The 54,867-nt window shown below is 47.2% G+C and carries 64 protein-coding genes, 3 tRNA genes and 1 pseudogene (2 of these 68 cut by a window edge); 29 read left to right on the forward strand and 39 right to left on the reverse strand.

The window, feature by feature from the left end:
• The 3 genes from Dia5BBH33_RS10010 to Dia5BBH33_RS10020 all read left to right on the forward strand — a co-directional run.
• Window positions 1-496, forward strand: partial view of an IS1182 family transposase gene (locus Dia5BBH33_RS10010; protein ID WP_143332102.1) — the final stretch only. Its footprint begins 1,082 nt before the window's first position; the window shows 496 of its 1,578 coding nt (coding positions 1,083-1,578); its start codon lies off the left edge, out of view; it ends in the stop codon at window positions 494-496.
• A gap of 684 nt (window positions 497-1,180) precedes the next feature.
• Entirely contained in the window at window positions 1,181-1,654 is a 474-nt protein-coding gene (locus Dia5BBH33_RS10015; protein WP_144269265.1) for a hypothetical protein, read from the forward strand.
• A gap of 223 nt (window positions 1,655-1,877) precedes the next feature.
• Complete coding sequence (locus Dia5BBH33_RS10020; RefSeq protein WP_108850355.1) at window positions 1,878-2,105, forward strand: hypothetical protein; 228 nt, start codon at window positions 1,878-1,880, stop codon at window positions 2,103-2,105.
• Window positions 2,106-2,304: 199 nt separating this feature from the next.
• Here Dia5BBH33_RS10020 and Dia5BBH33_RS10025 read toward each other — a convergent pair whose 3' ends face one another.
• The 3 genes from Dia5BBH33_RS10025 to Dia5BBH33_RS10035 all read right to left on the reverse strand — a co-directional run bounded on the left by Dia5BBH33_RS10025 (window position 2,305) and on the right by Dia5BBH33_RS10035 (window position 4,159).
• Window positions 2,305-3,783, reverse strand: coding sequence for an FAD-dependent oxidoreductase (locus Dia5BBH33_RS10025; RefSeq protein ID WP_108850354.1), 1,479 nt, complete (start codon window positions 3,781-3,783; stop codon window positions 2,305-2,307).
• A gap of 219 nt (window positions 3,784-4,002) precedes the next feature.
• Window positions 4,003-4,079 (reverse strand) — tRNA-Arg (locus tag Dia5BBH33_RS10030).
• 4 nt (window positions 4,080-4,083) lie between these two features.
• Window positions 4,084-4,159: transfer RNA gene (locus Dia5BBH33_RS10035), tRNA-Trp, on the reverse strand.
• 472 nt (window positions 4,160-4,631) lie between these two features.
• Here Dia5BBH33_RS10035 and Dia5BBH33_RS10040 point away from each other — a divergent pair.
• From Dia5BBH33_RS10040 to Dia5BBH33_RS10085, 11 genes are all read left to right on the forward strand, one after another.
• Window positions 4,632-5,810: a GspE/PulE family protein gene (locus tag Dia5BBH33_RS10040; RefSeq protein ID WP_144269266.1), complete on the forward strand. Its 1,179-nt coding sequence runs from the start codon at window positions 4,632-4,634 to the stop codon at window positions 5,808-5,810.
• A gap of 5 nt (window positions 5,811-5,815) precedes the next feature.
• On the forward strand, window positions 5,816-6,814 hold the full coding sequence (locus Dia5BBH33_RS10045; protein ID WP_022383030.1) for a type IV pilus twitching motility protein PilT: 999 nt from the start codon (window positions 5,816-5,818) through the stop codon (window positions 6,812-6,814).
• 30 nt (window positions 6,815-6,844) lie between these two features.
• A complete protein-coding gene (locus Dia5BBH33_RS10050) occupies window positions 6,845-8,038 on the forward strand; it encodes a type II secretion system F family protein (RefSeq protein ID WP_144269267.1) in 1,194 nt (397 codons plus the stop codon).
• 404 nt (window positions 8,039-8,442) lie between these two features.
• Window positions 8,443-9,498, forward strand: coding sequence for an IS30 family transposase (locus Dia5BBH33_RS10055; protein WP_143332137.1), 1,056 nt, complete (start codon window positions 8,443-8,445; stop codon window positions 9,496-9,498).
• Between the two features lie 148 nt (window positions 9,499-9,646).
• Window positions 9,647-10,270, forward strand: a complete 624-nt coding sequence (locus tag Dia5BBH33_RS10060) for an HAD family hydrolase (RefSeq protein ID WP_108850349.1) — start codon at window positions 9,647-9,649, stop codon at window positions 10,268-10,270.
• 244 nt (window positions 10,271-10,514) lie between these two features.
• Window positions 10,515-11,675 carry a hypothetical protein gene (locus Dia5BBH33_RS10065; protein ID WP_022383033.1) on the forward strand — a complete coding sequence of 387 codons (1,161 nt, stop codon included), beginning with the start codon at window positions 10,515-10,517 and terminating at the stop codon, window positions 11,673-11,675.
• Between the two features lie 44 nt (window positions 11,676-11,719).
• Window positions 11,720-11,796, forward strand: a tRNA-Arg gene (locus Dia5BBH33_RS10070).
• 989 nt (window positions 11,797-12,785) lie between these two features.
• Window positions 12,786-13,184, forward strand: a complete 399-nt coding sequence (locus Dia5BBH33_RS10075; protein ID WP_198419609.1) for a YbjN domain-containing protein — start codon at window positions 12,786-12,788, stop codon at window positions 13,182-13,184.
• 67 nt (window positions 13,185-13,251) lie between these two features.
• Window positions 13,252-13,410: a hypothetical protein gene (locus Dia5BBH33_RS11120; protein WP_022383035.1), complete on the forward strand. Its 159-nt coding sequence runs from the start codon at window positions 13,252-13,254 to the stop codon at window positions 13,408-13,410.
• A 743-nt stretch (window positions 13,411-14,153) separates the two neighbouring features.
• Entirely contained in the window at window positions 14,154-14,468 is a 315-nt protein-coding gene (locus Dia5BBH33_RS10080; RefSeq protein ID WP_022383037.1) for an ArsR/SmtB family transcription factor, read from the forward strand.
• 142 nt (window positions 14,469-14,610) lie between these two features.
• Entirely contained in the window at window positions 14,611-15,576 is a 966-nt protein-coding gene (locus tag Dia5BBH33_RS10085) for an NADH:flavin oxidoreductase (RefSeq protein WP_022383038.1), read from the forward strand.
• Window positions 15,577-15,631: 55 nt separating this feature from the next.
• Here Dia5BBH33_RS10085 and Dia5BBH33_RS11210 read toward each other — a convergent pair whose 3' ends face one another.
• On the reverse strand, window positions 15,632-15,859 hold the full coding sequence (locus tag Dia5BBH33_RS11210) for a cyclase family protein (RefSeq protein ID WP_197710303.1): 228 nt from the start codon (window positions 15,857-15,859) through the stop codon (window positions 15,632-15,634).
• A gap of 8 nt (window positions 15,860-15,867) precedes the next feature.
• On the reverse strand, window positions 15,868-16,203 hold the full coding sequence (locus Dia5BBH33_RS11215) for a cyclase family protein (protein ID WP_197710302.1): 336 nt from the start codon (window positions 16,201-16,203) through the stop codon (window positions 15,868-15,870).
• Window positions 16,204-16,660: 457 nt separating this feature from the next.
• On the opposite strand from Dia5BBH33_RS11215, the gene Dia5BBH33_RS10095 reads away from it, so the two are divergent.
• From Dia5BBH33_RS10095 to Dia5BBH33_RS10130, 7 genes are all read left to right on the forward strand, one after another.
• Window positions 16,661-17,710, forward strand: a complete 1,050-nt coding sequence (locus tag Dia5BBH33_RS10095) for an ABC transporter substrate-binding protein (RefSeq protein WP_022383039.1) — start codon at window positions 16,661-16,663, stop codon at window positions 17,708-17,710.
• A gap of 84 nt (window positions 17,711-17,794) precedes the next feature.
• A complete protein-coding gene (locus Dia5BBH33_RS10100; RefSeq protein WP_108850344.1) occupies window positions 17,795-19,456 on the forward strand; it encodes an ABC transporter permease in 1,662 nt (553 codons plus the stop codon).
• Window positions 19,457-19,474: 18 nt separating this feature from the next.
• Window positions 19,475-20,527 carry an ABC transporter ATP-binding protein gene (locus Dia5BBH33_RS10105; RefSeq protein WP_144269268.1) on the forward strand — a complete coding sequence of 351 codons (1,053 nt, stop codon included), beginning with the start codon at window positions 19,475-19,477 and terminating at the stop codon, window positions 20,525-20,527.
• Between the two features lie 33 nt (window positions 20,528-20,560).
• Window positions 20,561-21,256 (forward strand): L-ribulose-5-phosphate 4-epimerase, encoded by a 696-nt coding sequence (locus tag Dia5BBH33_RS10110; protein ID WP_108850342.1) that lies wholly within the window; start codon window positions 20,561-20,563, stop codon window positions 21,254-21,256.
• A gap of 119 nt (window positions 21,257-21,375) precedes the next feature.
• Complete coding sequence (gene rlmD / locus Dia5BBH33_RS10115; protein WP_144269269.1) at window positions 21,376-22,755, forward strand: 23S rRNA (uracil(1939)-C(5))-methyltransferase RlmD; 1,380 nt, start codon at window positions 21,376-21,378, stop codon at window positions 22,753-22,755.
• 354 nt (window positions 22,756-23,109) lie between these two features.
• The gene (locus Dia5BBH33_RS10120) at window positions 23,110-24,033 is read left to right on the forward strand and encodes a hypothetical protein (RefSeq protein ID WP_144269270.1); all 924 of its coding nucleotides are present in this window, start codon (window positions 23,110-23,112) and stop codon (window positions 24,031-24,033) included.
• Window positions 24,034-24,340: 307 nt separating this feature from the next.
• Window positions 24,341-25,285 (forward strand): recombinase family protein, encoded by a 945-nt coding sequence (locus Dia5BBH33_RS10130; RefSeq protein WP_144269271.1) that lies wholly within the window; start codon window positions 24,341-24,343, stop codon window positions 25,283-25,285.
• Here Dia5BBH33_RS10130 and Dia5BBH33_RS10135 read toward each other — a convergent pair.
• A complete protein-coding gene (locus tag Dia5BBH33_RS10135) occupies window positions 25,275-26,327 on the reverse strand; it encodes an IS30 family transposase (RefSeq protein ID WP_108849707.1) in 1,053 nt (350 codons plus the stop codon). The two genes, Dia5BBH33_RS10130 and Dia5BBH33_RS10135, sit on opposite strands and share 11 nt — an antisense overlap.
• A 161-nt stretch (window positions 26,328-26,488) precedes the next feature.
• Between Dia5BBH33_RS10135 and Dia5BBH33_RS10140 the strand changes: the two genes are divergently transcribed.
• Entirely contained in the window at window positions 26,489-27,166 is a 678-nt protein-coding gene (locus Dia5BBH33_RS10140; RefSeq protein WP_144269272.1) for a hypothetical protein, read from the forward strand.
• Between the two features lie 18 nt (window positions 27,167-27,184).
• On the opposite strand, the pseudogene Dia5BBH33_RS10145 reads toward Dia5BBH33_RS10140, so the two are convergent.
• Window positions 27,185-28,284, reverse strand: a pseudogene (locus Dia5BBH33_RS10145) (IS3 family transposase).
• Between the two features lie 265 nt (window positions 28,285-28,549).
• Between Dia5BBH33_RS10145 and Dia5BBH33_RS10150 the strand changes: the two are divergent.
• From Dia5BBH33_RS10150 to Dia5BBH33_RS10160, 3 genes are all read left to right on the forward strand, one after another.
• Window positions 28,550-28,804 carry a transposase gene (locus Dia5BBH33_RS10150; RefSeq protein ID WP_198419610.1) on the forward strand — a complete coding sequence of 85 codons (255 nt, stop codon included), beginning with the start codon at window positions 28,550-28,552 and terminating at the stop codon, window positions 28,802-28,804.
• 8 nt (window positions 28,805-28,812) lie between these two features.
• Window positions 28,813-29,715: an IS3 family transposase gene (locus tag Dia5BBH33_RS10155; RefSeq protein ID WP_232518129.1), complete on the forward strand. Its 903-nt coding sequence runs from the start codon at window positions 28,813-28,815 to the stop codon at window positions 29,713-29,715.
• Window positions 29,716-29,875: 160 nt separating this feature from the next.
• On the forward strand, window positions 29,876-30,352 hold the full coding sequence (locus tag Dia5BBH33_RS10160; RefSeq protein WP_232518130.1) for an HdeD family acid-resistance protein: 477 nt from the start codon (window positions 29,876-29,878) through the stop codon (window positions 30,350-30,352).
• Between the two features lie 360 nt (window positions 30,353-30,712).
• Here Dia5BBH33_RS10160 and Dia5BBH33_RS10165 read toward each other — a convergent pair whose 3' ends face one another.
• Together Dia5BBH33_RS10165 and Dia5BBH33_RS10170 are read right to left on the reverse strand one after the other, a co-directional pair.
• A complete protein-coding gene (locus Dia5BBH33_RS10165; RefSeq protein WP_198419611.1) occupies window positions 30,713-30,826 on the reverse strand; it encodes an Hsp20 family protein in 114 nt (37 codons plus the stop codon).
• A 48-nt stretch (window positions 30,827-30,874) separates the two neighbouring features.
• On the reverse strand, window positions 30,875-31,927 hold the full coding sequence (locus Dia5BBH33_RS10170) for an IS30 family transposase (RefSeq protein WP_144269275.1): 1,053 nt from the start codon (window positions 31,925-31,927) through the stop codon (window positions 30,875-30,877).
• Window positions 31,928-32,309: 382 nt separating this feature from the next.
• On the opposite strand from Dia5BBH33_RS10170, the gene Dia5BBH33_RS10175 reads away from it, so the two are divergent.
• Window positions 32,310-33,347 (forward strand): restriction endonuclease, encoded by a 1,038-nt coding sequence (locus Dia5BBH33_RS10175; RefSeq protein WP_108850336.1) that lies wholly within the window; start codon window positions 32,310-32,312, stop codon window positions 33,345-33,347.
• A 73-nt stretch (window positions 33,348-33,420) separates the two neighbouring features.
• Here the strand turns inward: Dia5BBH33_RS10175 and Dia5BBH33_RS10180 are convergent, their stop codons facing one another.
• The 10 genes from Dia5BBH33_RS10180 to Dia5BBH33_RS10225 form a co-directional block, all read right to left on the reverse strand.
• On the reverse strand, window positions 33,421-34,986 hold the full coding sequence (locus Dia5BBH33_RS10180; RefSeq protein WP_144269276.1) for a recombinase family protein: 1,566 nt from the start codon (window positions 34,984-34,986) through the stop codon (window positions 33,421-33,423).
• A complete protein-coding gene (locus Dia5BBH33_RS10185) occupies window positions 34,919-35,404 on the reverse strand; it encodes a serine integrase family protein (protein WP_072061803.1) in 486 nt (161 codons plus the stop codon). The genes Dia5BBH33_RS10180 and Dia5BBH33_RS10185 overlap by 68 nt, the downstream gene beginning before the upstream one ends.
• Window positions 35,405-35,407: 3 nt before the next feature.
• Window positions 35,408-36,967, reverse strand: a complete 1,560-nt coding sequence (locus tag Dia5BBH33_RS10190) for a recombinase family protein (protein WP_144269277.1) — start codon at window positions 36,965-36,967, stop codon at window positions 35,408-35,410.
• Between the two features lie 51 nt (window positions 36,968-37,018).
• Complete coding sequence (locus tag Dia5BBH33_RS10195) at window positions 37,019-37,222, reverse strand: SHOCT domain-containing protein (protein WP_144269278.1); 204 nt, start codon at window positions 37,220-37,222, stop codon at window positions 37,019-37,021.
• A 164-nt stretch (window positions 37,223-37,386) separates the two neighbouring features.
• The gene (locus tag Dia5BBH33_RS10200) at window positions 37,387-37,773 is read right to left on the reverse strand and encodes a phage holin family protein (protein ID WP_443872502.1); all 387 of its coding nucleotides are present in this window, start codon (window positions 37,771-37,773) and stop codon (window positions 37,387-37,389) included.
• A 5-nt stretch (window positions 37,774-37,778) separates the two neighbouring features.
• Window positions 37,779-38,096, reverse strand: coding sequence for a phage head closure protein (locus tag Dia5BBH33_RS10205; RefSeq protein WP_144269280.1), 318 nt, complete (start codon window positions 38,094-38,096; stop codon window positions 37,779-37,781).
• The gene (locus tag Dia5BBH33_RS10210) at window positions 38,096-38,371 is read right to left on the reverse strand and encodes a head-tail connector protein (protein WP_022382094.1); all 276 of its coding nucleotides are present in this window, start codon (window positions 38,369-38,371) and stop codon (window positions 38,096-38,098) included. The genes Dia5BBH33_RS10205 and Dia5BBH33_RS10210 overlap by 1 nt, the downstream gene beginning before the upstream one ends.
• An 18-nt stretch (window positions 38,372-38,389) precedes the next feature.
• Window positions 38,390-39,586 carry a phage major capsid protein gene (locus Dia5BBH33_RS10215; RefSeq protein WP_144269281.1) on the reverse strand — a complete coding sequence of 399 codons (1,197 nt, stop codon included), beginning with the start codon at window positions 39,584-39,586 and terminating at the stop codon, window positions 38,390-38,392.
• A gap of 14 nt (window positions 39,587-39,600) precedes the next feature.
• Window positions 39,601-40,320, reverse strand: a complete 720-nt coding sequence (locus tag Dia5BBH33_RS10220; RefSeq protein ID WP_144269282.1) for a head maturation protease, ClpP-related — start codon at window positions 40,318-40,320, stop codon at window positions 39,601-39,603.
• Window positions 40,317-41,576: a phage portal protein gene (locus Dia5BBH33_RS10225; RefSeq protein ID WP_144269283.1), complete on the reverse strand. Its 1,260-nt coding sequence runs from the start codon at window positions 41,574-41,576 to the stop codon at window positions 40,317-40,319. Before Dia5BBH33_RS10225 ends, Dia5BBH33_RS10220 begins: the two co-directional genes overlap by 4 nt.
• Before the next feature lie 109 nt (window positions 41,577-41,685).
• Here Dia5BBH33_RS10225 and Dia5BBH33_RS10230 point away from each other — a divergent pair, with 109 nt between their 5' ends.
• Window positions 41,686-42,126 (forward strand): hypothetical protein, encoded by a 441-nt coding sequence (locus Dia5BBH33_RS10230; RefSeq protein ID WP_144269284.1) that lies wholly within the window; start codon window positions 41,686-41,688, stop codon window positions 42,124-42,126.
• Here Dia5BBH33_RS10230 and Dia5BBH33_RS10235 read toward each other — a convergent pair.
• A complete protein-coding gene (locus tag Dia5BBH33_RS10235) occupies window positions 42,112-43,647 on the reverse strand; it encodes a terminase TerL endonuclease subunit (protein WP_232518047.1) in 1,536 nt (511 codons plus the stop codon). The two genes, Dia5BBH33_RS10230 and Dia5BBH33_RS10235, sit on opposite strands and share 15 nt — an antisense overlap.
• A 143-nt stretch (window positions 43,648-43,790) precedes the next feature.
• The gene (locus Dia5BBH33_RS10240) at window positions 43,791-44,042 is read right to left on the reverse strand and encodes a DUF4314 domain-containing protein (RefSeq protein ID WP_232518048.1); all 252 of its coding nucleotides are present in this window, start codon (window positions 44,040-44,042) and stop codon (window positions 43,791-43,793) included.
• 25 nt (window positions 44,043-44,067) lie between these two features.
• Here Dia5BBH33_RS10240 and Dia5BBH33_RS10245 point away from each other — a divergent pair, with 25 nt between their 5' ends.
• Entirely contained in the window at window positions 44,068-44,283 is a 216-nt protein-coding gene (locus Dia5BBH33_RS10245; protein WP_144269286.1) for a hypothetical protein, read from the forward strand.
• Here the strand turns inward: Dia5BBH33_RS10245 and Dia5BBH33_RS10250 are convergent.
• The 18 genes from Dia5BBH33_RS10250 to Dia5BBH33_RS10330 all read right to left on the reverse strand — a co-directional run bounded on the left by Dia5BBH33_RS10250 (window position 44,272) and on the right by Dia5BBH33_RS10330 (window position 54,508).
• Complete coding sequence (locus Dia5BBH33_RS10250; protein ID WP_144269287.1) at window positions 44,272-44,706, reverse strand: hypothetical protein; 435 nt, start codon at window positions 44,704-44,706, stop codon at window positions 44,272-44,274. The genes Dia5BBH33_RS10245 and Dia5BBH33_RS10250 overlap by 12 nt on opposite strands.
• A gap of 88 nt (window positions 44,707-44,794) precedes the next feature.
• Entirely contained in the window at window positions 44,795-45,070 is a 276-nt protein-coding gene (locus tag Dia5BBH33_RS10255; protein ID WP_144269288.1) for a prevent-host-death protein, read from the reverse strand.
• Between the two features lies 1 nt (window position 45,071).
• Entirely contained in the window at window positions 45,072-45,620 is a 549-nt protein-coding gene (locus Dia5BBH33_RS10260) for an N-acetylmuramoyl-L-alanine amidase family protein (protein ID WP_144269289.1), read from the reverse strand.
• On the reverse strand, window positions 45,620-46,849 hold the full coding sequence (locus tag Dia5BBH33_RS10265) for a site-specific DNA-methyltransferase (protein WP_144269290.1): 1,230 nt from the start codon (window positions 46,847-46,849) through the stop codon (window positions 45,620-45,622). Before Dia5BBH33_RS10265 ends, Dia5BBH33_RS10260 begins: the two co-directional genes overlap by 1 nt.
• 2 nt (window positions 46,850-46,851) lie before the next feature.
• A complete protein-coding gene (locus Dia5BBH33_RS10270; protein ID WP_144269291.1) occupies window positions 46,852-47,418 on the reverse strand; it encodes a P27 family phage terminase small subunit in 567 nt (188 codons plus the stop codon).
• Between the two features lie 129 nt (window positions 47,419-47,547).
• Window positions 47,548-47,928: an HNH endonuclease gene (locus Dia5BBH33_RS10275; protein WP_108850321.1), complete on the reverse strand. Its 381-nt coding sequence runs from the start codon at window positions 47,926-47,928 to the stop codon at window positions 47,548-47,550.
• A gap of 126 nt (window positions 47,929-48,054) precedes the next feature.
• Complete coding sequence (locus Dia5BBH33_RS10280; RefSeq protein ID WP_022381609.1) at window positions 48,055-48,330, reverse strand: type II toxin-antitoxin system YafQ family toxin; 276 nt, start codon at window positions 48,328-48,330, stop codon at window positions 48,055-48,057.
• A complete protein-coding gene (locus tag Dia5BBH33_RS10285; protein ID WP_022381610.1) occupies window positions 48,327-48,599 on the reverse strand; it encodes a type II toxin-antitoxin system RelB/DinJ family antitoxin in 273 nt (90 codons plus the stop codon). Before Dia5BBH33_RS10285 ends, Dia5BBH33_RS10280 begins: the two co-directional genes overlap by 4 nt.
• A 182-nt stretch (window positions 48,600-48,781) precedes the next feature.
• Window positions 48,782-48,979 (reverse strand): hypothetical protein, encoded by a 198-nt coding sequence (locus Dia5BBH33_RS11340; RefSeq protein ID WP_232518049.1) that lies wholly within the window; start codon window positions 48,977-48,979, stop codon window positions 48,782-48,784.
• A complete protein-coding gene (locus tag Dia5BBH33_RS11345; protein WP_232518050.1) occupies window positions 48,949-49,242 on the reverse strand; it encodes a hypothetical protein in 294 nt (97 codons plus the stop codon). Before Dia5BBH33_RS11345 ends, Dia5BBH33_RS11340 begins: the two co-directional genes overlap by 31 nt.
• Window positions 49,239-50,594 carry a DEAD/DEAH box helicase gene (locus Dia5BBH33_RS10295; RefSeq protein ID WP_144269292.1) on the reverse strand — a complete coding sequence of 452 codons (1,356 nt, stop codon included), beginning with the start codon at window positions 50,592-50,594 and terminating at the stop codon, window positions 49,239-49,241. Before Dia5BBH33_RS10295 ends, Dia5BBH33_RS11345 begins: the two co-directional genes overlap by 4 nt.
• Window positions 50,575-50,856: a VRR-NUC domain-containing protein gene (locus Dia5BBH33_RS10300; RefSeq protein ID WP_144269293.1), complete on the reverse strand. Its 282-nt coding sequence runs from the start codon at window positions 50,854-50,856 to the stop codon at window positions 50,575-50,577. Before Dia5BBH33_RS10300 ends, Dia5BBH33_RS10295 begins: the two co-directional genes overlap by 20 nt.
• Before the next feature lie 145 nt (window positions 50,857-51,001).
• A complete protein-coding gene (locus Dia5BBH33_RS10305; protein WP_048514386.1) occupies window positions 51,002-51,427 on the reverse strand; it encodes a hypothetical protein in 426 nt (141 codons plus the stop codon).
• A gap of 16 nt (window positions 51,428-51,443) precedes the next feature.
• The gene (locus Dia5BBH33_RS10310; protein WP_048514385.1) at window positions 51,444-51,689 is read right to left on the reverse strand and encodes a hypothetical protein; all 246 of its coding nucleotides are present in this window, start codon (window positions 51,687-51,689) and stop codon (window positions 51,444-51,446) included.
• Between the two features lie 13 nt (window positions 51,690-51,702).
• The gene (locus tag Dia5BBH33_RS10315) at window positions 51,703-52,272 is read right to left on the reverse strand and encodes a DUF2815 family protein (RefSeq protein ID WP_144269294.1); all 570 of its coding nucleotides are present in this window, start codon (window positions 52,270-52,272) and stop codon (window positions 51,703-51,705) included.
• A complete protein-coding gene (locus Dia5BBH33_RS10320; protein ID WP_144269295.1) occupies window positions 52,265-53,407 on the reverse strand; it encodes a DUF2800 domain-containing protein in 1,143 nt (380 codons plus the stop codon). The genes Dia5BBH33_RS10315 and Dia5BBH33_RS10320 overlap by 8 nt, the downstream gene beginning before the upstream one ends.
• A complete protein-coding gene (locus Dia5BBH33_RS10325) occupies window positions 53,397-53,729 on the reverse strand; it encodes a DNA ligase (protein ID WP_144269296.1) in 333 nt (110 codons plus the stop codon). The genes Dia5BBH33_RS10320 and Dia5BBH33_RS10325 overlap by 11 nt, the downstream gene beginning before the upstream one ends.
• Before the next feature lie 281 nt (window positions 53,730-54,010).
• Window positions 54,011-54,508, reverse strand: a complete 498-nt coding sequence (locus tag Dia5BBH33_RS10330) for an RNA polymerase sigma factor (RefSeq protein ID WP_144269297.1) — start codon at window positions 54,506-54,508, stop codon at window positions 54,011-54,013.
• A 268-nt stretch (window positions 54,509-54,776) separates the two neighbouring features.
• Between Dia5BBH33_RS10330 and Dia5BBH33_RS10335 the strand changes: the two genes are divergently transcribed.
• A protein-coding gene (locus Dia5BBH33_RS10335) for a hypothetical protein (RefSeq protein WP_162501805.1) crosses the window boundary here: on the forward strand, window positions 54,777-54,867 show its start. It continues 824 nt past the right edge of the window; 91 of the gene's 915 nt are visible here — the first part of the coding sequence; the start codon lies at window positions 54,777-54,779; the stop codon falls past the right edge of the window.

The following is a 54,867-nucleotide window of genomic DNA, read 5'->3' on the forward strand; positions in this document are numbered from 1 at the left end:
CATGTACAAGAAAGAAACGAAAGACAAGAAATACCATACCAATCCGTTTCGGCCAATAAACTTTAGAGTTGATGAGAATGGAACCATCCGTTGTCCAAATGACAGGGCTTTCAAATTTATCTATAGACATCTGGTCAGAGGGAACTTATACGGCAGGCAGGAGGAAGTATTTGAATGCGAAGACTGCCAAGGATGCCCGCTGGCAGAGCAATGTAAAAAGACCCCGAAGAACAAAAGAATCTCATTGAGCAGAGAACGGAATAACATGTACCAGGAGGTTCAGGATAATCTGGAAAGCATCCATGGAGCCCTGCTAAGAATGAACCGGTCAATCCAGGCTGAAGGAACTTTTGGAATCATGAAACATGACAGATGGTACAAAAGAATCGTCAGAAAAGGGATAGATTCTGTAAAAGCCGAGTTATACCTGGTAGCACTTGGCTATAATTTAAGGAAATACATCACAAAAATAATGCGTATAAGGATTGCCGCCTAAGACAATATAATTAAAAGTCTTATGGGGGTAAGGGGGCTTACGCGCATTTTTACGTAAAAGGCTTACAGCAGAGCTAAAAATGATGAAATAAAGACGCAAAAAAGAGGCTGCAACAAAATGATTAACCATTTTGTCACAGCCCCTTTTTTGATGGTGAGGGGAAGTGGAAAGAAAAAACACTTATATAATTAATATCATTGTATTATATAAAATGCCTCTTAAAATTCATATTGGCAAATTTTAAGAGGTATTTATTGAAGAAGTGTATAAACTGGCGGATTTAGAAAGTGTTTAATTTCGATTTGCAATTTTAAAAAAAGTTATCTTATATTTAAAAATGTATAGAAATGATATTTTGTTTATCTTTTAAGGGGTTGAAAATAATGATTATTCTAGCTTTCTTACTCTTTCTCTTCTGTGTGATAATGCTTTTAATATCTATCATAAAACCTAAATGGGGAACATTGGAAAAAGACCAGAGTTGAAAAGAAAACAAATTTGTTTATTTTACCTGGTGATGTGTTTTGTGTCTCTGTTTCTAATGGTTAAAGCTACTGATGCGATGTTATCGCAACAAAGTGGAATATCTGAAATGAGTAGAGCAGATAAAGAATATGCTTCTAAAATGTTTTCTGTAAAAAGTTTGGGATTTCTGTTGACGATGCAAAAAATATTGAAGCAGCATTGAATTCTATTGGTGTTGAATCAGTAACAGATGCAACTAAAGATGAAAAAGGCATGTATTCTTTAAATGTTACTGCGAAAGGTGGTTATACACCGGAGAAAGGTTATACACATTTATTTTTAGACAAAGATAATAAAGTCGAAACTATTAAATTAAAAGAAATCATTATGTATAAAGATGGACAAGCCGTACATCAACCTAGCGATTATGTATTAAGTGTTAGTGAAGAAAATCAAATGGAAAGACAAGCTAAAGAAATGGTCAAAAAGGTATTAAAGGCTCCAACAACAGCTGAATTTGATTATAAAACATTCAGATACTTTAAATTAAATGGTATTGGAACCATTATTGGAACGGTAGACTCTCAAAATAGTTTTGGAGCAATGATTCGTTCAAATTTCAAGGTTCAATTTGATTGCAATGACAATATGAAACCAATTCATATGAGTTTTGAGGGCAATGAAATATTCTAATCCTAATTGACTGATTTTATCCCATTGCATATATTTTTCTAATCTTGTAAAATATCTGTACAAGGAAAAACGGCAACGTTTTGCAGGACTCTCATTTTCGGATGGGGTCCTGATTTTTTTATTTGGAAAATCATCCATTCCCAGCTCTTTCCCCTGAATATGGTAAGATGTAAGCAAATGGTTAATCGTTACGTGTAAAATCAGCGCTTTCCCTGGAGGGCTTATGAGCAATTTTTCTTTTCTTGTTTATCGTTCGTCGGATGAGGATGTCTCTGTCAATGCTATCGTCAAGGATGAGTCTGTCTGGCTATCGCAGAAGGCTATGGCGGAGTTGTTTGGTGTCAGCAAATCGACGATCAGCAGGCATTTGAAAAATATTTTTGATGAGGGTGAGCTATCGAAGGAAGCAACTGTTGCAAATTTTGCAACAGTTCAAATGGAAGAGATGTGAAAATCTTAAAACCACGCTTTACTCAATATAAGTAACCCTTTTCAGCAAAAAATTTAATGTAGTAAATTAGAAAAACCAGTTGTTGCAAAAATTGCAACAACCACTCTTCAAGGAAAATAAAAAATCCAACAAAAAAGAAACCGCTCAACCCGAAGCGGTTTCTTTTTTATACCTTATATCTTTTTCCTTATTTCCTTACTTATTCTTTCCCCATGATTTCTTTGGCGATGACGTAGCCTTCGGTGTAGTTATGGCCGAGGTTGAGGCCGAAGATGTCGAGCGGGTAGTCGATGCTGCCGTAGAAGTTGCCGGCGAGGTTGCCTGCGGCGTAGAGGCCCGGGATCGGGTTGTCGTCTTTATCCAGGCACTGCATCTTTTCGTTGATGACGACGCCGGAGCAGCCTACGGTGAAGCGGATGTGGCGGTGTACGCCGTAGAACGGTCCGACTTCGACGGGGCAGAGTTTTTCTGCCGGGACGCCCATTTCTGTATCTTTTCCTGCTTTGGCCATTTCGTTGTAGTGTTTGACAGTTTCAAGGAAAGCAGGGATGTCTTTGATGCGGAGCTTTTTGGCGAGTTCTTCGAGGGTGTCTGCTTTGTAGGTGTCGATGAGGTCTTTCATGACGCCTTTGTGTTCGGAGTCTTCTTCCGGCATCCAGTTCTTGAGGGATTCGGGATCGTCGACGGTCATGCCGATTTTCTTGGCTTGGTCTACGTAGCGGGAGTCGAAGATCTGGCAGTAGTGGCCGCTGTCTTCGGCGAAGGTGAGGTAGCAGTTCATGAGTTCCATGCCGACGGTTTCATCGCAGAAGCGTTTGCCGTTCAGTTTCACGCGCAGGTACGGGGCGCTCATAAGGGAGGTCGGGCCGGAATCCATGTCGTGGGCCATCTTGGTGTGGCCGACGTTTTCCATGCGGCCGCCTGCCCAGACGATCATCTTGTGGCCGTCGCCGCTTCTGCCTGTTCTCTTCAGGGCGAAGTTCGTCATATCCGGGAGGTAGTAGTCCATCATGGACTTATCATTCGCATAGTCGCCTGTGGCAACGACGACGCCTTTCCTGGCTTTGAAGAGGATGTGTTTTCCTTCATGCTCGCCGATGACGCCTGTCACTCTGCCGTCTGCGCCCTGATCGAGCATGACAGCCGGGGTTTCGTAGAAAATGTCGACGCCCTTCTTCTCAGCCAGTTTGCACATGGCCTTCATGGCAGCGCCGGTGTCGTATGGTTTCGGCCCGAAGACGCAGGTCGTGAATTCGATATGCCAGCCGGTTCTCTTCAGGAGTCCTGCATGGGCATTCGTTCCCATATCGACGACCTGGGCGCCTGCTTCCTTGCCCTTTTCAATCGTCCAGAGAACGGCCTCGCCGGATTTCTTGGCCCACATATCGAGAAGCTCCCTCTTGGCCCTGTGGCCGGAAGCAGCTTCGAGCATGGAAACGCACTTTTCCACGTCGACAGGATCGCTCTTGTCCGTCAGGATGCCTGCGCCGAAGTTTCCGCACGCAGCCGCTTCCTTTTCCTTCTGGAGAATGGCGACCTTCGCGCCCAGCTCCGCTGCCTTCAAAGCACACGGAACGCCCGGAGAACCTGCGCCGATGACGACGATGTCATACTCCTTCGTATCCGCAATATCCGTAATCGGATCCGGCTTTTTGAAAAATGATGGAATCTCTTTCATAAGTCTGACCTCCCCTTTCTATAAAAAATGGAATAGTACTATATGGCATTATCTTTCTATATCTATTATAGTCTTTATAGAAAGGTCAATCCATGGACATAAGATAGAAATTGTCCTATTTCTTGCTTTTCAGCATACATGTTTTTTATGGAATGCAGGAAAAAGAAAAATCCTTTTTTGCGCACGAAAAAAGACAGCGGAATCCGCTGTCTTCATTGCTGGTGACCCAAGAGAGATTCGAACTCCCGACACCTTGATTCGTAGTCAAGTGCTCTATCCAGCTGAGCTATTGGGCCAAATTGGCAGGGGCAGAGGGACTCAAACCCCCAACCTACGGTTTTGGAGACCGTTGCTCTATCAATTGCGCTATGCCCCTGTGTCTCAGGTTTTCTCAACCATATGACTTAAATATAATAACAAACGGAAAGCAAAAATGCAAGGGGGTGTAAAATTATTTTTACAAAATTGCTCCAAGGCGCAGGAGAAGGGAGGAAATCCGCACATGACCGCCCCTCGGCGATTTTTTCCTTAATATTTGTTATAATATAGGAAATTTCTTTGACTCGCCTTCCCAGACGGGGAAGGTGCCTATATAAGTTCAAAACAAAACCATTGATTTTTCATTTCTCATCGCAAGCTGCCCCCAACGGAGGGAAGTGCCCGAAGGGCGAAAGGGGTGCAGTTTCTAAAAAGGGGCGGATAGGGTTGATTTCTCCAAGGCTGTGCCCTGATTGTATGGTTTTCAAAAGGTGCAGTTTCTAAGAATAGGCTTGATTTCCCAGAGCTGTGCCTTGGTTATATATTTTCCTTCCTTTCGGTTTTCTGGTAATTCTTATTCGGAGGTTCTTATGGAAGAAGTGCGTGCGCCGACGGCGGAGGCGGCTCTGCGGCGGATCCTTACCACGGCGGTCCGCGAGCGCGTAAGTGATGTGCATATCGAGCCGCAGGAGTCTTTCATCCGCGTGCGTTTCAGGCGGGATGGGATTCTGTACGACCGCTTCACGATGATGCTTGCGATGAAGAAGCCGATATCCGTGCGCGCCAAGGTCGTCGGGAGCATGGACATCGCCGAGAGCCGGCTGCCGCAGGACGGGTCGTATTCGGAAACCGTGGACGGCGTTTCCTATGATTTCCGCATTTCCACGCTGCCCTCCCTCTACGGCGAGACGATCGTCATCCGCATTCTCTCCGGGAAGGTAGATTTCATAGAGAATAACCATCTCGGGATGATGGATGTCCAGGAAAAGCTTTTCATGAAGTGCCTTAGAAGGAAATCAGGGATGATTCTCACGACCGGGCCGACCGGTTCGGGAAAGACGTCGACGCTCTATGCGGCGCTCCGGCTCCTGAATGACCCTTCGGTGAATATCATCTCGATCGAGGATCCCGTGGAGTACCGGATCGAGGGCGTGACGCAGATGCAGGTGAATAAAAAAGTAGGGCTCACCTTCGAAAAAGGCCTCCGCTCGATCGTCCGCCAGGATCCGGATATTCTGATGGTCGGGGAAATCCGCGACAGGGAGACGGCGGAAATCGCCGTACATGCCGCGCTGACGGGACACCTCGTCCTGTCGACGCTTCACACGGTGAATGCAGCGTCCGCGCCGCTCCGTTTGATGGACATGGGTATCGCTCCCTACCTTCTGGCGGATTCGCTCTCCCTGATTATTTCCCAGCGCATCCCCGGGCGCCTCTGCCCGCATTGCAAAAGGAAAGTCACGCTGACGGAGGAAAATTTCGCCGACCTTTCCCTCCCGCAGGAATTTCTGGGAGAGACGGTCATGGATGCAGAAGGCTGCGAGGAATGCCATGGGAGCGGCATCGCAGGGCGAATCGGCGCCTTTGAAATGATTGAAATCGGACGGGAAGAGCGGCAGATCATCCGCGGGGGCTTCTCGGCCGACAAACTGCAGGAAAGAATGAGAGCGCAGGGCCAGCCCGATATGGGCGCGGCGGCGCTTCGCGAGCTCCGGAAAGGCTGGATTTCAGCAAGATCAGCCTCCCAGGTCATCGCGGGAGAGGACTGAGCAAATTGGATATAGAAAAACTCATGCAGACGTATCCGAATCTGACGGATGTGCACGCCACGCAGGATGAACCGCTGATGATCCGCGCAGGCGGCGCGCTGAAAAAGCTTCGCGAGACGGCTGGAGAAGATTTCTTCACGGCGCTTTTCACGTCCTACGTCAATGAAGACAGAATGACTGCATACAAAAAAGAAGGCGCGCTCGATACTGCCTTTTCCCTGGGAAATACCCGCTTCCGCCTCCATATTTACAAGAGCGGAGGGAAACCGGCCGCCGCGATCCGCGTCTTGCCCGAGCTCTCCGCACTCCCTGCCGACCCCGACAAGGCTTTCTTGGACAAACTCTCTGCCCTTGAGCACGGCCTTGTCCTCATCACAGGCCCCTCGGGAAGCGGCAAGAGCACGACGCTCGCGCACATTCTCCTGACAGCCGTGGCCAAGCGCCCCTGCCATATCGTCACCCTCGAAGACCCCGTCGAATACGTCATTTCCTCTGACAAAGCCCTCGTCCACCAGAGGGAAATCGGAGAAGACACGCCGAGCTTTGCCGAAGGCGTCATCGAGTCCCTAAGGGAGGACCCCGACATCATCGCTGTGGGAGAAATGCGCGACGCCGCCACCATCGAAGCTGCCCTGACCGCGGCCGAGACAGGCCACCTCGTCTTTGCCACCCTCCACACCACACGTGCCAAAGACGCATGCACGCGCATCATCCACGCATTTCCTTCCACGAGGGAAAACGAAATCCGGAGCATCCTTTCCTCCTGCCTGCAGCACGTCCTCACGCAGCGCCTCTGCCGGCCGGGCAAGGAAACCTTCCTCATGCGCGAAATCCTGACGAACGTCCCCGCCGTTTCCCACCTCATCCGGGAAGGCAAGGACGAGCAGATCCCGTCGTACATGGAAATGGGCCTCCAGAACATGCGCACCCTGAAGCAGGCAGCGTACGGCCTGAAGAATATCTCCGAAAAAGACAGAGAAAAACTCCTGAAAACCCTCGAATGATTCCCGGCGTAAAGCCGACACAAGATACATATGGAAACATACCTCTACAAAGTCTTCAATACCGAAGGAGCTATGGAAGAAGGCACCATCAGTGCCAGCTCTGGCGGGGATGCCGCGAATGCACTCCGCCTTCGCGGCTTTTCTATTATCTCCCTGACAAAAGAGGCATCGGAAAAGAAAGAAAGACGCAGCTTCCTGAAAAGGAAACCATTCTCCGGAGACGAGACACTCTCCGTCCTTGCCAGCGAATGGAGCGCCCTCCTCAAAGCAGGCCTCACCATCACGGCTACCCTGGCCCTCCTTGAAGAACAGGCGAAAAAACACGAGAAACCTATCCTCTCACGCGCCCGCGAGACTGTCATGGAAGGAAGGACCCTCTGGGAAACGCTCGATGAATCAGGCGCCTTTCCCCGCTTCTTCACCGCCTTGATTCAGGTCGGAGAAATGACAGGCACGCTCCCCGAAGAACTCGACCGCATCGCCGAGCACTACCGGAAGAAAGCAGAATTCAAAAGAAAAGCGGTAAGCGCCCTTGCCTATCCCTGCTTTGTCCTCCTCTTCGCACTGACCGTCCTTCTCACCATCCTGACATTCATCCTCCCCACCTTCGAGACACTCTTCGCCTCCCTGCAGATCACCCTTCCTGCCGGCGCGAGGATTGCTCTGGCCGCCGGGAAATTTCTTCAGGAAACAGGACGCTTCCTCTTCCTTCTGCCGCTTCTCTCGGCCCTCGGTCTTGGTATTTCCTTGAAGACAGAAAAAGGAAGAGAGAAAATAGACGAAATCCTCTACCGCTCCCGCTTCTGCAAACGCCTCCTCCTCATCCGCTTCGCAGCTACACTCTCTGCTTTCCTTGAAAGCGGAAGGACCCTGGGCGACGCCCTTGAAGACTGCAAGGATACCATAGGAAACCGCGAAGCAGAAAGAGCCCTCGAAGCCGTCAAGGAAGAAGTCACCAAAGGAAACGACTTCGCCGAAAGCCTCAAGAAAAGCGGCTTCTCCCTGCCCATCTTCTACCAGCTTACAAGGATCGGCATGGAAAGCGGCGAACTCCCGGACTTCCTCATGAAAGCCGCCGGCCTCATGGAAAGAGAGGCAGAAAGAAAAGCCAGCCGCTTCCGCGCCATCTTAGAACCCGCCATGCTCCTATTAGTAGGCGGCATGACCGCCATCGTCGTATTCTCCGTCATCCTCCCCGTCTTCCACATGGCGGCGAGAGTGTGAAGGGAAAAAGATAAAACCATAAAACAAGAAAAAACAGAACGCAAGGGAAAAAAACATAAAAATCGCAAAAAAGCTCCCTATGAAGAGAGCTTTTTTGCGTGGGAAAATCAAAACCTTCACAACCGGACTTCGTCCGTTGGTAATCAGCCCCTTTCGGCGCATGCGCGCCACTTTCCCCTGACGGGGACAGCTATAGTCTCGCTCCGCTCGCCATTCCTGAGCGTTGATTTTTCAAATCGAAGCGAACTTGTAATCAAATTTCCCTTATTATTTCATTCCTCTATTTCTATTCTTTCCGTAAATTGTAGAATGAAATTGAACACTAAAACTAAATAAAAAGATCCATAGGATTGCATCAATGGTAAAATTAAGTTACGACACAAAATTAACCGGAGGCAATCACTATGGACTACCTAAATAATACCATTAATACCCTACCTCGCGAAAGAGGACAACACTTAAGATTTGAAGATCGATGCGAAATCAAAGCGCTCCATAAGCAAGGTTACTCTTATCGCCAGATTGCAAAAGCACTTAATTGCTCACCTAGTACTGTGGGCTACGAATTAAAACGTGGCACTGCAACTAAGACGACACATCGAGGCAGACCAACAGAGTATGTACCTAGTCGAGGTCAAGCCGTTTACTATGAAAACAGAAAACGTTCTGGTCGTAAACAGCGCATTACGTCTGAAAGTCCATTTGCTATTTGGGTTGCAGCGCAAGTTAAAAAAGCTAACTGGTCATTAGACGTATGTGCTGGCTATGCTAAGAAGCATAATCTGTTTACTGAAGAGGAACTTGTATGTGCTAAAACGCTGTATAACGCCCTTAATCAATCACGCCTACCATTATCCCTATTCGATGTACCAGAACTGCTTAGTCGTAAAAAGTCAAAGCCTAAACAAGCAAAGAACGTACGCATCTTTGGCCGAAGTATTGATGAACGACCAGATATCGTTAAGCTACATCTTGAGATTGGTCATTGGGAAATAGATACTATCGTTGGTAAGCGTAAAGGTAAAGAGGCTGTGGTACTAACTTTAGTAGAGAAAGTAACGCATAAATTCATTGCTATTAAGATTCGACGTAAAGATGTAGCATCTGTAAAAGCTGCTTTACGTAGTCTCAAAATATATTATGGATCACAATTTGCTACTGTATTTAAAACAATTACAGCAGACAACGGAACTGAGTTTGCGGAATTATCTCAGTTAGAACGATATGGTATAATGGTATATTTTGCTCATCCATATAGCTCTTATGAGAGAGCTCAAAATGAGCGTCACAATCGCATTTTCAGAAAGTACGTACCTAAAGGAAAGTCTATCGAAAACTACTCTGCTGAGCAGATTCTCTGGTTTGCAGAGGATATGAATTCATTACCTAGAAAGTCCCTTGGGTATGATACGCCTGATGATTTATTTGAAGCTTATTTAGATACCGTCTATGCAGCTTAAATTATTTGGTTAAAGGTGTTCAATTTGAACTTGCAATTTTAGTTTCTATTCTTTCCCCATTTTCTATATAATTAAGGAATGTTAAGCAAAGTCTTTTTAAAAAATCGAGCGCAGGAGGTGCGTTAGTATAAAAGCTGTTATTTTTGATATGGACGGGACTCTTTTTGATACGGAGTTTATTTTCCAGAGGATCTGGAATGAGATCGCGGGCGAGATGGGCCTGGTGCTTCCGGATTCTTTCAAATATGAAATCTGCGGGACGAATGGTGCCGTGATGAATGGCGTCATTGAAAAGTACTACCATGTATCTGACGGACAAGTGATCCAGAACGAATGCCGCCGCCGTGTGGATAAGATTTTTGCCCGGTATGTGCCGGAGAAGCCGGGCTGCAGGGAAATCCTTCATTTCTTCCGCGAGCATGGGTATAAAATTGCCATGGGAAGCAGCAGCCGCATTACAAGGATCGAAGGAAATCTGCACCAGACGGGGCTTCGTGATGCCTTCGATGCCATTGCAGGGGGCGATGAAGTCGAGCATGGCAAGCCCGAGCCGGATGTATTTCTTCTGGCGGCCAGCCGCCTTGGTGTCGATCCCAGGGACTGCTACGTCTTCGAGGACAGCCCCAACGGCGTTCGCGCCGGCGTCAAAGCGGGCATGAGAACGATCATGGTTCCTGACCTCATGCCCGTCACTGATGACCTCATCCCCATCGCCTACGGGATTTTCAAGAACCTCTCCGAAGCACAGGAATTTCTGGAGAAGGAAATATAAGGAAAATCAGGACTCAGGAATGACGAGCATCGCGAGTTCCGCATTGGCAAGAACGGCTGCATTACTGCGATGTGCTGAGTCCTGATTTCCTCTCTTATTCCCTATTTCCTTTATATAATAGAAATATATATAGAATAATATATTTCTCCCAATTCCCAAAAAATCACTTCTGTATTATACTTAAGAATGGAAAAGTTTACGAAAGACCGCGGAAGGCGGAATATATGGGAAAGGAGGCGCTGCGATGGCTTTATCGATCAGGGACATTTTGATACTCGACTACTTCGACGGCAAGCCGGTGCATCATAAGATACCGCCGTACAAGCTGAAGATTTACGGCCAGGACGCCAATGACCGGATCGGGCTTTTGTATGAGAATGGCTGGATCCGCTACAGCCGGCCGCAGGAGACGGTCAGCATGCTGCCGGACAAAGCACTCTCGGATTTCCTGAAGCGTTACGGTCTCTCCGGCGAAGGCTCGCATGCCGAGCTCACCGGGCGCGTCATTTCCCAGATTCCCGAGTCCGACTATGCCCACGGCGTGCCGAAGATTTACGTCCTCACCAAGGAAGGCAAGGCGGAAATCGGGCATCACATGGCCTACGTCCTGAACGTCCGTGAGAATTACGGCCTGACCGAAGGGGAAATCGGCGAATCGCAGAATACCCTCGCCCAGCGCGGTGAACCATATACCGCCCGGGACATCCTTTACCGCGCCTTCCAGCAGAAAATTTCCCTCTACATCATGGCCGGCGAATGGTCGAAGCTCCGCAACATGTACTACACTGTCGCGAATTTCTACCTGCGTATCAAAGACAACGAAGAAGCCCTGCCGTACCTGTACCTTGTCTTCTTCATGGACATGTCCGGCATGGGAAACAAAAACAACCTCGTCCCGTACGAGAACCTTTTCCCCACGCAGAAGGGCATGATCCTCCTGATGGATGAAATCCGGAAAGATCTCCACTACTCCATGGACGAAGTGAAGACATCCTTCCTTTCCTCCATCGCCCGCATGGCGCCGAGACTGCCATTCTCGTATTTCTCGCCGCAGGTCATGGCCTCCATGCTCCTCGAACGCCTCCGCGGCATCGACTTCAATGGAGCCAGGTACATCGTTCAGAGAAATACCCCGGATCCCTCCGCCAAGTCGTACCACTACGTACCGTACGGAAGAAGCGAAGCCAGGCCCAGATCCTACCACCCGCCCGTCGTGAAACCAAACTTCATGGCCCCGCCGGTCTTAAGGATGCCCACCTTCACCGCGCCCCCGCCCTTCAAGCCGGGCCAGTCCGCCCCGCCGCCAAGCCGCGAGCCCGTGCCAGAGAAGAAAGAAGAGCCTGTTTTAAGAAGAAAACCCGAAAAGAAAAAGGGCATCTTCTCCAAGCTGAAAGATCTGTTTTAGTCGTACTTGAAAAAGACACCATCATTTTGTAAAATAATACTAATGCGTTTGTAGCTCAGCTGGATAGAGCAGCGGTTTCCTAAACCGTGTGTCGGGGGTTCAAATCCCCCCAAGCGCACCAATGGAAATCAGAGCGTTCCCGAAAGGGAGCGCTTTTTTTGCGTGGAGAAATGGGAACTCACTTCGCTCGCCAGTCCTGAGCGGGGATTTTTATTTCTACGAGCGCAGCGAGGTCGTAAGGTTTTCCACGAGCAACGCGAGGTTTAAGGGTGTTTGACCTTGCCTCGTAGAGGAAGGTGTCGCTGAAGGCGACGAATGAAGTTCATTTCCTGGGCTGCAAGCCGGTTGTATGGTTTTTAAATGTGCAGTTTCTAAAAAGGCCGGGCGGATAGGGTTGATCATTCATTGAGTTTTAAAATCTAAAAAGGTTCTGCGAGCGGAGTGAGGCTGTTTGGTTTTTCTTTTCCCTTTGCGAAGCAAATAAGTGGTGTTGACCTTCCCAGACGGGGAAGGGAGTATGGTAGGGGAAGGGGTACGAAAGGTCCAAAACAAATAAGATTGGAAATCCTTTCTTTATTCCTTGTGAAGCTGCCACCTTCGGGGGAAGTGGACTGTATACCAGTTGAATCTTCTGTAATATCGGTAATGACTCAATTGTTCTGTACAGGCCGAAAGGGGTGCAGTTAATAAGTAAAGCATATTCCTTTTGTGGCGGTTAGGGTTGATTTCTCTCAACCTCCGGGCTGGTCGTCCGGTCTTTTCTTTTCCCCGCTCTGCGGTTGTCTGGTTTTTCATTTCTTTCCCAGTTTTCCTCCCTGCTTTTCTCCCTACACGGTCTTTTTCCTCTCTCCCCATCCTCTTTTATTTTTATAATCGCTATCCTTCCTTGTATCTTTCTTGCTGTTCTTTCAAAAAAGTCCGCTGCTTTTAGAAATTTCCCTCACATTTCCTTTCAAAAGTATACTTTCGGATAGTTTCATTCCATTTTGCGATAGGTTAGAGTAAATGCAGGGAAAAAGCTTTGGCCCTGGCAATGGCGCCGGGGAAGCTCTATTGATTTAGAAAGAGGGAATCGAAATGAACAAAAAAGCAGAAAGCTTCTAGGAATACTTGGATAAGAGAAAACTCAAAGACTTCGCCGTCGAAGAAATTGCCAAAGATCCATTGGAAACCGCCGTATTCCGCTCGCACATGCAGCTTGAAAACGCAAGACTGCCAATCATCGTCATCCTTGACAAGAGCATCTACGGCATCGTCCGTCTCCTTGTCGCTCAGAGCGCCAAGAAGAAGAACAACGAAAAAGCACTCGAAGAGCTCATGAACAAGTTCAATAAACAGTATAAAGCATTCAAATACTACCTCGACGACGAAGGAAACCTCGTCCTCGATCTCAGCATCCTCTGCCCGGAAGAAAAAGTAAGCGGCCCGATGATTTATGCCCTCTTCCAGAGCGTCGAAGAACACCTCAAGACCGCCTATCCGCAGTGGATAAAAATCATCTGGAAGTAATTCATACCGGGGATAGTACAAAAGAAGGGCGGGGAGGGCCCGGACTTTTGTGGAAATGGGAGGAACCATGTTAGGGATTGCGGCAGGAATTCTCGTAGGTGCCGTTTCAGGCGTTGCCTTCTACTGCCTTCTGTGCAGGAACGCAGAGTATATCGACGCATTCGACGAAGACCTCGTCAGAGAAAGATTTATGGAAGATATGAATAACAAAACAAGAATGGAATGATTCCGGGGAAGGAAGAATTCCTGAAGAAACAGCGTTTCCGGGAAGAAACACTATTTCAAAAAAGCAGGCAGCGGGAACTGCCTGCTTTTCACATGGGAAAAATTAAGAGTATACATAAAACAACTCGCCCGCTCGATATTCCAGAGTCCTGACTCTTGAGTGGAATCAGAGCAGCCCACCAATACTCGCCTTCCCAAATGGGGAAGGGAGTATGGTAGGGGATGGGGTACGAAAGGTCAAAAACAAATCAGATTTGAAACTTTTTCTTTATTCCTCTTGAGACCTGCCTCAGCGAGGAAGGATGTCACGGAGTGACAGAAAGGAGTGCAGTTCCTCGGACGAAGTCCGATTGTATGGTTTTGATTTTCCCCAAGGCGAAGCCTTGGTTTAAGGGTGTCAGAGCTCGCCCCGTAGGGGGAGCTGGCGCGCATGCGCCTGAAACATCATCTCCACGAGCAACGCGAGGTTTTACGGTTTTCTTAACCTGCCGCTCTCCGCCCATACGCTTTTATCTCATCTTCCACCTATCTCTTTTCCTCATGCTTATTGAGAAAAAGTAATAACTTATAGTTGTGAGTGAATTGTAATTTTAATAATTCTAAATATTTTGTTTCGCCATGCCTATAAATTTCTATCCGATAATATCGAGTAAAATCCAGTATAAAGAAATATTTCGAATATGCCCATTTGTATTTATAAATCAAATATTGACAGATTATAAATTCTCAATATATAATTAAGACATGAATGAATTAGAAATCTTCAAGGCTCTATCGAACCCTATACGGCTAAACATCATAAAGTGGCTGAAGGAACCGCAGAATAACTTTCCACCCCAGGGACTCCATGTGCCGGAGGGAGACCGTTTTGACAGAAGTGTCTGTGTTGGATCGATCTGCGAAAAGACTCAGATTTCCCAGTCGACCATCTCGCATTATCTTGATATGATGCAGAGAGCAGGTCTTTTGGAATCGCGCCGTTTCGGCAAGTGGACATACTACCGCCGCAACGAAAGGAACATCAGCCGATTGTCAGAGTTCATCCGTAACTCGTTATAACCGGTCATTATAAGGTATAATAAAGACGGCAGGGAATCCTGCCGTCTATTTTTGGGTTTATGTATCTAATAAACGAGATACATTTTGGAATATTTCATGTAAATTCTCATTTTGAAGGCAAAAGCCGGAAAGGACTGTTCACATGATTGAAAAACCATTTATCCTCGCAGGAAAGAAACTCTCCACACGTCTCGTGTTCCCGCCGCTCGCGACCGAAAGCTCAGACGGCGGCAAGCCGAACGAAAAAATCACGCAGCACTACTGCGCCATCGCAGCAAACCCGAACGTCGGCATGATCATCACTGAGCACAGCTACGTCGATCCACAGGGCAAAGCAGACCCGCACCAGATTTCCTTTGCCGACGACTCCGTCATCGACGCACAGAAAGCCATGGTGAAATCCATCCGCAACGTGCGCCCCGACATCTGCCTCCTCGCGCAGATCAATCACGCAGGCGCCAATACACGCAAACTCTACACAGGCATGGATCTCGTCTCCGCCTCTGACATCAAATGGACCAGAGACCAGGCAAGAGCCCTCACCGTCGATGAAATCCACGACCTGGAACAGAAATACATCGCAGCAGCCCTCCGCGTCCAGGAAGCCGGCTATGACGGCGTAGAAATCCACTGCGCACACGCTTACCTCCTGAACCAGTTCTACTCGCCGATCACCAACCACAGAGACGACGAATACGGACCGCAGACCATCACCAACCGCCTCCGCTTTACCCTCGAAATCATCCGAGGCATCAAAGCCAAAGCCAATAAGAACTTCATCGTCTCCGTACGCTTGGGAGGCTGCGACTACAAAGAAGGCGGCAGCACCATCGAAGACGCATGCGCAGCAGCCAAACTCCTCGAAAGAGAACACATCGACCTCCTGAACCTCTCCGGCGGCACCTGCCAGATCTTCAGACCGGGCCACGCAGAACCAGGCTTCTTCACCGACATGTCCGAAGCCGTCAAGAAATGCGTATTCACCCCGATCCTCGTAGCAGGCGGCATCACAACAAAGAAAGAAGCCGACCTCTTCCTCCGTGAAGGCAAAGCCGACCTCATCGGCGTAGCCAGAGCACTCAACGCAGACCCGAAATGGGAAATGTAAAATAAGGAAACTAAATAAGACATTCAAAAAGGACCCCGAAAGAGGTCCTTTTTAGTTACATCGTCTCTGCAACTACCCTGCAGGGCAGTCCGGTCATGCCTTGGTAACGCATAGGGTACGTATTCATTATTACATCTTTATTTAGCAGTTCCCTCAAATTACACATGTTTTCAATGACGAAGACACCATGATCAGCACAGTACTGATCCTTGACAGGATGCTCGCGGCCGCGCCTGATCCCCGCAAAATCCACGCCGATCAATGAAATATGAAGATCGACCAATTTCTCAATCAGACCAATTTCTCAATCAATTCATCAGACAGCTGCGGATGCTCCTTGAAATACCTTGCACTTCCGTAGCCTTCCTCCTCAATGAATCCTGAGTAAAACATGACAAATGAATCCGCGGGAACTTTCTCCAGATCCACATCAAAGACACCGATATCCCTGTCTTTGATCCCGCTGACATCAAATACGATTCCTCTTCTCTGGGTATACTCTAAAGGAAATTCCTTATTCATTACATCAAAATGAGTTCCCAAATGTCCAGATAAAGATTTCTTATCATGCCCCTGTGCATCCTGTACCATTTTAGGTGTGATTTCAAGCGTTACATCAATTTTCATTACGGTTTCCCCCTTTAGATCTTTGCTGGCTGCTAAATTTTACCAGCACCGATAAAAATCAAGATATGCCCTTAACCTTGCCATGGAAGATGTGAAATGAAAGCCATTTCTTTATTCTTTGTGTTAGATTAAAGTTCTAATATAAATATTATACAATAGCCTCGAGGTGCGAATTTGGAAAGGAGGTAAGATGCCTTTTGCAAACATATCAATCATTGAAAATGATGGCGGTACTATTTTCCAATAAATAGTATACCAATGATGAGAATCAAACGGCTCTATTTTGCATATATTGAACGGTATGTATGAGTTTAAGTGCTAAATAACCTAATATACGATACTTAAATAGCAAATAGCCATAATTAGTATATAATTCAACTTAATTGTGTGCTAAAATGTGTGAAGAATACGTAAGACGTTTGTAAAGGTAATATATATTTGGAAGGAGATGCGTGGAATGAAGTGGAAGGCTATAGTTGCAGGTATGTTAGCAGGTGCAGCTCTGTTAATGGCAGGCTGCGGCGGCTCATCTTCTGGGGATGCAGCAAAATCGGCCAATGCGGCACAGAATTTCAAGGGTAAGAAACTGGTTATGTATGTTTCTTTCCATGAAGATACGGCAAAGGAACTGTCGGACGCATTCAAGAAGAAGACCGGTGCTGATGTAAGCTTTATCCGCCTGCCAACTGGTGAAGCATTAGCTCGTATTCAGGCTGAAAAGGATTCACCGAAAGCGGATGTATGGCTGGGCGGCACAGCAGATGCTCACGCAAAGGCAGCTTCTGACGGACTTCTGTCAGCTTATAAGTCACCGAATGCGAAGATGATTCTTCCGCAGTATCAGGATAAGGATGGATACTGGTATGGCACATACCTGGAAGCTCTGTCCGTCGGCTATAACGAAAAACGTTTCAAAGAAGAATTTGAACCAAAGGGCGTCAAGGCTCCTGAAACACTGGATGATCTTCTGAAACCGGAATTCAAGGGCGAAGTCATTATGCCAGATCCGAGAAAATCCGGAACAGGCAATACATTCATCAGCTCCGTTCTTCAGTCCATGGGCGAAGAAAAAGGCTGGACCTATTTGAAAGCACTGAAAGGCCAGGTAGCACAGTTCACTCCTTCCGGATTTACACCAGCACAGAAGACAGGTGCCGGAGAATACCTGATCTGCGTCAACTTTGTTTCTGACCAGAATCTGGTCAGCGCAAAGGGACAGAAGATCCACAGCACGATTTACAATAATTCCGGCTGGACGGTCTGCCCTGTTGGCCTGATCAAAGGCGCTGCTGATGCTGATGTAGCTAAAGCATTTATCGACTTTGTACTGACGAAAGAAGCTGGCGAAATCATGGTAAAATCCACCCATGGTATCGCATGCAACCCTGATGTAGCTCCGCCAGAAGGTATGAAGCCTCTGAAAGAGCTCCCACTCTTCAAGGAATATGACCTGATCAAGGCCGGTGCAGATAAGCAGAAGAATTGCGACGAATTCTTCGCAAATTAAATTGGTTCAGATGATGCCTCTGCCTTTCTGGCGGAGGCATTATTGTTCTACAATAGATTTCTTAAATCATTGTAAGGAGTCACTATGAGCGAAAAAGATATAGGGCATGAACATACAGGAGGAATGGCGGAATTCAAGGCCCTCTTAAGGGAGCCGCCGCTCCTTATCAGCATATCCGTTGTATTTTTGCTGTTTGCTGTTTTTATCATTTATCCATTTGTGAAAATACTGCTGGTCCCGGACGGAAGTGATTGGATCCGTGCGCTGACGGAAGAAGAATTTGTCCTTGCCTTCGCGCATACGCTGTATTCTTCCTTCGTGGCAACATTCAGTGCCATCATCCTCGGGTTTCTCTTTGCATACGGCATCCATTATACGGATATGCCATGCAAGCGGTTCTTTCAGGTAGTGGCTCTCCTTCCTACGATGGCGCCGTCTGTCGTGACGGGCCTTGCCTTTATCATGCTTTTCGGCAGGCGCGGATTTATCACCTGGAACCTCCTTCATCTGAAGGTAGACCTGTACGGCCCATTCGGCCTGTGGGTGGCGCAGACTGTTGCATTCTTCCCTCTGGCCTATATCACGATTTCAGGGGTGCTTAAGAGCATCAGCCCGAATCTTGAACTGGCTGCACAGAACCTGGGGGCAAGAGGCTGGTATCTTTTCAGGACTGTCACATTGAGGCTGGCAACCCCGGGCATTGCCAGTGCATTTCTTCTGGTAGCCATCAACTCTCTGGCAGACTTCGGCAACCCGATGCTCGTCGGAGGAAATTATCAGGTACTGGCGACAGAAGCCTATACACAGGTCACAGGAGCCTGGGATCTTCCCATGGGCGCCACGCTTTCTGTTTTCCTTGTCATTCCGACACTGATCGTATTCTTCATCCAGAGGTACTATCTGGAAAAGAATTCTTACGTAACCGTTACGGGGAAACCTGTCGCAGGGCTGATCCGCGTCACCACGGGGCCGCTTGCAAAATGGCTTCTCTTTGCATTCTCCATGCTGCTCAGCCTCGGGATCTTAATGATCATCGGAGTCGTATTCCTCTTTGCCTTTACCGTTGCATTCGGGTATGACTACACGTTTACGCTCGAATATTTCAAGGAAGGCGTCATCCACTCCCATGTCATGATCAATTCCTGGGTGGCTTCCATATCGACAGCTGCCATAACGACAGTTCTGGGCATTGCGCTTGCCTTTCTTACCATCCGCAAGAAATTCCCCGGAAGAACGATCATGGATTTCCTTGCCATGCTTCCGGTATCCCTTCCAGGTACATTCATCGGCCTGGCATTGATCCTTGCCTTTAACGACGGACCGCTGGCCATGACGGGTACGCTCGGCATCATTATCCTCGGTATGGCCCTTCGACAGCTTCCTGTCGGATACAGGCAGGCGGTAGCAGGGCTGAAGCAGATCGAGGGCTCGCTGGAAGAAGCATCGACCAACCTGGGCGCGAACAGTTTCACCACATTCCGCAAAATCGTCCTTCCTATGCTAAAAAATTCCTTATCCGTCAGTTTCGTTTATGCTTTCATGCGATCCATGAATACGCTGTCAACTGTTATTTTCCTGGTTTCCCCGGAATGGAACCTGGCATCCATCAATATCATGAGTCTGGCAAATCAGGGATTCCTTCCTACAGCGAGCGCCACGGCAGTAGGGATTATGCTTGTCATTTATGCAACTTTTGGTATCGTGAAGCTCATCTTAAGAGATAAAATCAATATCTTTGATCTGTAAAGAAAGCGGGAATAAAGTATGGCAGACTATGTATTGCAGTTAAAGAATATCAATAAATATTTCGGGAAAAGCCATGTGATCAAGAATGTCAATCTGTCCTTTGAAAGAGGCCATTTCATTACCTTTCTGGGACCATCCGGCTGTGGCAAGACGACACTCCTCCGCATGATTGCAGGATTTTATGAACCCGATGAAGGGGAAATCCTCCTGAACGGAAAGAACGTCGAAAGGATTCCCCCTTATGGAAGAAATACATCCATGGTATTCCAGGAATATGCGCTCTTCCCTCATATGAACGTTTTTGACAACGTATCTTACGGGCTGAAAGTCAAAAAGGTTCCCAAAGATAAAATGACCAAGCGCGTGGAAGATGCACTGGAACTCATGCAGCTCAAAGGGATGAAAAAACGTTTCCCGAACCAGATGTCCGGCGGCCAGCAGCAGCGTGTCGCTGTCGCAAGAGCACTTGTCATGAAACCGGACGTCCTTCTTCTCGATGAACCGCTTTCCAATCTGGATGCGAAGCTCCGCGAAAGCGTCCGTGTCGAATTAAGAACCATCCAGCAGAAAATGGGACTCTCCGTTATTTACGTAACACATGACCAGTCAGAAGCCCTTTCCATGTCGGATGCCGTCGTCGTACTGAAAGACGGCGAAGTCCATCAGGTCGGCACGCCGCAGGAAATCTATTTCGAACCGAAGACACAGTTCGTCGCTGATTTCATCGGCACAACCAATCTCATTTCCGTAGAAGGAAAAGGGAATAACGACGTGGCTTATGGAAATACCGTATTCCATTCCACCAATCCCGTCACCCCGGGTGCCAGGTACGTCGCATCCGTCCGTCCGGAAAGCATAAAGATCTCCCTGGAAAAAGCGGAGGGGAAGGTCAATATCAAGACCTCTATCGTAAACCGCATGTTCCTGGGCGAAAAAGTGCGCTACTTCGTCAAGGATGAATTGGACAAGGAATGGATTGTAGACATGTTCGATCCAGGGAAAACGCTTCTCAGCGGTGACGCCTATGTCACGTTCAAAGCGGAAAAAGCATGGGTGATTGAAGACAAATAAGCTTCAACAGACCTTGGGAAAGGAGCTGCCTGGATGTTAGAAGAACTGAAAGAAGAAGTGCTGGAGGCAAATCTGGAACTTCCCCGTCATCATGTCGTGCTTTATACATGGGGGAACGCGAGCGGAATCGACAGGGAAAGAAACCTCATCGTCATCAAACCGTCCGGCGTACCGTATGAATACCTGAAAGCTTCCGATATGGTCGTCGTGAACCTTGAAGGCGAAGTGGTGGAAGGAAATCTGAGACCATCCTCAGATACCAGGACCCACATTGAACTGTACAAGAACTTCCCGGAAATCGGCGGAGTCGTCCACACCCATTCCATTCACGCCGCAGCCTTCGCACAGGCCGGAAGGCCGATCATCCCTATTGGCACGACCCATGCAGACTATTTCTACGGACCCGTTCCCTGTACCAGACCCCTCACGAAAGAAGAAGTGGAAGACGACTACGAAAGAAATACGGGAAAAGTGATCGCTGAAACCTTCCGTGATCTCAAGATTGATCCTAAATCCACGCCCGGCGTACTCGTCAGAAACCATGGCCCGTTCACATGGGGGAAAGATGTTAAAGAAGCTGCATACCATGCAGTCGTCCTGGAAACAGTCGCAGAAATGGCCCTCAAGACATTCCTTCTCTCGCCGGATGCAAGGATACAGAACTACATCCTGGAAAAACACTACGAAAGAAAACACGGACCCCATGCCTACTATGGGCAAGTGAAATAATTTAAAAAAGAGTGGCGCGATGCCACTCTTTTACTATGCATGAAAGGCCCGAGGCTCTTGGATATTCTCATTTTCCCATCACACTCCATGGTATAATGGGAGGAGCAAAGGAGCTTGTTATGTCTACTAAAAATACCCCACTCACATTAAACGCGACGTATACGATCGAGATCCGCGATCTTGGTGTCCATGGCGAAGGCATCGGATCGGCGGAGAATTTTACTGTCTTCGTTCCGGGAGCTCTTCCTGGAGAGACGGTGAAGGCGAAGATCATCCTGATCAAGAAATCGTACGCTTCCGGGAAACTCATTTCCGTCGAGAAGCCGTCTCCCTACCGTACGGTGCCCCAGTGCCCGGTCTATGATTCCTGCGGAGGATGCCAGATTTCCCATCTGACCTACGAGGGCCAGCTGGCAGCGAAGGAACGCCGCGTGAAGGACGTCATGGTCCGCATCGGCAAGGCAAGCGAAGACGTCGTCCTTCCGATTCTTGGCGCGCCGCATGAATGGAATTACCGAAATAAAATGGCCGTCCCTGTCGGACAGGTGACAGGCGGCCCCGTTCTTGGCTACTACCGCCAGGGCACGCACCAGATCGTCCCGATTCAGGAATGCCTCATTCAGGAAGAGGAAAACAACCGCCTTCTCCGCTTTGCGGAAGATTTCATGATCCGCCATGGCATTACCGGCTACAATGAGAAATCCGGAAAAGGCTGCGTCCGCCACGTCATGGGGCGTGTCGGCGATAATGGGGAAGTCATGGCCGTCATCGTGACTGCCACCGAAAACCTGCCGAAGAAGGACCTCTGGGCTGAAGAAATCCAGAAAGCCCTCCCCGAAGTCGTTTCTCTTTACCACGATGTCCAGAATAAGAAACGCAACGTCATCTTAGGACCGGAAATCCACCACATCTGGGGAAGAAAGACCCTCACCGCATCCCTCTGCGGCATTGCCTTCGAAGTATCGCCATTTTCCTTCTTCCAGGTCCACAAGGCCCAGGCAGAAGTCCTCTACCAGAAAGCCTTGGATGCCGCTGACCTCAAAGGCGGGGAAACCGTCATCGACGCCTACTGCGGCACAGGCACCATTTCCCTCTGCCTTGCGAAAAAAGCACGCCGCGTCATCGGCATCGAAATCGTCAGGGAAGCCATCGAAGACGCTAAGAAAAATGCCGCATTCAACCATATAGAAAACGCCGAATTCCACGCCGCCGACGCAGGCCTCCTCATGCCGAAACTCTACGAAGAAGGCCTTCGCCCCGACGTCATCGTCATGGACCCCGTCAGAGCCGGATGCAGCGAAGACGTTCTCAAAGCCGCCGCAGGCATGCAACCCGCCCGCATCGTCTACGTCTCCTGCAACCCCGCCACCTTGGCCCGCGACGCAGAGATCTTGGGCCGCTTAGGCCACTACAAACTACAGTCCGTCCAGCCCGTGGACATGTTCCCACAGACCACTCACGTCGAGTGCGTATGTTTGATGTCTAGGACAGGAAAGTAAAAATGCTGGAAAGTGTAGTAAATAAGCTGCTTTCACTATTTTGAAATTAAAAATGAGAAAGTCAACATCGGAGTTTCATCACCCCATGGGAACATATCGACGAAAACCATTTTTTGATAGTTTAGACGGTGAGTTGGATAATGGGTTCATGAGTGTATGAGTTGGATGTTTTGTGGAAAAATGGCTTTGCGAGTGAGCAGGTTGGATATTTTTTAAAACAACAATTGCATAGACTATAAAAATGATAAGGTTTAGAGGCATAAGTATGGTATTCAAATTATCTTAATAAAAACAATTTTTATTAATTATATTACGAATTACGGTTAAAATGTACAATCATAGGAGATGAATATTTTGCCTAAGAATGTTCTAGAAGCTGATGCTCATAATAAATGGATTTCTAAAAAAGTTCCGTATGTAAAATATAATTTTAGTAAAGAAGAATTTGAAAATGCCTTAGAGAATCTTGACAGAGATTTTATTAAAAAAGGGATTGATCCACAATTTAGGCCAATACATGTTATGACTTTAATATCTTCCCAATTACCTATATTGAAAGATGCATGCTTTTTACCATATTGTAATGAACCTTTTGTTTCAGGAATCTATACATCTTATAATTTGGGTACGTTAATAAACAAATGGTTCAAGCTTCGATATGGAAATAAACTAAGTCTAGGAGAAAGAGCAATTGTTGGAAGAATGATTTTATTAATAAGGGGCGAACCATATATTGCTATATTTCCTGTTATTTTTGGAACAGTTAAGATTACATGGGAAGTTAAAAATATACAATTGCCTACTGATACTATTAATCTAGTTAATAAAATTGAAAATTTGACGTTTCAAGTAGCAAACAGTTTAACAAAAGATGAAATTTATAAATTATTAGAAGTATATAATAAGACATACGCTGCGATGTATAAATTTTACGAAAGTGGAATGGTATATTCGCAAGAAGCCTTGGAAGATGAACATCAAGCTGTTGATGGAATTTTTCATTCATATGGTTTTGGGCAATCTAAATGGGATTCTCTACAATTTACGGAAAAATTATTGAAAGGACTATATTTTAAAATCGAAAATAAAAAACCGCAGCGTACTCATTGTTTGAATAAATTAGCTGAGTTGTTACCTACTTTAAATATTGATAAACAAAGCTTAAACAAAATAAATTGTAGCGCGGGTGTTAGATATGGCGAGATTAAAGTTAATAAGCAAGAATCTATAGATGCTCACTTAGCATCTATGAAAATTTTACGAGATGTAATGGTATAATTTAGTACTGTAGACACATAGCTTAATTGTGTTCACCATTAATGGAGTAGAAACGGTTTTGCATTCCGGTGACGAATTGTTTATCCCGAAAGGGACTGTACAGGGTGGCAGATGCAAGGCTGGCACTAGAACTATTCATGCATTTGGCGGCAGACGTATTATTTAGTTAAAAAAATTGTAATATTAGTAAACAGGAACAGGGTACTTTACAATATCGGTTGTAGAGCATCTTGTTCCTTTTTAATTATGCAATGTTTTCATCAACGTGTAATTCTATAAATAATATAGGTTTCATACCAGAAGGGAGGTGATAATTATTGAAAAACGCCTAAAAATTCAGGAAACGAAAAAATGGAAAAAAGGAAGGAGGACAGAACGACACCGTGAGGAGGAAAAGAAACGTATCCGTAAGGGGTTTTCAGAAAATCAGACAGTTGAAATCATTCCTGCTAAATATAAGGGAAGTGCGGCTGCACATCGGCATCTTCGTGTTGCGGCATATTGTCGAGTCAGTACATATGAGGATGCGCAGGCGGGAAGCTTTGAATTACAGATTCAGCATTTCAAGGAACAGATAACCAAAAATCAGGATTGGCAGTTTGTTAATGTATATTCGGATGAAGGAGTGTCAGGTACATCCATCAGGAAACGATTCGGATTTCAACATATGATAGCTGATTGCGAGGCTGGTAAAATTGATCTGATTTTGACAAAGAGTATCAGTAGGTTTACTCGTAATACACTTGATTGTTTGGATGTTGTCAGAAAACTTAAAGGGTTAAATCCTCCGGTTGGTGTATGTTTCGAAACAGAGAACCTGAATACTATTGAAACCAATAGTGAATTGATTCTCGGCGTTATCAGCTTAGTTGCACAAGGAGAATCAGAACAAAAAAGTGCAGCCATTACATGGTCATTTATTGAGCGGTGTAAAAAAGGGATTGCTGTTTTTTCAACATATAATTTATTGGGATATGATAAAGATCGATTCGGTAAAATTATTATTGCCGATGACGAAGCGGAGGTTGTGCGATATATCTATTCATTATATTTAGATGGATTATCAGTTCGTGAAGTGGCACAACAGCTTACCGAACAACAAATTCCGACAATTCGTGGCAATGTGGTGTGGAGTGGTTCAACGGTACGTAATATTCTAAGAAATGAAAAATATTGTGGCGATGTATTAATGCAAAAAACTTTCCCGAATTGCAATAATAAGTTGAACACCCGGCGAACCTTTATGCAGTAAGTGCTGCAAGCATTTCTTCCCTAAAGCACTCCTCGGGTGTCTTATAGCCGAGTATTTTTCTTGGCAGGGTGTTGGCCCAGCACTCTACTCTGGAAATGTGTTCCACTGGGTAATCCTGGATTTTCTTCCCTTTGGGAAGAAATCGACGGAATAAGCCGTTGTGATTCTCATTCGTACCTTTGTCGCTGGAGCAGTACGGATGCGCATAATAGATCCGTGTGTGACTTAGTTTCTCTAGCTCCGACAGGCTAGAAAACTCACTGCCATTGTCTGTCGTAATGCTGAGGAACACTCGGCTGAAACAGCCGCGGAACATTCCATCCTTCAATTTTCTGAAGGCTGCTATTACAGAGGCACTTTCCTTGTTGGGCAGTTTTCTGATGAGGGAACAGCGTGTCTTGCGCTCAACCAGAGTCAGCAGTACTTCGTCCTTTGAGCGAGATCCCAGTACAAGGTCACACTCCCAATGCCCGAAATCCTGACGCTCATCCACAGAAGGATCGCGCTCATCTATACTGCGGCCGAACTTCTTCTTACGCTCACGAACCCGCTTCCTGGCGTTTTTTCGCTTGACGCGCAAGGGCAGGTCAATACTCTTGATTTTTCCTAGGAGCCCCAGCGTGACATAGTTGTACAGGGTTTTCGTACAGACCATCTCGCCACGTTGAAATTCTCCCGTAACCAGTGCCCTGCCAAAGCAGGCATCGAGCGACCAGTGATGTTCCTGAAGTCTCTTCTGCACATAGTCGAGGAATGCTCCCTTTGCTATGGCGTCGCATTTGCGACCACAGTTTTCGCGATGCGCCTCATAGGTGCTTTGCCCGTCTGCTGCGCGATAGCGTTCCACCTTGCCGTTATAGCAAAGAACCTTGCCACGCTTCACCTCGTTGCGTACCGTATTGACACAGCACCCAATCTCACGGGCTATGCTCCGATACGATTGCTTGTCGCGGAGACGCGTTTGGATAATGACTCGTTCCTCAAAAGTTAAATGAGCCCCTTTTTTGCGTAACGTATCCGTGGTAAAATGATTTTGATCCATAGCGATTCTCCTTTGTGGTTGTGTTTTTTGTGCAACTACATTTTACCACAAGGGTTCGCTATGGATTTTTAAGTGTTCAACTTAATTATACAATCCGCCTAAAAAAAATAAAGGCATTAAAAGAAAAAATTCAACATATTGGCACACGGGATTTGTTAGGCATGATTGGAATTCATTTTATAACATTTTCAAATGGAGCATCAGATATCGCTGAACAATCTGACATATTCAATAAAACAGATTTAACTTCTCCGCAGAAACAATATACTTATTTGGCGGGCTTGCTTATGAGTACAGATGATAAAAGTAACGGACATGTTACAAGAAATGAAGAAAGTGGAATATATAATGAGTTAGAGAATGACATTCAGAATATTACTCTGGAATATACGAAAACTTTTCTCAACATTGATCCAATATCTAAGCCAGAGGATATAAAAAGAAATTTGGTATCCATGGATGCATTTACATCGTACTTTGATACAGGAATATTAAGATATGCAGAGCAGACGATTGATTTGATAAAAACACTTTACGGCTCTTTCGATTCAGAATTAGATGATTTAACTGGATTGACAACAGAGGATTATATTTCGTTTTATCAACTAGTGTGCGATGAATTTGAAAATGCAATGAGTTCATCAAGATATGCAATGAATAATATAAAAGGATTTTTAAATTCTCTTAATCCTTATGCAGTTGATGTGGAAAAAGAATATGAACGCCTAATGGCATTTGCTCAAGGCTCGGCAGGTATAGATTTGCAAAATGCAATGGATAGTTTGAATTCAATAAAGGCATTAAAAGTATATGATACTGGACCTAGGTCAATATCGTAGACACAAATAGTTTAACTGTCATGCTGCAGCTTTGGCTGCGTCTTCATACTCTTGCGGCGTCATATAATTAATGCTGCCGTGAATCCTTTTCCGGTTATACCAGGATTCAATGTATTCAAAGATTGCTTTGCCGGCAATCTTGAAATCATAATATCTGTTATGGTTAATCTCTTCCTTTTTTAGAATGGAATGGAAAGACTCAATGCAGGCATTATCATAAGGATTTCCTTTGCGGCTGTAAGAATGAATGATATTTCTTCTTACAAGCTCATCTTCAAATATTTGGCTAGTGTACTGGGTTCCAAGATCACTGTGCAAGATTATTCCTGTTGTATCTTTGACATTGAGGCAGGCGTTCGCAACAGCTTTTACCGCTAATTCAGCAGTCATCCGTTTTGCATATGCATAGCCGATGATCTTTTTGCTGGCCAAGTCCATTACGGATGCCAGATATGTCCAGCCGTCATTAACTGTATGGATATATGTTATGTCCGTACACCATTTCTTATTGATTACCGTAGTTTTAAAATCTCTGTTCAGCAAGTTGTCATGTTCTTCAATCAAACATTTAGAGGAATAATGCCTGTACTTCTTTACTACTATTGACCTTAATCCCAGCACTGCCATATGCCTTTGGACACGCTTTAAACTGGCATGTATGCCATGAGAAGCTAATACTCTTTGTATTTTTGGAGCGCCGTAGCGCTTCTTGTTTTCCTCGAATACATTTTTAATTGTTTCTCTGAGCTTCTCTTTATTCGTTTTTCTGGCAGATGGTCTAGGGCATAAGTACTTGTAATAAGTGCTTCGCGCAAATTTAATTACTTTGCATATGCGCTTCACAGTATACTGGGATTTATATTTATTGATAAAAGCAACTATTTCTCCTAGCGTTTTCTTGCAAATATGGCTGTAGCTTTTTTTAATATTTCGTTCTCCATTTCCAGCTCGGCAATACGTTTTTTCATTTTCTCATATTCTTTCGAAGTTACTTCTTCATTACCGAGTACTTTAACTGGGGAGATCTCTTTTATCCATTTATAAATTGTTACTGCTGATACGCCATATTCACTGCTAAGATAGCTTACGCTGCTGCCAGATTGTTAAAGATCAACCATTTGCTTTTTGAATTCATCCGTAAATCTTATTCCATTCTTGGACAAGGTTTAACACGCCCTTTCTAAATTGATTTTAGCCTGTTAAACTTTTCGTGTCCATTCTTATATACTAGTACCAAGGCTAATAATTTCATTGATGTTAGCATGTAAATAGTACAAGCCAAAATGAGAAATTCCTAAATATCAAAAACATGGTAAAATAAACAGATACAATTAATGGAGGTTTTCATTATGGCAAAACATTATGACAAGCAATTCAAACTAGATGCAGTCCAATATTTATTTCCTTGATCACAAAGACCTTGGACTTCAAGGTTGTGCATCAAATCTGGGTATAAGCCAGCAGACCCTTTCTCGATGGAAAAAAGAGCTGCAAGAGACTAGCGATATTGAATGCAGTGGTTCAGGCAACTTCTCTTCTGATGAAGAAAAAGAAATTGCAAAATTAAAGCGAGAGCTTCGTGACACACAGGATGCACTTGATGTATTAAAAAAAGCCATCAGCATTTTGGGAAAATAACAGAAGCCATTTATCTTGAGGTTTCTGCAAAGACAGAAACAGCTAACCAGGAAAAACGCCGGGTTTCTGTCTCTGGGATGCTGAGAATATTAGGCGTTTCACGCTCTGGTTATAGGGCATGGCTTAAACATGTACCTTCTGATATGCAAGAACGTAAGGAGGCTGTGAAAGTTAGAATCCAAGACATCTACGATGATTCAAAACAAAACTATGGAGCCCCTAAAATTGCCAAAGAACTGCAAAAAAATGGTGAGGTTATCGCTGAGCGTACAGTTGGCAAATATATGAAAGAAATGGGTATCAAAGCTCAGTGGATCAAACCCTGGACTGTGACAACCAAAGACTCCGATTTCAGTAACAAGCTTCATAATCTATTGGATCAGCGGTTCAACCCCGACAGACCCAATGCTGTTTGGTGCAGTGACATCACCTATATCTGGACAAGAGAAGGGTTTGTCTATCTAACCAGCATAATGGATTTATTTTCCAGAAAAATCATTGCCTGGACGCTTTCCAAAACAATGGAAGTATCTTCGGTAATTGATACAATAAACAAAGCTAAAGCAAGGCGTTCAACTGATTTACCACTGATTCTTCATAGCGATAGAGGGAGTCAGTATGTTTCTAGAGAATATAAAAAGGCGACTGAAAAAATGCAACTGAGTTATTCAAAAAAAGCTTTCCCATGGGACAACGCATGTATTGAATCCTTCCACTCTCTGTTAAAGAGAGAATGGATCAACAGGTTCAAAATTAGAGACTATCAACAGGCAAACCGCCTTGTTTTTGAATATATCGAGGCTTTTTACAATACAAAGAGAATTCACGGTTACTGCGGATATATGTCACCCAATGATTTTGAATCTTTATATGAAAAAACAAAAGATAGCAGATTACAATTAGCCGGCTAATTTGAGGACTTTTTTCTCATTTTAATTTGTACTAAATCTTGACATAGGACCACTAGTATGTTTAAATAAATAGTGAAGATGATTATAGAATTTAGAAAGGAGTCTTGTTCTGATTACGAAAAATGAGAATGGATTTGGTTGGGGGAGTCTGCTGTTGGCAGTGCTGTTCTTTATTGCCGGATGGACCGCCCTCAACAATCCGCTGACCACTTTGATTGCTATGGGGCTTATGTTTGGGATGATTGCCATCGTACAGGGGGTTTCAGCCCTGATGTACTACTTTGAGCTGAAAAAGGTGCTGCCCGGTAATCCTTGGTACTTGATCCTGATTGGCGTATTGGACTTGCTGGTTGGCCTTTATCTGGTGTTCAATCCGGCTGTCAGTGTGACGTTCCTGCCGATGTTGTTTGTGACTTGGTTCCTCATCGACTCCATCATGAACATTTTCCTGGCCTTCCGCTTGAAGGATAGCCAGAGGAGCTGGTTCTGGGTGCGACTCACCTTGGGCATCCTGGGGGTCGTGATCGGGTTTGCCTTGGCGGGGAACTTGTTAGCCGCCATCATTTCCGTCACCTACTTGATCGCGTTCTACTTCTTCACCGGCGCCATCATCAAGCTGATTGACGCGTTTGTCTAGTTGGCTTCTTCGGCTCTTTGTCAAATAGGACTGATAACTCAATTATGGTCCGTATCAAAAGAAACTTTTTATAAAATTAAAATCAATACAATCTGGCGAAGAACTGTCTCAGATTAGGGTATTAACAAATAAAATCGATGAGCTTAATCAAAAATTTAATGATATATCAAAACAAAATAAAGAGTTTGAGAAAAGAGTATTTGCTGCTTTCCCCAATATAACGTCAAAATTACATAAAGAAACACTAATTAATTTAAAAGCAGTAAATAAAATGAACACAAACAAGAAGAATAAAAAAAGCAATTGATAGTATAAAAAATAAAGCACATGGGTGAATAGCCCGATGTGCTTTATTTTGCCTTATTCAACATCAATTGTAATGCTGTTGTTTGGCTTTTCTTCTTTAGGAACTACAACTTTAAGTAAACCATTTTCCAGTTTTGCTTTAATACCATCTGGCTTGGCATCTTCCAAATAAATTGAACCCGAATTGCAATAATAAGTTGAACACCCGGCGAACCTTTATGCAGTAAGTGCTGCAAGCATTTCTTCCCTAAAGCACTCCTCGGGTGTCTTATAGCCGAGTATTTTTCTTGGCAGGGTGTTGGCCCAGCACTCTACTCTGGAAATGTGTTCCACTGGGTAATCCTGGATTTTCTTCCCTTTGGGAAGAAATCGACGGAATAAGCCGTTGTGATTCTCATTCGTACCTTTGTCGCTGGAGCAGTACGGATGCGCATAATAGATCCGTGTGTGACTTAGTTTCTCTAGCTCCGACAGGCTAGAAAACTCACTGCCATTGTCTGTCGTAATGCTGAGGAACACTCGGCTGAAACAGCCGCGGAACATTCCATCCTTCAATTTTCTGAAGGCTGCTATTACAGAGGCACTTTCCTTGTTGGGCAGTTTTCTGATGAGGGAACAGCGTGTCTTGCGCTCAACCAGAGTCAGCAGTACTTCGTCCTTTGAGCGAGATCCCAGTACAAGGTCACACTCCCAATGCCCGAAATCCTGACGCTCATCCACAGAAGGATCGCGCTCATCTATACTGCGGCCGAACTTCTTCTTACGCTCACGAACCCGCTTCCTGGCGTTTTTTCGCTTGACGCGCAAGGGCAGGTCAATACTCTTGATTTTTCCTAGGAGCCCCAGCGTGACATAGTTGTACAGGGTTTTCGTACAGACCATCTCGCCACGTTGAAATTCTCCCGTAATCAGTGCCCTGCCAAAGCAGGCATCGAGCGACCAGTGATGTTCCTGAAGTCTCTTCTGCACATAGTCGAGGAATGCTCCCTTTGCTATGGCGTCGCATTTGCGACCACAGTTTTCGCGATGCGCCTCATAGGTGCTTTGCCCGTCTGCTGCGCGATAGCGTTCCACCTTGCCGTTATAGCAAAGAACCTTGCCACGCTTCACCTCGTTGCGTACCGTATTGACACAGCACCCAATCTCACGGGCTATGCTCCGATACGATTGCTTGTCGCGGAGACGCGTTTGGATAATGACTCGTTCCTCAAAAGTTAAATGAGCCCCTTTTTTGCGTAACGTATCCGTGGTAAAATGATTTTGATCCATAGCGATTCTCCTTTGTGGTTGTGTTTTTTGTGCAACTACATTTTACCACAAGGGTTCGCTATGGATTTTTAAGTGTTCAACTTAATTATACAATCCGCCGAAATATATGTTATTGAGATAGGGCTGACAAAACTGCTAAACAATCAATTTGAATAATAAATATATTTGCTACTTATAATGTATATATTTCTATGTATCTCGGAAGTAATCCGGAACCTATAGATGAACAAAAACGGATCGCGAGTATGTTAAAGAGAGAAAATAGAACTATGAATATAAAATTTTTTGACGCTGCAAGCAAAAATTGCTGGTGTAATTTTTAGGTTTATAATATTTATTTATTCATATTCATGTATTTCTTGTAATAGGAGATGCATATAAAATGCCGAAATACTACGTTTTTAGAATCAATTATGAAGAGTCATGGCAGCCACTTGTTAGATCCGCTATTGATAAAGGTGAACTTCGTCAAGGATGGGGAATGCAGCAGGGAACAGACAGCTTGAGGGTTGATCAAGATGAATCTGCGTTTTTGAAAGCATGGGATAAAATATGGCCAGGTAGTGAGATATCGTATTGTAAACGAAAATATAGTTCACTTAGCAAAATGTTGGATTTTAACAATGGTGATATTATTGTTGTCCCTAAAGCACCAGATTGGCGACAATTTTTAATCCTTACTGTAAATGGATCATATCGGTTTGATGATGATTTAAATTCTAAATTTAACAATGGTGATGATTTCCGCCATATTATTCCTGTGGAATATAAAAAAACTGTTGGTTATGACTATTCTGATGATAGCCGGAAAATAGTCAAAAAATTTGGTGCTTATCGATCTCCAATCAACAGTGTATATGATAAAAAATTTCAAAATGCAATTAATACGTTATTGCAAGATTCTAATAAGAATTTAACAACATCCCAAGATGAACTAGCAGCATTAGGGTTGGAGGATTCTCAACCCTTTAAAGACTTAAAAAAATGGATTCCCAATACAATTAATAATTGGGGAGCAGATAAATTAGAAAAGTTAATTCAATCGTTGTTCGAAAAAAATGGTTTTACACTCATCAAAAGAAATCGGCATAATAACAAAGGTGGCGATATTGATTTAGTGTTTGCTATGCCATCTGTTCCACTTTTAGATGGTATTTTAGAAGATACACCTTTTCCTCAAGTCTGGATTCAAGCTAAAAACAAACGAGGCCATGATGCTAATGCAATAGATGGAATTAAACAACTGATAGAACAGAAAAGGACTGATAATTTATCAGCTATTTGCATATTGATTAATACAACAGACTGTTTTGACAAGGAAGCCAAAATGATGGCTGAATCACATGATATTATTCTTATTAATGGGACACAGTTTGCAAGATTGATTTTAAAATATGGTATTGAAGATTGTCTTGCTTGAGCAATTTGATTAATACTTTTGTGAGCAATCTTATGTTTAAAATTTTATAGGGAACATTTTGTTATGTTTATGATTATTTCTCCACATCCACTGTCACACCCGATTTGAATTCTACGGTACAGCTATCCTCAAACACCGTAATGGTTTTAATTAGCTGCCGGACGAGGTAATCATCAAACTGGGTGATGGCAGTGGATGTTGTTTTTAGGAATGTAGCCATATTTTCTATACGGCTGCGGATTTCATCCTGATTGGCATTTTTCGCCAGCGCTTGCTGTTTTTGTTCGCGCAGGTGGTAGATTTCTTCGGCAACATCGTCGTAGCCAGCCTTGGAACTTGCTAACTTTACAAGCTGTGTTTGCAGTTCTTCCAATCGGGTATCGATAGTTGCCAGCGTTTCATCATTGTTATGGCTGAGAACGGTTTCGATATTATGCTGCAGCATGGCAAGAAAATCCTTCTTTCCGCATAGCACCTGATTGATGGCTGTTAGACAGACCTGCTCGAGTGCAAATTCAGATATGGTGCGGGCATCGCATTTACCTGTATGGTCTACTCGATTGACACAGCGCCAGACGATGGATTTCTTTCCTCGGTTGTTCCAGTGTATCCGGCGGAATATCTCGCCACATTTACCACAGCGTATCCGTTGGGAAAAACAATGGTTGCTGCTGTAGGTCAACTTCCTCCCGTTTTTCAAGTGAATAGAACTTCGCCGTACCATTTCTTCCTGCACCTGCAGAAATATGTCGCGGGGGATAATGGCCTCATGGTTATCTTTTACATAATACTGTGGCATGATGCCAGTATTCTTGACGCGCTTTTTGGTAAGGAAATCCACCGTATAGGTTTTTTGCAAGAGGGCATCACCCATATATTTTTCATTTTGCAAAATCTGTCTGATATTACTGTCTCGCCATTTGGTGTGACCAGCACCGTTTTTTAACCCGTCCGCTGTCAGGTTGCGGGCGATTTTTAGCATACTGGCACCTTCAAGGTATTCCCGGTAAATGCGTTTTACGATTTCTGCTTCCTCCGGAACTATGACCATGTGTTTATTTTCATCCTTGGCATAACCGAGAAAATGATTGCAGTTGATTTGTACTTCACCCCGTTGGTAGCGGTACTGCAGGCCCAGCTTCACATTCTGGCTTAGGGATTGGCTTTCTTGCTGGGCTAGGGATGCCATAATAGTAAGCAGCACCTCGCCTTTAGAGTCCATCGTATTAATATTTTCCTTCTCAAAAAAGACGGGAATGTGCTTGTCCTTTAACTGCCGGATGTATTTTAGGCAGTCCAGCGTGTTGCGGGCAAATCGACTGATGGATTTGGTAATAATCATATCAATCGTACCTGCCATGCAATCTTCGATCATGCGATTAAATTCATCCCGCTTTTTGGTATTGGTACCGGATATCCTATCATCAGCGTAGATCCCGGCTAATTTCCAGTCTGGATGATTGTGGATGTAGGTGGTGTAGTGCTCAATTTGTGTTTCATAACTGGTGGCCTGCTCGTCGCTGTCGGTAGAAACCCGGCAATAAGCAGCCACACGGCATTTTGGCTTTTCTTCAGTATGGCTTCGGTGTAGATAGGTTCGTGCCGGAATGATCGTGACATTCCGCGTCTGTAATTCCATATATGGATTCCTCACTTTCTATTAAACTGTAGGCATATTCAGCTTGCTGAAATGGATCAGTATAGGTTTGCGTTTTTTCTGCAAGGGAGAAGGTGGTGGGGTATAGAACCGGTGACGCTTTTTTAGGTTCCCGGATGCGCCCCAGTTTTTTGGCCCGGCTGGTGATTTCCTTTTGTGCCGCAGTAAACGTATCGGCATCAATAATAGCCGGATAATAATCATCACCGATATAATGCGTCGTTTGCAGGATATGGCGGATACCACTGTGGAAGGCGTGGATCGCTGCCTCTTTCGCAGCCGTAGTCAGTGCAGCCCCGGCAAGATAGGCTTGGAACAGCACTCGTATTTTTTCGGCTTCCTCCACATCCACTATTGCTTTGCCATTTTTAATCCGGTACCCAAACGGTGTATGGCTCATAGCTTACACCAGCCTTTCCCGTAGCGTAATGCCGCATTTTAGCTTAAAGCCGATGTTCGTTCGAGAGTAGACCAGAATTTGTTCTACAAATTGTTGGAATACTGCTTCGTCAAAGCCCGTTAGCATTTTCGCCTTACAAGTATACTGCAGTAATTCTCTCGTTTCATGGACCGTTTTATTATCATCATTCAAAAAATCTACAAGGGAATCTTTTTGGTGCTGCCATTGTTCAGCTTCCTGCAGTAGCTCGTTATTTCCTTTCTGGTACATCGCAGGCTCTAGATATTTTTTTGTCAGCAGGTACGCCAGTGTTTTTTGATGCTCGGCATTTTCCGCCAGCTTTGTGTCTAAATCTTGAATGACGGTGATGCTGTCGTTCGAATGGAGGGTACGCAAACTAGCAAGCAGCGGTTTTAAAACAAAGGCATGACCAAAGATGAGCTTATTCATCATCGTAACAAAGGCATATTCCAGTGCCGTTTCTTTGATGTATTTTAACGAGCATTTTGTGGCATCTGCTACATGGGTGGCGCAGCACCAAGCTATATAGGAATTGCGACCGCCTTGGATCCGCCGCTTGAAGGTAGCACCACATTGATGACATCGAATGACACCAGAAAACGGATAACGGTTCTGGTACTTTTTATTCTGTGGCAGCGCACCTTTTTCTTTGCCACGCTGCCGGATGACCTGCTGGGCCGCTTCAAATATGTCCTTGGTGATGATAGCTTCGTGGTGGTGTTCCACCCGGTATTTATCTTTCTCACCATGGTTATGATGACGATTAAAATGTGAATCGGTATAGGTTTTCTGGAAAATAGCATCCCCAGTGTAATTCTCGTTTTTCAATATGCCGCGAATGGTTGTTGCAGTCCAATGGGTACCGCGTTTAGCCGGAATTTTCTTTGCATTTAATTCCTTGGCAATGGCATCCGTGCCAATACCGGCGAGTGTTTGATCAAACATAGCTTTTACAATTGTAGCTTGCTCCGGCTGCAGCACCAGTTTTCCCTCTATTACATCATACCCATATGGGGCGTAAGCAAGTTTAAAGGTGCCATTTTGGAAACGGCGCTGTATGGACCAGGTGCTGTTTTCGGCAATCGATACCGATTCATTTTCCGCTAGGCCGCTTAGAATCGATAGCATGAGCTCGCTTTCCATCGATCCGGTATTTAGGTTTTCCTTTTCAAAATAAATATAAACGGTAAGCCCCAGTAATTTACGGACCAGTTCCAGACAATCGGTGGTGTTGCGGGCAAATCGGCTGATAGACTTTGTCACAATAAGGTCTATTTTTTTATGCTCGCAATCATCTATCAGGCGGAGTAGGGCCGGACGCTTTTCTTTTTTCGTGCCGGTAATTCCTTCATCATAATAAATACCGGCAAACTCCCAGTCCGGATTTGCTGTAATGTAGCTTTCATAGTGCTTTCGTTGTGTGGCAAGGCTGACTAATTGCTCCTCACTATCAGTGGATACCCGGCAGTAGGCCGCTACCCGCAGCTTATGTTTTGGTGTAGGAAATACAAGCTGGCCTCCGATTTTTGTCACCGTTTTCATGGATTTTCACCTCCTTGTAGTGTGACATAGTACCTCTATATGCCGGATATATCAAGGAATAGAGGGCAATATAGCCGCTAATACCGGTGAAAATGTTTTTCGGTTTACTGCCGTTATTTTGGCAAATTCATTGGTAGAAAGCAGGCCTTTATGGAATAGGGACTGCAGTATGTGTTGGGCACGGATATAATCGACTTCGTGCTGCAGTTGTTCCTGTGATATTGACCTTGCTTCGGGTGTACGGCTGTCGTTCATGGCAAATCATCTCCTTACAGATAGGCCATGAAATAGGGGAAAGTAAACCTATTTTGTTAGCCCTTATATCTGTAGTCGATGAAATAAGCTGCTATTCGAACCCAAGACATAAAAAAAAGACCTGCCAGAGTGATGAAACTCCAGCAGGCCAACGGCATATATTCCTATTTTCGTAGCTGCTTCAATGCTTCCTGCAAGCGGTCCGGTATGGGAAGCCCCATCCGTGCGGCATTTTCCACAATGGAAAGTCCCTCGTTGGACAGATAGAACAAGATGGTGGCAGTCCGCAAGGCGCTGCCGGAACCGAGCATTGTCTCATCCAGCGTATGGGCCACACCGACGAGCACAAAAAGAAGCACCTTCCGGCAGATGCCCATAAAGCCGATCTCACTGGATAGCTGCCGTTCCCGGCAGGCACATAATACACCGGTAACATAATCCAGACAGACGAATGTCAGCAGGGCATAGAGCAGATTGTCAAAGCCGCCGATGAACCATCCCAGCCAGGCACCGATCACCGCACACCCGATTCGTATTTCATTCCATGTCATTCGCATCACCCCGCCAGGGTAGCCTTGATTTCCAGATACTGGTCCCCGTATTTCACATTATCGATAAACTGGATGTTATACTTCTGCCCGCGGAACTTAATGTTCCATTTTTCCGAGATATCCGAGCGGTATCGGATAACAAATGACACATCCTTTTCCAGATGGACGGCTGCGGCAAAAAAATACTCCCCGCCGTGGATATTGGTTACCTTGGCCCAGGTACTGCCCTTGCTGACCAGCGTGGTATCATACCCGCCCTGCCCATCAGAGACATTCTCCTCCACCATAAACTCAATCCGCTGCTTCATTTCCCCGATATCCATCAGAACACCTCATCCCGATAGGAAAACAGCATGGCCCTCATGAGCTTGATCATGGCATCGAAGTCCGCCGTATCCCGGTTCTCATACAGATAAGCCACACCATACAGAATGGCCGTCTTGATGTCCTCCGGCAGTGTCGTGTAGTCGCTCAGCGGATGGCGCAGTACATTTTCTACCGTCGTCGTGGAGGACTGAATCAGACTGTCGATCAAGGCATCCTCTACATCGTTATCAATACGCAGGTATAATTTAGCTTCGTCCCGTGTTACTGCCATGCTGCCACCTTCCTTCTGTTATTTGCTGGCCTGTTTGAGCGTCTTGATGGCTTCCGGTAATACGATCTTGGCATCGACGCGCTGAGAGCCGAGAAAACCGACCTGACCAGTAACCGCGTATAATTCGTTCAAACGCTTAAAGGTGCGGCCCTGCCTGTCGGCAATCCAGTAGTAGGAAAAGTCACCGAACAGCACCGTCTTGGCATCGGCTGCCATCTGCGGCATATACCGGCTGGTGACAACCGGGCAGTTCAGAATCTTATCCGGCACATCGGCGCTGACGGAAGGCTGCCAGATGTACTGGCCCTGTGTATCTTTCAGCTTCCGGATGGCCTTGACAGTGCTTTCATGCAGCAGCAATGTAGCCGACTTGCGGTACGGTTCGCGGAGCGAATAGTACAACTCAATCAAATCGTCAAAGGTAATCGCTGTAGCAGAAGCGGCAGTCGAGCCATCCGAAGCACCGGCAGTATCGACGAGAATGCCGGACGGACGATCCGTTCCGGTGCCGGTGAGGAAGGCTTCTTCTTCGGCATTGCCCAGCCTGCGGGCGAACTCCTGCGCCATGTATCCTTCCAGGTCGAAGGCTGAATCATTCAACAGTTCTTCGGATACCTTGACGAGCGTACCCAGCTTATGCGCCCCGATGGACACCTGGCCGAAGGTGGTGTTGCTTTCGGTGTAGGCGGCTTCTTCATCCGTCCATGCGGCGGTTCCTTCGCTGGCAACGACCGGAATCTTATGGTCGCCGCTTGCAGTCTGGATCACATGGGCAAGGGAGCGCAGCACATTTTCTTCTGCCAGCATCTGGATCAGCGTCCGTTCAAATTCGTCCGGTACCAGGTAGCCGCCCTGAGGATCGGCCCCTTCCTTTAAGGTGTTGCGGATTTCCGCACGGGACTTGCCGCGCATGCTGTCCCAAAAGGCGGGTGCATAGGCGTCGCTGAACCTGCCATGCTTCGTTGTATCCTGCTTGGCAGGCTTGTTCACAATAGCGGTTGAAGTCGGCTTGCTTAATTCGAGATCAATGGCAGCCTGTGTCTTCAGCCGGTCGATTTCCTTGCCCAGTGCCATGACATCGGCTTCCATCTTGTCATAGGTGGCGGCATCCTCGGTGGAAAGCGTATCACCGGCTGCCTGCTTTTCATCCAGGAAGGCCTTGGCCTGCTCCCAGATATTAGCACGTTTTTCCTGCAGTTCTAATAGTTTACTCATATTGGTACCTCCATTTAATGTGTTAAGAGCGACAGCCGCTGCTGCAGCGACGCTACGGATATAGTTGTTTTGTTTGCTGCCGGTGTTGGCTTGGTCTGCTTGGTGATGGCCTTATTGAGTAATGCATTGGTGACCTGCCGCCGAGAAAAAGAATAGCTTCCCATACTGGCAGCATCATGCATTTGTTTGCTATCACTATCAGTCAAAATGCTGTCGGCAAAGCCGAGTTCGATTGCTTTTCCCGCATTCATCCAGGTCTCGGCATCCATTAGATGGGATAGCTGGGTGCGGGAAAGGCCGGTCTTTAATTCATAGGCATTAATAATGGATTCCTTGACCTCGGACAGCATAGAGATGGCCCGTTCCATTTCATCAGTATCACCCATGGCGATCGTGAACGGATTGTGAATCATCATCAGTGCGGTCGGTGCCATATTGACGGTTGTGCCTGCCATGGCAATCACGGAGGCAGCCGAAGCCGCAATCCCGTCGATATTGACATGGACCTGCCCGGCATAATCCATCAGCATGGCATAGATCTGGCTGGCCGCTACGCAGTCACCGCCGGGCGAATTCAGCCACAAGGTGACATTGCCCTGTCCGGATGCCAGCTCGTTTTTAAACAGCTTCGGCGTTATGTCGTCATCAAACCAGCTTTCTTCGGCAATGGTACCGTCAATGGTAAGGATGCGTCCGGTATCGTCATCGGTATTCCAGTTCCAAAACTTCTTCATGGGGTTTTTCCCTCGCTTTCGGTATAAAATTTTCCTGCCTTGTCCAGCGGCAGCATATTACCGTTGACCAGATACGTATCGCCGCCCTGTTCGGCAGGAATGTGATTCATATCCTCAAGCTCCCGGATGTCGTTGGCGGAGAGCCAGCCGTTCTGCCAGCCGTTCTGCCTGCCGATGGCATACCCGTTCATGCGGCTCTGGTAGTCGCCGCGCAGCAGACCGTCCACATTAAACTTCGTAAAGACCTGCGAGCGTTCCGACGGCAGCACCAACTGCTGGTTCATGGCCTGTTCCCAGCGGACGCACCAGGGATTCAAGGTATATTTGACAAATTCCAGCGACTGCTGCTCGATATTGGAGAAGGTGGATTTTTCCAGATCCCCGACCATATGCGGCGGCACCCGGAAGATACGGGCGATCTCGTCAATCTGGAACTTTCGTGTTTCAAGGAACTGCGCCTGATCCGGCGGGATGGATAGCTGCTGGAAGGTCATGCCTTCCTCCAACACGGCTACATTGTGCCGGTTCGTGCCGGAAAATTGGGCATGCCAGCTTTCCCGCAGTTTGACCGGATCTTTCACGATGCCCGGATGTTCTAAGATGCCGCCCGGTGTAGCACCGTTGGCAAAGAATAACGCACCGTACTGCTCGGCTGCCAGCGACATGCCGATGGCGTTCTTGGCCATGGCGATCGGACTATAGCCGATGAGTCCGTCAAACCCAAGCCCCGGAACATGCAGCACCTCATCCTGCGACAGGACAATCTGCTGGCAGCGGTTATCCGCACCGAACTCGTCCGAGTCCTTGGAGTAGGTATAGATAAGCTGACCGTTCGCGGCCCGACTGACATCCATCTTGCTGGGCAGCAGCGGGTACAGTGCAATCGGCTGCCCGGTGCCGTTCCGGATGATCTGTGCGTAGGCATTGCCCCATAACAACAGATGGCTCATGAGCGTTTCCCGGAAGATGAAACTCGTCATCTCCGGATTAGGGGCATCATGAAGCAGGTTGTACAATGGATGGTTGATGGCTTTCTCCTTGCCGCCATCTGGTGTATACCGGTATAGATTAAGTGGCAGTCCGGCAATAGCCTCAGACAGTACTCGGACGCAGGCATAGACCGCCGTTGTCTGCATGGCGGTTCGTTCGGTCACCACGTTTCCGGAGGAGGTCGGGCCGAACAGGAATGTAAAGGCTGTAGACAGGTAGTTCTTCGGCTTGTCGCGCGAACGAAATAGTCCAGATAATATATGCAATGGTATCACCTCCAAAAAAATTGCAAAGAGTATTTACAACTGAATTCGGATGCTTTACAATAAAAGCATCCAATATTGGTTACTATAAATTTATAAGGAGAAAACAAAAATGAAATCAACCTATCAAACTTTTCTTGACGAAAATCCGAAATGCGGGAAAGACCTTATTTCAAATCAACATGCTCAGGCAACATTTTTTTTATTGTCGTCCGATAGAAACATTATCGCAATGATCGATGCTTCCGAAGCAGGGAGACCAGCTATTGAAGCAACATACTCAGTTGTAGAAGATTATTACGACAGAAACAAATCATCCGATTTCGACTTAACTAATGACCAACGCAGAACAGTTGTGGGATGTATGATTAAAACAATACTCGCCCCGTTCGGATACGTACCCGTTGAACCAAAGACAAAGACACAAAAAGAATTGTCGAGGTCTTCCAGAGCTAAGTATTTTAAGAGCGGAAGTTGCTATTACTTTGATTCTGCAGCACCCGCAACCATGCAGATTTGCCGAGCGGTTATGGAAATCTCACAAGACCAATAAGCCACGTTTGTCATATACACTTTCACTCGTATCATTTCCACAGCGAATTGCACGGTCTAGCGCCATTATCGTAGCTACTACACCGTCTATCTTCTCTGTGGATTTTTCTTTATCAGGCTTGATATTTCCCGCCGGATCGGATTTGATGAAGATATTGTCCATCATCCAACGCAATACCGGCTGCCCACCGTGGGTGATTTTCTTTTCCAGCGTCAGCTTCATCAGTTCCTTGGTGGGCGGACTCATGTCCTTGAATCCCTGCCCAAACGGGACGACGGTAAATCCCATGCCCTCGAGATTCTGCACCATCTGCACCGCGCCCCAGCGGTCGAAGGCGATCTCGCGGATGTTGTACTGTTCGCCCATCGTTTCGATGAACTTTTCAATATAGCCGTAGTGGACGACGTTTCCTTCCGTTGTGTGCAGGAATCCCTGTTTCTGCCATACGTCATAGGGGACATGGTCCCGCCGGACGCGAAGGGACACGTTTTCTTCCGGTATCCAGAAGTAGGGAAGCACGACATAGTTGTCTGCTTCATCCTGCGGCGGAAACACCAGCACGAAGGCCGTAATATCCGTCGTGGAGGATAAGTCCAAGCCGCCGTAACAGACACGGCCTTTTAACTCATCCGGCTGTACGGGAAACGCGCAGGCGTCCCATTTGTCCATCGGCATCCAGCGGATCGCCTGCTTGACCCATTGGTTCAAACGAAGCTGCCGGAAGGCGTTCTCCTCGGCAGGATTCTGTCTGGCGGATTCGCAGGCCGCCTTGACCTTGTCCATGCCGACCGTAATGCCGAGCGAGGGATTGGCCTTCTTCCACACTTTGACATCCGTCCAGTCGTCCGTATCCTTGGCACCGTATATCACCGGATAGAAGGTGGCATCAATCTTACGGCCTGCGATAATATCCAGTGCCTTTTGGTGGGTTTCATAGCAGATGGAATGGGTATCCGTCCCGGCTGTGGTAATGAGAAAGTACAACGGCTGCGTTCGGGCATCGCCGGAACCTTTGGTCATGACATCAAACAGCTTCCGGTTCGGCTGCGTGTGCAGTTCGTCAAAGATCACGCCGCTTACATTAAAACCATGCTTGCTGTAGGCATCAGCAGACAAGACCTGATAAAAACTGTGCGTGGGAAGGTAGATGATCCGTTTCTGCGAAGCCAAGAGTTTTACCCGCTTGGATAAGGCCGGACACATCCGTACCATATCCGCCGCTACTTCAAAGACAATGGATGCCTGCTGGCGGTCGGCAGCGCAGCCATACACTTCGGCGCGCTGTTCTCCGTCGCCGCAGCATAAGAGGAGTGCTACCGCTGCCGCCAGTTCCGACTTGCCCTGCTTCTTGGGAATCTCGATGTAGGCGGTATTGAACTGCCGATAGCCGTTCGGCTTTAAGATGCCGAACACATCACGGATGATCTGCTCCTGCCAGTCGATCAGTTCGAACGGTTTACCTGCCCAGGTGCCCTTGGTATGGCAGAGACATTCGATAAAGGACACGGCATAGTCCGCCATGGTCTTGTTGTATTTGGAATCTTTGGCCCTGAACTTCGTAGATCGATAGCGTTTCAACTTCCGCAAGCAGCGTCACCTCCTTTGCGGCAACAAAAAAGACTGCCGAAGTGGGCAGTCTTGGTATACAAATATGATATGTGTAATTATTTCTTTCTGATTATAAGGCAGCGGTCTATGCCGTACAATACGTTCAACGTGCTGCCGTTGTCCCAATGCACCAGCAGGCTGCCGGTGTCATCCACACCGACGACTGTTCCCTTGGTGCCGATCGGCGGAGCCTGGGCGTCGTCCATTTGCACCAGTACAATCCGCGTCCCGGCGGGATATGTGCTGCGCAGTTGCTCCAGCCTTTCCTTATTCGGATATCTCATCAGGGTGTTCTTCCTTTCTGCCATTTTTAAAGGCCGAGGAGCCGGAAAGGTGCTGCAGGAGCAGCTTCCGTTCGTCCTTGTATTCCTTGCCAATAAACCCAAGCCGGAGCAGGAAGCAGCGGAAGTCGTATTTCTCGTTGGTGGATGGGTGCTCCGTTGCCAGAACCCGTTTCTGCTTCTTTGCCAGATGGCAGAGTGCTGTAATGAAATGGGCGTAGGCTTTGACCGTATCGGCATTCGGGCAGCCGGTAAATCAAGGAAATAGCACTTTATCCTCCGTTACCTGCATGCGCAGCACATCAGTTTGGAAAACTTTTAACATAATGCTGCTCTTGGCCTGAATCAGCTTCTTCAGGTTTTCCAACGCCGTATCGGTGAAAAAGGAGCGTGGCATGGCAATCACCAAATCGTCTATGTTCTCCTGCTTAGACGCCGAATCGTCAGGTTCTTTCTCTATTGGTTCGGCTGGATCGACATGGAATCCCATGCTGTCGAGTTTCTCGAGTAAATCCTTAGTTTCTGTACTGGCATCAAAATTAAGATTGCCGTCGCGGTCGACCGTGAAGCAGTCAATCTCATAGGCATAGCTGGGAATCCCCTGATACACTTTGGCGGCTCCGTTAATGGTGCTGATGGCATCCGCCAGTTCCTTACGTGTTTTTCCTTGTGCATGGTACAAAATTTTCATGGTAGAAAACCCCTTTCTTTTTTATCATGTACATATATCACTCTAACCGGCAACTATAGCAAGGGGTTTATACCACAAATTACACGTATTATTCTTGTACTACCACCATTTTACCGAGCAACTTTCCGGTCAGCCACAGACCGCTGTCAATCAGCGTCGGCAGAAAGCACTGGTCGCGGAATTTGTTCCAGCCGGTTTCCTTGCCAGCGGATTCCTGCAAGGCTACTGTGTAGGCATCTGCTACTTCCTTTACTGCCGGAAGCACCGTTGTATGGAGCCAGGAAATAGTGGCATTCTTGGCATCCTCCTGCACCGAGTCCAGAATGTGTTCCTTGAGTTCGTTCTTAATTGTTTCGATATCCATATTAGTATCTCCCTTCAAAATCTGTTATGCCGCGGGCAATGGCCCGGGCGAAATCATCCGCGTTATTCGTGAGCAGCGCGGCATCATCCTCATTATCAATAAAAGCTGTTTCTACTAAGACGGCGGGCATCGTGGTGTCCTTCAACACGATGAGGTTGGGCCGTTCCTTCAGGCCGTGATCCACTGTGCCGAGACTCTGCACGATCTGCAACTGGATGCAGGCGGCAAGCTGTGGGGACGAGCCGCTGTCGTTAGTATAGATAAGCGTTTCTGTACCGCGGGCGTAGCCGCTGTCGGAGTTGCAGTGCAAACTGACGAATACATCAGCAGACCATGCATTTGCCGTATCCACCACGCAAGGCAGATCCGGTGTTTCTCCTGCCAGATTATCACTTTGCAGGAGCTGCACCTCGCAGCCTGCCGTCTCCAAATATGTTTGGACGAGACTGCCAATCGTAGCAGCCACATCACATTCCCGCAGTCCGGTGTTTGGGTTCACCGCGCCGCTGTCCCGTTCCCGGTCATGCCCGGGGTTGATACATACACGCATTATGTTGCCTCCATTTCAGTATAGGTATACGTTTTCCCGTTCCGTGTCACGGTTACCCGTTCGTCCGAGCCGACCTGCTCAATGTAACGTTTCACGATCACATCACAGAACTTTTCATCGAGTTCTATCATATAGCAGCGTCGTTTCGTCTGCTCGCAAGCCAGCAGCGTTGAGCCGCTGCCGCCGAATGGATCCAGTACGGTGCAACCGGTCATGCTGGAATTCAAAATAGGATAGGCTAAAAGCGGGATCGGTTTCATGGTGGGATGGTCCGTATTCTTTTTCGGCTTATCAAACTCCCAGATAGTCGATTCCTTCCGTCCGGTGTACCACTCGTGCTTTCCTTTCTTCTTCCAGCCGTAGAGCACCGGCTCGTGCTGCCACTGATAGGGAGAGCGTCCCAGCACCAGCGACTGTTTCATCCAGATGCAGCAGCCGGATAAATAAAAACCGGCATCCGAGAAGGCTTTCCTAAAGTTAAGTCCCTCGGTGTCGGCGTGAAACACATAGATGCTGGCATCGTCTGCCATGACGGTGTGCATGCAGGAAAACGCATCATATAAGAATTGGTAGAACTTGTCGTCCTGCAGGTGATCGTTCTTGATTTTTCCGGCCCGGCCTTCGTAGTTGACATTATATGGCGGATCGGTGACCACCAGATTGACCGGTGTTCCCTGCAGCAATCGCTGGTATGTTTCCGGCTGGGTGCTGTCGCCGCAGAGCAGGCGATAGATTCCCAACTGCCACATATCACCTGCCTTGGAAAATACCGGCTTTTTGAGTTCGGCATCCACATCAAAGTCATCCTCATGTACACCATTCTTTATATCGTCCTTGAACAGGTCGTCCAGTTCTGCCGGATCAAAGCCGGTAAGCGATACATCAAAGTCGCTGCCCTGCAGATCGGTAATGAGTAGGGCTAATTTATCCGTATCCCAATCGCCGCTGATTTTATTAAGGGCGATGTTTAGGGCTTTTTCCTTTTCGGTGTCCATGTCGATGACGACGCAGTCAATTTCCGAGATGCCCTCCTGCTGGAGCACCTTCAGGCGCTGGTGCCCGCCGACCACGTTGCCGGTGCGCTTGTTCCAGATAACCGGTTCGACGTAGCCGAACTCGTCCAGCGAGCGTTTCAATTTTTCATATTCCGGATCGCCCGGCTGCAAATCCTTTCTCGGATTATAGGCTGCCGGGATAAGGTCTTGTATGTTCTTTTTGATCAATTCCATAATTATTTTCCTTTCCGTGCCTGCAACAGGTGTTCCATCATCGTATCCTGCGGACTTCCTACAAATGCTGTGGTACAGTTCTGCTTGACGATATCGAAAATCTCGTACCAGAGCAGGTTCGCCTGTTTTTGAAATGATTGGCTCATCTGCACAAACGGACTGGTAATGGCACCGCCGGTCGTGGGGTGCTTGCCGAGCAGTCCATACGTGCTGATGGCTTCCTCGCACTGGATATACCGGGCAAATGCCTGGGCATAGGCTTCCAGCAGCCGGGGATTGACGAGCCGTTCGCAGCCGCGGTCCTTCAGCCATTTCCAGGTCTGGCGAAACAGGTCGTCGGCACCGAGCGGCTTGCCGTCCCGCTGCCGGGCAGACAAATAGTCACTGGGATTCGGCATATCCTCGCCGGTGAGATCTGCGGCATCGTTTAACTCGGCACCTTCTAAGGCAGGCGTCGGCAGGTCGATAATGGTGGCTGCTTTTCCCTTGTCGATTTTATCGGCCAGCGCCTCCGGCTTGTCTCCGGCGCGGATCCGTCTGCCGCCGCGATTGGTTCCGTCCTTGGCCATGGCTGTTCAACTCCTTTCCCATGCGGTAAATCCCCCGTTTGAACTGCAATTTTTGTGCGTGTGACCCCAGCACCGGTCTAGCATTTGGGTGCGCCAGAGATTTTGACCGCCCCTCCTGGCAGAGCGTAGTCATTCGTAGTGGTATTCCTTTCTGGCATGATGCCAGCGGTCGTCCATCTCGGCGGTGATCTTTGAGTGGCACGGCTTGCATAATGCCATAAGGTTATCCTCGTCATGGGTGCCACCGCGGGAGAGGGGACGGATATGGTGCACCTCCGTTGCCGGAGTGGTCTTGTGGTTCTTCAGACACATCTCGCATAAGGGGTGTTTTCCGATGTACCGGTCCCGGATGCGCTTCCATGCTCTGCCGTATCGTTTCTTGACAACAGGACTGCGCTCGTACGCGTCATAACGTTTGTCCATTAATTTTTGGTGCTGCTCGCAGTACCGGTTCACGGTCAGCTCCCTGCAGCCGGGGTAGGCGCACGGCTTTTTGGGTTTCCAAGGCAAAGCACTCATCTCCAGACATAGCAAAAGCCTTCAAGGGATTGCTCCCACGAAGGCTTTTCACATTTTTTCATGCTATTAGTATACCACGTCGAACAGATACATGCGTCCGCTACATTACTCATGTGGCTAAAATAATTGGGAATGACTGCCCAAACGATATAGCAGAAGAACAAGTACATCATCTTTGGTTTCATAAATGAGAAGCCAATCTGGATCAATATGGCATTCCCGGCAACCTTTGTATGTTCCACCTAAATCATGGTCTCTATATTTTTCATCCAATTGTTTTCCTTGGGCCAATTGCTCAATGACAGAGAACAGCACATCTATATCTTTGTTCTGCTTCTTTGCCAATTTCAAATCTTTCTTAAATTGAGTGGTGAATTTTACTTCGTACTTCATTTTTCAAGGGCCACACGCAAATCTGTCATATTGGTATACCCTTTTACTTTTTTATCAATGGCGATTCGTTTGCCTTCTTCAATGGCAGATCTAGTTGTTGCATTAGGAACGTCAAGAGTGAGACGGAAGGGAATGCCATTTTCTCGTATCGTTGTTTTTAAGAATATGTTTACCGCCGTCGTCATATTCATTCCCAGAGCATTGAATATTTTCTCAGCCTGATTTTTGACTTCCTTATCCGTCCGGATATTCAAATTTGTATTTACCATATTCAACACCTCCATTTCTGTCTTGAATATAGCATTATTTTTGGCTGATGTCAACACAATGTCAATATAATAAACACATAGCAAAAGCCTCCAAAGGATTTGCTCCCTCGAAGGCTTCTCTCACACTTTCATGCTATTAGTATAACACGTCAAATGGATAAATGCGTCCGCGATTTTGGACATCATGTCTTCCCAAATAAAAGAATAGCAAACTTAGCTAATGCACGATTCTTCCTTTTGTAGGCAGACGACCGCTCGATGTGGAAATGATCAGCGATGGCATAGACGGCACTCGTCTGTGCATCCTCGTCGGCATAAAAAGTTTGCAGCACGTATTGCTCGTCGCTGCTCAGCTTTTCCCATGCAGGCTGGAGAACCATGCCATGTACTCGACAGCCTGCCGGTACCGTTCTTTCAGAATGTCGATGTCTGCCAGTCCGGAGATGATATGATCTTCTGTTGCATGTGGGTTGCTGGAGTGCGGCATCCCATCAAAGCCGGACGGATGCAGGCTGGTCATGGCAGCGTATGCCTGCTTAATGTCCTCGCTGGTATTTTCGATGATGAACTTCATGCTGTCGTAATCCCGGATGGCATCAATGGCGCCGCTCCGTTTATTCAGGTATTTCCAGATAACACTCATAGGCTGCCTCCTTGCAAGTTGGCCCGGACTGCCTCAATCAGTGCAGCCTGGGTTTTGTTTTTTTCTTTTAATGATTTCATAATGGTTTCATCTATGGTTCCGGCAGTCAGGATGTGATGAATGATGACCGTATCGGTTTGTCCTTGCCGCCAGAGTCTGGCATTCGTTTGTTGGTATAATTCCAAGCTCCAGGTTAGTCCAAACCAGACGAGAGTGGATCCGCCTTGTTGCAGGTTTAGACCATGTCCGGCAGAGGCGGGGTGGAGAATAGCAACAGGAATAACACCAGCGTTCCAATCTGTTATATCTTGTGAAGTCTTGATTTCTCGTACCGTAAACCGTTGCTGAATCCGTATCAGATCATGCTTGAACCAGTATGCAATCAATACGGGTTTGCCATTGGCACCTTCAAGAATATCCTCCAGGGCATCGAGCTTTCGGTCATGAATGGGAATGATTCGTTTTTCCTCATCGTAGACGGCACCATTTGCCATCTGGCATAGCTTGTTTGATAAGGCAGGCGCGTTTACGGCATCAATTTCTTTCCCATCTAGTGAAAGCACAAGCTGGGAACACAAGGTATCATACATGTTTCGTTCCCGCTTCGAGAGGTGTACACTGATTTCATTTCGTACTAATGCTGGCATAGTCAGATACTCCTTGCTTTTCATGGAAATGGTGATGTCTGCGATACGCCGATAGATTTCTTCTTCCGCACCGGGTTTTGGTTTGTAAGAAAAGATCATCTGCTGATTCCGCTTATCCGGTTGGAAAAATTCACTCCGGTAGTGGGTGATAAAGCGACCAAGCCGCTGTCCCATATCCAACAGGCGAAACTCTGCCCAAAGATCCATCAGGCCGTTTGAAGAAGGTGTACCGGTTAGTCCTACGATTCGTTTTACCTTGAGACGAACTCTTAACAAGCTCCGAAACCGTTTTGCTTGATACGATTTAAAAGAGGAAAGCTCATCGATTACCAGCATATCGTAATGAAAGAGGATGCCGGAATCTTCTATCAACCAAGGCACATTCTCACGATTGATAATGTGGATATTGACCTGCTGCAAGAGTGCGGCTTTTCGTTCCGTAGCCGTACCAATAGCAACGGCATACGTTACATCATGCAGATGGTCCCATTTCTGGATTTCTGCTGGCCAAGTATCTCGTGCTACACGCAGGGGTGCAATCACTAATACGCGATGGACGTCAAAACTGTCATAGATTAATTGCTCTATGGCGGTTAAGGTAATGACGCTTTTTCCCAATCCCATATCCAGCAAAATGGCAGCCGTTGGATTTTTTAGGATGAAGTTTGTGGCATAGGTTTGATAATCATGAGGTTTGTATTGCATCCAGCATTCCTCCTAGTTGCGTACTATTGTCGATGCAGTATACCGGAAAACCAAGTGCTTCTAACTGGCGCTTCCGATGTACCTGTAGCGGACGCATTTTCTTTCCGGGTGCTTTAAGCTCCACAAAGGCAATGCGTCCATGGGGCAGCAGCACCAATCTATCAGGCATCCCGTCATATCCGGGGGAGACGAATTTGGGACAGATACCACCTTTATGTTTTACAGAATGTACAAGCTGCTGTTCGATTATTTTTTCTTGCATGATTTCCTCCGTCAGAGTGTTTAGTATCGACTTTTCATCAAGATGTGTGACACCCCCGACACCTGGTTACTATAACTTCCTATAGGGGTTAATTTTTAAGGGCCTATAGAGACTTTAGGGTAGGAGGTGTCGGAGGTGTCACGCTTTAGTTTAAAATGGCTTTTTCTGTCAGCCGTATTCCGCGAACAAACCGGCCTTGGCGATTTCTGAACCGTACGATTCCGGCTTGTTCAATGGCAGTATAAAAATCGGCAGAATTTCGCACATAATCACCGGTAACATTACAAAAGTTTCGATACGCAGTATAAAAATCACCGGATTTTTCCTGATAGGCTTTACCAAGCTCACAGCACTCATCCAGGAAATGGCCGAGCCAGTCGTTGTTTTCACGATACGAGCCGATGGCTTCCCGCACACAAGCTGGTGTGGTAAGCTGAAAATTTTTTTGAATGATCTTCTGTGCCCCTTCAATGATCCAAGTCAGGACATACTCGCCTGCATTTTTCAGCAGGTAGTCTGCATAATTTTTGATATCGTTGTTTCCTTCAATGCGAGCGTTAAAGGGTATCACAATGAGCCTGCCATGCTTATTTGTCTAAGAGTTTCATGCGCTTCTCGTGGTATTCGAGATCACGCGCGGCCTGTTCCGCTTCCCGCTTGTCGCGTTCCTTGCGGTATTCGATATCGCGGGCAGTAGATTCCTGCTCACGCTTTTCACGTCTGCGGTCGTAGAGGAAGTTCTGGATTGTTGCAATCAGGATCACAATGCTGAAGACCAGCCAGATAGCGATAATTGCAGTTAAGAGGATCGTCTGAAAGGTTGTCATAGTCATAGTCGCGCCTCCCTTAATTCAGAAAGTCTTCATCGTCATCAGTGACGAAGTCAGACTCAGCACTTGCCTTGCCGCCAAGAGGCTCGCCGTCACGGATCTTCTGCAGGTTATTGAGGCCGCAGGCGATTCCCTTGTTGCCGGAAGAGTTGAAAGCATAAAATGTGATGCTGGCTCTGCCATAGACGCCGGAGTACACTTCGGAACGGGTCAGGATGGGATTCAGGTCTGCATCCACAATACCGGGAGCAGAGGTGGCATTGGCGTTTACAAAGTAGGCGTTCTTATAGGCCTCATCGTCCGGGCGCTCCGCGTCGCCGTCACGAAGCGGCGTCTTGATCGCGGACAGCGCGGGAACGGACTTGCTGTTGCCCTTGAGCTTGGCTTCGCCCTCCTTATAGGCAGCCTCGATGGCGGCCTTGACCTTGGCGACCGTCACGGTGTCGGACTTCGGAATGATGAGGCTTACGCTGTATTTCGGCGTTCCGCCGTTGATGGACTTCGGCTCCCAGACGTTCGCGTAGGACCAGCGGGTGTTCGGGCCAGTGATAACCTTCATCGGATTGTGCATAGTTGTCTTACTCATGATTTTTGACCTCCTTGAAGTCGTTTTTTGCTGTATTCATCGCCGGACGCTTGTCGGAGTCCGGGACGAGTGTTGGTTTGCCCTGCGGCTTCTCGATGAAGCCTGACAGGAGTTCATTGAACCGGTTCTTTCCGAGGAGCTTCTGCATGGCAGTAATGCCGAGCAGCTTCTTCTCATACGGGTCGAATCCGGCGTCTTCGACCGTCTTGGCGACGGCGGTTTCGTTGGTGTACTTGCGGACGGATCTGCCTTCGACGAGCTTGAAGCCATGCCATTCCTTGCCGGACAATGCCTGCTGGAGCGCGTACTCCTTGATGTCGGACGCCCATGAGATTAGCTCGTCCACTTGGGAGAGGATGACCTCGATCTCCGCGTCGGAGAGCTCCGGCGGCAGCTTGAACTCGTGCTGCGCGAGCTTCAGGTTCTCCTCGGCCCGCTTCCGGCAGATGGTCTTCGCCTTGCAGAACCGGCACCACGGGCCGCAGGAGAGTTCTCCCTTGCCGTCCCACGCCAGCTCCGCTGTAGGCTTCAGAACCTCGTCCGCCCATGCGAGCAGGTCCTTCTTGCTGATCTGCCATTCGCTGACGTTCTGCCGTCTCGGCTGGTAGATCGTCATGCTGACGGTGTCGATGTCGTAGATGTCATCGAACAGTTTCAAGGCACCCAGCGAGTAGCATTTGAGCTGCGGATTGTCCTCCGCCGACACGGCGATGCCGGTGCCGTACTTCAGATCGATGATCCGGAGCGTGCCATCCGCGATGATCAGCGCATCGGATGTGCCGAAGCCCTGTCTCACCCAGCGGGAGTAGTCCACGCGCTGCTCAACCAGAACAACCGGATCAGAGCAGACCTCTTTTGCGGCCTCGACCTTTTCCAGTACGTAGCTGACATAGCCGTCTGTTGCTTCCTCCATCTCCTCGTTGTAGAAGGCAAGGGCCTCGGTCGGGTCCTGTGCCGGGTAGCCGAGCGCCTTGCGGAGCTTGTATTCGGCGAGCGCGTGAGCGCAGGTGCCTTCCAGTGCGTAGTCGCTTTCCTTGTCCTCGAATCCCTCGCTAAGCCTGACTGACGGCGGGCAGTGAATCCACCGGTTGGAGCTTGACGCGGAGAGGACCGCATGCTGTCTTTCAGAATTCATTGAGTCCCTCCACATCGAAGAGCAGGGCCTCGTAGTCCTTCGGATCGACAGCCGACAGCTTGCTCGCACCGTACTTGAGGAGCAGCTCGCGGATCTGCGTCGTATAGCCTGCGCGCGACCGTTCGGCGAGAACCTTCCTCACATCCTCCAGCTTCAGCTCCTTCTTCGGCTCAGGCTCGGCCTGCGTCTCTTCAGGCTGCGGAGCGGGTTCCTCGTCGTTGCCGGAGAACTGCTGGTAGAGCCAGTCGGCCGCGCTGTTAATAGCAGCGGCGGCATCGCGCAGTTCCTTGATGGTCTGATCCATTTCTGCCATTTTTGACATTTCCTTTTCCTCCTTCCTCGGATTGACCTGCGGCAAGGACAGACAGGTTCCTTGCCAGTCTTGCGGATACATGGCTTATCGCGTAAAGAACTGCGATGGTCTCTGCGTCCGCCGGACTTCTGTTGCGTGTCGTATTCATCGCTTTACCTCCAATCCGGAGCATCTTGTTTTCGTGCTCCTTACACTTCCCACTGGAGGCGAGGCAGGCGTTTTGACGAAGGGAAAAGAAGAATTTCAGAAAAAAGCTCCGGCCACCACGATGGCCAGCCGGAGTCGCATGATTAGAACCAATCGGGGAACTCCTGAGACAGCTTCCCCTCGGCCTTCTTCAGGCGGGACAGGAACGTCGTGCGCTTGATGCCGACGATGTCGGCGATGGCCTCGTCGGAGAGGCCTTCCTCGCGGAGCTCTCCGATACGCTTGGCCTCCGGCATGAGCTCCTGCAGACGCTCGAAGAGCTGATCCAGCTCCGCCTTCTCGGAAAGCACCTCTTCAATAAGAGGAGCGCCGTCCGGAACGTAATCGGCGAGCGTTCCATCGCCGCCCGGCAGCGGATCGTCAAGAGAGACGGTCGTGTTGTTGCGGAATTCGCAGTCGAGGCAGTTGCCGTCGCACAGCCACCATTTGCTGCGCGGGCAGAAGCATTCGCCGCGATACTGCATGCGTTTCCTCAGCGCCGTGCGCCAGCGGTCGTACTCGCGATACTGGTCCTCCGGGATCTCGTACCACTGCTTGGTGGTCTTGTCGTAGATGCGATACTTCTTGGATTCTTTTGTCATGAATTTTTCCTCCTGTGATTTGCTTTTGCGAAGCAGTCACAGGGGGAATTCACAGACTGTTGATCCCAGAGTCACGCAAGATCATTGAAACCGAGCACGGATTTCGATATAATAGGAATTGGTAGGAAACGTTCAGAAATGCTCCGAACCATGTATCCCATGCGAAATCCGCCAGCTGAGCGATTTCTCCCGTGATCACTTCACAGGACTCACCAAATCGTTCGCAAGGTCGGCTGCCATAGTTCGTAAGGTTCTTAAGGTTCGGGTTTTGAAAAAGCAGAGGAAAATAGTGACAACAGATGGAATACCAAGGCTATGCGGCGGAACGTTCTTCGTACTCCTGCTGCAGGCATTAAAGA

The sequence above is a fragment of the Dialister hominis genome, assembly GCF_007164725.1.
GTDB lineage: Bacteria > Bacillota > Negativicutes > Veillonellales > Dialisteraceae > Dialister > Dialister hominis.

What these genes read in the sequence shown, in the direction of transcription:
- Dia5BBH33_RS10020 (WP_108850355.1), top strand. Translation starts at nt 1,878, where the DNA reads ATGAGCAATTTTTCTTTTCTTGTTTATCGTTCGTCGGATGAGGATGTC.
- Dia5BBH33_RS10285 (WP_022381610.1), bottom strand. Translation starts at nt 48,599, where the DNA reads ATGGTAAATACAAATTTGAATATCCGGACGGATAAGGAAGTCAAAAAT.
- Dia5BBH33_RS10025 (WP_108850354.1), bottom strand. Translation starts at nt 3,783, where the DNA reads ATGAAAGAGATTCCATCATTTTTCAAAAAGCCGGATCCGATTACGGAT.
- Dia5BBH33_RS10330 (WP_144269297.1), bottom strand. Translation starts at nt 54,508, where the DNA reads ATGACAAAAGAATCCAAGAAGTATCGCATCTACGACAAGACCACCAAG.
- Dia5BBH33_RS11345 (WP_232518050.1), bottom strand. Translation starts at nt 49,242, where the DNA reads ATGAGTGTTATCTGGAAATACCTGAATAAACGGAGCGGCGCCATTGAT.
- Dia5BBH33_RS10210 (WP_022382094.1), bottom strand. Translation starts at nt 38,371, where the DNA reads ATGGCAGTAACACGGGACGAAGCTAAATTATACCTGCGTATTGATAAC.
- Dia5BBH33_RS10250 (WP_144269287.1), bottom strand. Translation starts at nt 44,706, where the DNA reads ATGAAAATTTTGTACCATGCACAAGGAAAAACACGTAAGGAACTGGCG.
- Dia5BBH33_RS10105 (WP_144269268.1), top strand. Translation starts at nt 19,475, where the DNA reads ATGGCAGACTATGTATTGCAGTTAAAGAATATCAATAAATATTTCGGG.
- Dia5BBH33_RS10295 (WP_144269292.1), bottom strand. Translation starts at nt 50,594, where the DNA reads ATGCAATACAAACCTCATGATTATCAAACCTATGCCACAAACTTCATC.
- Dia5BBH33_RS11340 (WP_232518049.1), bottom strand. Translation starts at nt 48,979, where the DNA reads ATGGTTCTCCAGCCTGCATGGGAAAAGCTGAGCAGCGACGAGCAATAC.
- Dia5BBH33_RS10050 (WP_144269267.1), top strand. Translation starts at nt 6,845, where the DNA reads ATGGAAACATACCTCTACAAAGTCTTCAATACCGAAGGAGCTATGGAA.
- Dia5BBH33_RS10260 (WP_144269289.1), bottom strand. Translation starts at nt 45,620, where the DNA reads ATGCGTGTATGTATCAACCCCGGGCATGACCGGGAACGGGACAGCGGC.
- Dia5BBH33_RS10280 (WP_022381609.1), bottom strand. Translation starts at nt 48,330, where the DNA reads ATGAAGTACGAAGTAAAATTCACCACTCAATTTAAGAAAGATTTGAAA.
- Dia5BBH33_RS10230 (WP_144269284.1), top strand. Translation starts at nt 41,686, where the DNA reads ATGAAATCAACCTATCAAACTTTTCTTGACGAAAATCCGAAATGCGGG.
- Dia5BBH33_RS10150 (WP_198419610.1), top strand. Translation starts at nt 28,550, where the DNA reads ATGCAGTCCAATATTTATTTCCTTGATCACAAAGACCTTGGACTTCAA.
- Dia5BBH33_RS10320 (WP_144269295.1), bottom strand. Translation starts at nt 53,407, where the DNA reads ATGAATTCTGAAAGACAGCATGCGGTCCTCTCCGCGTCAAGCTCCAAC.
- Dia5BBH33_RS10325 (WP_144269296.1), bottom strand. Translation starts at nt 53,729, where the DNA reads ATGTCAAAAATGGCAGAAATGGATCAGACCATCAAGGAACTGCGCGAT.
- Dia5BBH33_RS10175 (WP_108850336.1), top strand. Translation starts at nt 32,310, where the DNA reads ATGCCGAAATACTACGTTTTTAGAATCAATTATGAAGAGTCATGGCAG.
- Dia5BBH33_RS10095 (WP_022383039.1), top strand. Translation starts at nt 16,661, where the DNA reads ATGAAGTGGAAGGCTATAGTTGCAGGTATGTTAGCAGGTGCAGCTCTG.
- Dia5BBH33_RS10085 (WP_022383038.1), top strand. Translation starts at nt 14,611, where the DNA reads ATGATTGAAAAACCATTTATCCTCGCAGGAAAGAAACTCTCCACACGT.
- Dia5BBH33_RS10135 (WP_108849707.1), bottom strand. Translation starts at nt 26,327, where the DNA reads ATGGATCAAAATCATTTTACCACGGATACGTTACGCAAAAAAGGGGCT.
- Dia5BBH33_RS10170 (WP_144269275.1), bottom strand. Translation starts at nt 31,927, where the DNA reads ATGGATCAAAATCATTTTACCACGGATACGTTACGCAAAAAAGGGGCT.
- Dia5BBH33_RS10185 (WP_072061803.1), bottom strand. Translation starts at nt 35,404, where the DNA reads ATGAGCCATACACCGTTTGGGTACCGGATTAAAAATGGCAAAGCAATA.
- Dia5BBH33_RS10100 (WP_108850344.1), top strand. Translation starts at nt 17,795, where the DNA reads ATGAGCGAAAAAGATATAGGGCATGAACATACAGGAGGAATGGCGGAA.
- Dia5BBH33_RS10270 (WP_144269291.1), bottom strand. Translation starts at nt 47,418, where the DNA reads ATGGCCAAGGACGGAACCAATCGCGGCGGCAGACGGATCCGCGCCGGA.
- Dia5BBH33_RS10195 (WP_144269278.1), bottom strand. Translation starts at nt 37,222, where the DNA reads ATGAACGACAGCCGTACACCCGAAGCAAGGTCAATATCACAGGAACAA.
- Dia5BBH33_RS10300 (WP_144269293.1), bottom strand. Translation starts at nt 50,856, where the DNA reads ATGCAAGAAAAAATAATCGAACAGCAGCTTGTACATTCTGTAAAACAT.
- Dia5BBH33_RS10310 (WP_048514385.1), bottom strand. Translation starts at nt 51,689, where the DNA reads ATGACTATGACAACCTTTCAGACGATCCTCTTAACTGCAATTATCGCT.
- Dia5BBH33_RS10110 (WP_108850342.1), top strand. Translation starts at nt 20,561, where the DNA reads ATGTTAGAAGAACTGAAAGAAGAAGTGCTGGAGGCAAATCTGGAACTT.
- Dia5BBH33_RS10265 (WP_144269290.1), bottom strand. Translation starts at nt 46,849, where the DNA reads ATGGAATTGATCAAAAAGAACATACAAGACCTTATCCCGGCAGCCTAT.
- Dia5BBH33_RS10140 (WP_144269272.1), top strand. Translation starts at nt 26,489, where the DNA reads ATGATTGGAATTCATTTTATAACATTTTCAAATGGAGCATCAGATATC.
- Dia5BBH33_RS10180 (WP_144269276.1), bottom strand. Translation starts at nt 34,986, where the DNA reads ATGGAATTACAGACGCGGAATGTCACGATCATTCCGGCACGAACCTAT.
- Dia5BBH33_RS10055 (WP_143332137.1), top strand. Translation starts at nt 8,443, where the DNA reads ATGGACTACCTAAATAATACCATTAATACCCTACCTCGCGAAAGAGGA.
- Dia5BBH33_RS10235 (WP_232518047.1), bottom strand. Translation starts at nt 43,647, where the DNA reads ATGGCGGACTATGCCGTGTCCTTTATCGAATGTCTCTGCCATACCAAG.
- Dia5BBH33_RS10255 (WP_144269288.1), bottom strand. Translation starts at nt 45,070, where the DNA reads ATGGATATCGAAACAATTAAGAACGAACTCAAGGAACACATTCTGGAC.
- Dia5BBH33_RS10200 (WP_443872502.1), bottom strand. Translation starts at nt 37,773, where the DNA reads ATGACATGGAATGAAATACGAATCGGGTGTGCGGTGATCGGTGCCTGG.
- Dia5BBH33_RS10080 (WP_022383037.1), top strand. Translation starts at nt 14,154, where the DNA reads ATGAATGAATTAGAAATCTTCAAGGCTCTATCGAACCCTATACGGCTA.
- Dia5BBH33_RS10215 (WP_144269281.1), bottom strand. Translation starts at nt 39,586, where the DNA reads ATGAGTAAACTATTAGAACTGCAGGAAAAACGTGCTAATATCTGGGAG.
- Dia5BBH33_RS11215 (WP_197710302.1), bottom strand. Translation starts at nt 16,203, where the DNA reads ATGAAAATTGATGTAACGCTTGAAATCACACCTAAAATGGTACAGGAT.
- Dia5BBH33_RS10205 (WP_144269280.1), bottom strand. Translation starts at nt 38,096, where the DNA reads ATGGATATCGGGGAAATGAAGCAGCGGATTGAGTTTATGGTGGAGGAG.
- Dia5BBH33_RS10240 (WP_232518048.1), bottom strand. Translation starts at nt 44,042, where the DNA reads ATGGCAGAAAGGAAGAACACCCTGATGAGATATCCGAATAAGGAAAGG.
- Dia5BBH33_RS10065 (WP_022383033.1), top strand. Translation starts at nt 10,515, where the DNA reads ATGGCTTTATCGATCAGGGACATTTTGATACTCGACTACTTCGACGGC.
- Dia5BBH33_RS10060 (WP_108850349.1), top strand. Translation starts at nt 9,647, where the DNA reads ATGGACGGGACTCTTTTTGATACGGAGTTTATTTTCCAGAGGATCTGG.
- rlmD (WP_144269269.1), top strand. Translation starts at nt 21,376, where the DNA reads ATGTCTACTAAAAATACCCCACTCACATTAAACGCGACGTATACGATC.
- Dia5BBH33_RS11120 (WP_022383035.1), top strand. Translation starts at nt 13,252, where the DNA reads ATGTTAGGGATTGCGGCAGGAATTCTCGTAGGTGCCGTTTCAGGCGTT.
- Dia5BBH33_RS10190 (WP_144269277.1), bottom strand. Translation starts at nt 36,967, where the DNA reads ATGAAAACGGTGACAAAAATCGGAGGCCAGCTTGTATTTCCTACACCA.
- Dia5BBH33_RS10220 (WP_144269282.1), bottom strand. Translation starts at nt 40,320, where the DNA reads ATGAAGAAGTTTTGGAACTGGAATACCGATGACGATACCGGACGCATC.
- Dia5BBH33_RS10315 (WP_144269294.1), bottom strand. Translation starts at nt 52,272, where the DNA reads ATGAGTAAGACAACTATGCACAATCCGATGAAGGTTATCACTGGCCCG.
- Dia5BBH33_RS10040 (WP_144269266.1), top strand. Translation starts at nt 4,632, where the DNA reads ATGGAAGAAGTGCGTGCGCCGACGGCGGAGGCGGCTCTGCGGCGGATC.